This window comes from Nonomuraea sp. NPDC049400 (assembly GCF_044466425.1).
GTDB lineage: Bacteria > Actinomycetota > Actinomycetes > Streptosporangiales > Streptosporangiaceae > Nonomuraea.
Map to the genome: position 1 here is coordinate 1 of NZ_JBITMP010000051.1, position 57,383 is coordinate 57,383.

The 57,383-nt window shown below is 68.8% G+C and carries 49 protein-coding genes and 1 pseudogene (1 of these 50 running past the window's edge); 30 read left to right on the forward strand and 20 right to left on the reverse strand.

The genetic code is table 11. From position 1 onward, the window contains the following. Positions 1-550: 550 nt before the first annotated feature. Both ACIBVN_RS48105 and ACIBVN_RS48110 read left to right on the forward strand, forming a co-directional pair. Complete coding sequence (locus ACIBVN_RS48105; protein WP_397147545.1) at positions 551-958, forward strand: NUDIX domain-containing protein; 408 nt, start codon at positions 551-553, stop codon at positions 956-958. A gap of 151 nt (positions 959-1,109) precedes the next feature. Further along, entirely contained in the window at positions 1,110-2,105 is a 996-nt protein-coding gene (locus tag ACIBVN_RS48110) for a hypothetical protein (RefSeq protein ID WP_397147429.1), read from the forward strand. Between the two features lie 15 nt (positions 2,106-2,120). On the opposite strand, the gene ACIBVN_RS48115 is transcribed toward ACIBVN_RS48110, so the two are convergent. From ACIBVN_RS48115 to ACIBVN_RS48130, 4 genes are all read right to left on the reverse strand, one after another. Further along, positions 2,121-2,480, reverse strand: coding sequence for a hypothetical protein (locus tag ACIBVN_RS48115; RefSeq protein ID WP_397147431.1), 360 nt, complete (start codon positions 2,478-2,480; stop codon positions 2,121-2,123). A gap of 477 nt (positions 2,481-2,957) precedes the next feature. After that, a complete protein-coding gene (locus ACIBVN_RS48120; RefSeq protein WP_397147433.1) occupies positions 2,958-4,121 on the reverse strand; it encodes a trypsin-like serine peptidase in 1,164 nt (387 codons plus the stop codon). A gap of 197 nt (positions 4,122-4,318) precedes the next feature. Continuing rightward, entirely contained in the window at positions 4,319-5,410 is a 1,092-nt protein-coding gene (locus ACIBVN_RS48125) for a trypsin-like serine peptidase (RefSeq protein ID WP_397147435.1), read from the reverse strand. Positions 5,411-5,698: 288 nt separating this feature from the next. Continuing rightward, positions 5,699-6,823, reverse strand: coding sequence for a trypsin-like serine peptidase (locus ACIBVN_RS48130; RefSeq protein ID WP_397147437.1), 1,125 nt, complete (start codon positions 6,821-6,823; stop codon positions 5,699-5,701). Between the two features lie 284 nt (positions 6,824-7,107). Between ACIBVN_RS48130 and ACIBVN_RS48135 the strand changes: the two genes are divergently transcribed. From ACIBVN_RS48135 to ACIBVN_RS48160, 6 genes are all read left to right on the forward strand, one after another. After that, positions 7,108-8,544 (forward strand): acetyl-CoA synthetase, encoded by a 1,437-nt coding sequence (locus tag ACIBVN_RS48135; RefSeq protein WP_397147439.1) that lies wholly within the window; start codon positions 7,108-7,110, stop codon positions 8,542-8,544. Between the two features lie 95 nt (positions 8,545-8,639). Next, entirely contained in the window at positions 8,640-8,894 is a 255-nt protein-coding gene (locus ACIBVN_RS48140) for a hypothetical protein (protein WP_397147441.1), read from the forward strand. Next, complete coding sequence (locus tag ACIBVN_RS48145) at positions 8,881-9,300, forward strand: type II toxin-antitoxin system VapC family toxin (protein ID WP_397147443.1); 420 nt, start codon at positions 8,881-8,883, stop codon at positions 9,298-9,300. Before ACIBVN_RS48140 ends, ACIBVN_RS48145 begins: the two co-directional genes overlap by 14 nt. Positions 9,301-9,346: 46 nt before the next feature. Continuing rightward, positions 9,347-10,222 carry a hypothetical protein gene (locus ACIBVN_RS48150; RefSeq protein WP_397147445.1) on the forward strand — a complete coding sequence of 292 codons (876 nt, stop codon included), beginning with the start codon at positions 9,347-9,349 and terminating at the stop codon, positions 10,220-10,222. Positions 10,223-10,265: 43 nt separating this feature from the next. Beyond that, the gene (locus ACIBVN_RS48155) at positions 10,266-11,222 is read left to right on the forward strand and encodes a zinc-binding dehydrogenase (RefSeq protein ID WP_397147447.1); all 957 of its coding nucleotides are present in this window, start codon (positions 10,266-10,268) and stop codon (positions 11,220-11,222) included. 76 nt (positions 11,223-11,298) lie between these two features. Continuing rightward, entirely contained in the window at positions 11,299-12,156 is an 858-nt protein-coding gene (locus tag ACIBVN_RS48160) for an oxygenase MpaB family protein (RefSeq protein ID WP_397147449.1), read from the forward strand. A gap of 39 nt (positions 12,157-12,195) precedes the next feature. Here ACIBVN_RS48160 and ACIBVN_RS48165 read toward each other — a convergent pair whose 3' ends face one another. The 5 genes from ACIBVN_RS48165 to ACIBVN_RS48185 all read right to left on the reverse strand — a co-directional run bounded on the left by ACIBVN_RS48165 (position 12,196) and on the right by ACIBVN_RS48185 (position 18,570). Beyond that, positions 12,196-12,936 carry a helix-turn-helix transcriptional regulator gene (locus tag ACIBVN_RS48165; RefSeq protein WP_397147451.1) on the reverse strand — a complete coding sequence of 247 codons (741 nt, stop codon included), beginning with the start codon at positions 12,934-12,936 and terminating at the stop codon, positions 12,196-12,198. After that, the gene (locus ACIBVN_RS48170) at positions 12,933-13,688 is read right to left on the reverse strand and encodes a DUF4097 family beta strand repeat-containing protein (RefSeq protein WP_397147453.1); all 756 of its coding nucleotides are present in this window, start codon (positions 13,686-13,688) and stop codon (positions 12,933-12,935) included. The genes ACIBVN_RS48165 and ACIBVN_RS48170 overlap by 4 nt, the downstream gene beginning before the upstream one ends. 138 nt (positions 13,689-13,826) lie before the next feature. Next, positions 13,827-14,009, reverse strand: coding sequence for a DUF6104 family protein (locus ACIBVN_RS48175; protein WP_349450685.1), 183 nt, complete (start codon positions 14,007-14,009; stop codon positions 13,827-13,829). 70 nt (positions 14,010-14,079) lie between these two features. Further along, positions 14,080-17,721 (reverse strand): multifunctional oxoglutarate decarboxylase/oxoglutarate dehydrogenase thiamine pyrophosphate-binding subunit/dihydrolipoyllysine-residue succinyltransferase subunit, encoded by a 3,642-nt coding sequence (locus ACIBVN_RS48180; RefSeq protein WP_397147455.1) that lies wholly within the window; start codon positions 17,719-17,721, stop codon positions 14,080-14,082. 204 nt (positions 17,722-17,925) lie between these two features. Then, positions 17,926-18,570, reverse strand: coding sequence for a B3/4 domain-containing protein (locus ACIBVN_RS48185; protein WP_397147457.1), 645 nt, complete (start codon positions 18,568-18,570; stop codon positions 17,926-17,928). A 73-nt stretch (positions 18,571-18,643) separates the two neighbouring features. Between ACIBVN_RS48185 and ACIBVN_RS48190 the strand changes: the two genes are divergently transcribed. Beyond that, the gene (locus ACIBVN_RS48190; RefSeq protein WP_397147459.1) at positions 18,644-19,210 is read left to right on the forward strand and encodes a helix-turn-helix domain-containing protein; all 567 of its coding nucleotides are present in this window, start codon (positions 18,644-18,646) and stop codon (positions 19,208-19,210) included. Next, a complete protein-coding gene (locus tag ACIBVN_RS48195) occupies positions 19,207-20,490 on the forward strand; it encodes an MFS transporter (protein WP_397147461.1) in 1,284 nt (427 codons plus the stop codon). The genes ACIBVN_RS48190 and ACIBVN_RS48195 overlap by 4 nt, the downstream gene beginning before the upstream one ends. Here the strand turns inward: ACIBVN_RS48195 and ACIBVN_RS48200 are convergent. Beyond that, on the reverse strand, positions 20,438-21,283 hold the full coding sequence (locus ACIBVN_RS48200) for a glutathione S-transferase family protein (protein WP_397147463.1): 846 nt from the start codon (positions 21,281-21,283) through the stop codon (positions 20,438-20,440). The genes ACIBVN_RS48195 and ACIBVN_RS48200 overlap by 53 nt on opposite strands. 45 nt (positions 21,284-21,328) lie before the next feature. On the opposite strand from ACIBVN_RS48200, the gene ACIBVN_RS48205 reads away from it, so the two are divergent. The 8 genes from ACIBVN_RS48205 to ACIBVN_RS48240 all read left to right on the forward strand — a co-directional run bounded on the left by ACIBVN_RS48205 (position 21,329) and on the right by ACIBVN_RS48240 (position 30,354). Then, positions 21,329-22,387 (forward strand): MBL fold metallo-hydrolase, encoded by a 1,059-nt coding sequence (locus ACIBVN_RS48205; RefSeq protein ID WP_397147465.1) that lies wholly within the window; start codon positions 21,329-21,331, stop codon positions 22,385-22,387. A 51-nt stretch (positions 22,388-22,438) separates the two neighbouring features. Beyond that, positions 22,439-23,311 carry an SDR family oxidoreductase gene (locus tag ACIBVN_RS48210; RefSeq protein WP_397147467.1) on the forward strand — a complete coding sequence of 291 codons (873 nt, stop codon included), beginning with the start codon at positions 22,439-22,441 and terminating at the stop codon, positions 23,309-23,311. Between the two features lie 167 nt (positions 23,312-23,478). Beyond that, a complete protein-coding gene (locus tag ACIBVN_RS48215; protein WP_397147469.1) occupies positions 23,479-24,636 on the forward strand; it encodes an ROK family transcriptional regulator in 1,158 nt (385 codons plus the stop codon). Positions 24,637-24,648: 12 nt separating this feature from the next. Further along, positions 24,649-26,133 carry a sugar ABC transporter ATP-binding protein gene (locus ACIBVN_RS48220; protein ID WP_397147471.1) on the forward strand — a complete coding sequence of 495 codons (1,485 nt, stop codon included), beginning with the start codon at positions 24,649-24,651 and terminating at the stop codon, positions 26,131-26,133. Next, the gene (locus tag ACIBVN_RS48225) at positions 26,133-27,143 is read left to right on the forward strand and encodes an ABC transporter permease (RefSeq protein WP_397147473.1); all 1,011 of its coding nucleotides are present in this window, start codon (positions 26,133-26,135) and stop codon (positions 27,141-27,143) included. Before ACIBVN_RS48220 ends, ACIBVN_RS48225 begins: the two co-directional genes overlap by 1 nt. Continuing rightward, positions 27,140-28,186 carry an ABC transporter substrate-binding protein gene (locus ACIBVN_RS48230; protein WP_397147475.1) on the forward strand — a complete coding sequence of 349 codons (1,047 nt, stop codon included), beginning with the start codon at positions 27,140-27,142 and terminating at the stop codon, positions 28,184-28,186. Before ACIBVN_RS48225 ends, ACIBVN_RS48230 begins: the two co-directional genes overlap by 4 nt. An 11-nt stretch (positions 28,187-28,197) precedes the next feature. Then, entirely contained in the window at positions 28,198-29,349 is a 1,152-nt protein-coding gene (locus tag ACIBVN_RS48235; RefSeq protein ID WP_397147477.1) for a Gfo/Idh/MocA family protein, read from the forward strand. Positions 29,350-29,352: 3 nt separating this feature from the next. Then, a complete protein-coding gene (locus ACIBVN_RS48240) occupies positions 29,353-30,354 on the forward strand; it encodes a sugar phosphate isomerase/epimerase family protein (protein ID WP_397147479.1) in 1,002 nt (333 codons plus the stop codon). A 466-nt stretch (positions 30,355-30,820) separates the two neighbouring features. Here the strand turns inward: ACIBVN_RS48240 and ACIBVN_RS48245 are convergent, their stop codons facing one another. The 4 genes from ACIBVN_RS48245 to ACIBVN_RS48260 all read right to left on the reverse strand — a co-directional run bounded on the left by ACIBVN_RS48245 (position 30,821) and on the right by ACIBVN_RS48260 (position 34,446). Next, positions 30,821-32,188 carry a serine/threonine-protein kinase gene (locus tag ACIBVN_RS48245; RefSeq protein WP_397147481.1) on the reverse strand — a complete coding sequence of 456 codons (1,368 nt, stop codon included), beginning with the start codon at positions 32,186-32,188 and terminating at the stop codon, positions 30,821-30,823. Positions 32,189-32,687: 499 nt separating this feature from the next. Then, positions 32,688-33,776, reverse strand: a complete 1,089-nt coding sequence (locus ACIBVN_RS48250; protein ID WP_397147483.1) for a Zn-dependent alcohol dehydrogenase — start codon at positions 33,774-33,776, stop codon at positions 32,688-32,690. A 29-nt stretch (positions 33,777-33,805) separates the two neighbouring features. Next, on the reverse strand, positions 33,806-33,997 hold the full coding sequence (locus tag ACIBVN_RS48255; protein WP_349450702.1) for a ferredoxin: 192 nt from the start codon (positions 33,995-33,997) through the stop codon (positions 33,806-33,808). Further along, positions 33,994-34,446 (reverse strand): pyridoxamine 5'-phosphate oxidase family protein, encoded by a 453-nt coding sequence (locus ACIBVN_RS48260; RefSeq protein WP_397147485.1) that lies wholly within the window; start codon positions 34,444-34,446, stop codon positions 33,994-33,996. The genes ACIBVN_RS48255 and ACIBVN_RS48260 overlap by 4 nt, the downstream gene beginning before the upstream one ends. A gap of 85 nt (positions 34,447-34,531) precedes the next feature. Here ACIBVN_RS48260 and ACIBVN_RS48265 point away from each other — a divergent pair, with 85 nt between their 5' ends. Next, positions 34,532-35,161 carry a class I SAM-dependent methyltransferase gene (locus ACIBVN_RS48265; protein WP_397147547.1) on the forward strand — a complete coding sequence of 210 codons (630 nt, stop codon included), beginning with the start codon at positions 34,532-34,534 and terminating at the stop codon, positions 35,159-35,161. Between the two features lie 6 nt (positions 35,162-35,167). Here the strand turns inward: ACIBVN_RS48265 and ACIBVN_RS48270 are convergent, their stop codons facing one another. From ACIBVN_RS48270 to ACIBVN_RS48285, 4 genes are all read right to left on the reverse strand, one after another. After that, the gene (locus ACIBVN_RS48270) at positions 35,168-36,142 is read right to left on the reverse strand and encodes a DUF1702 family protein (RefSeq protein WP_397147487.1); all 975 of its coding nucleotides are present in this window, start codon (positions 36,140-36,142) and stop codon (positions 35,168-35,170) included. A 152-nt stretch (positions 36,143-36,294) separates the two neighbouring features. Then, a complete protein-coding gene (locus tag ACIBVN_RS48275; protein WP_397147489.1) occupies positions 36,295-37,347 on the reverse strand; it encodes a prenyltransferase in 1,053 nt (350 codons plus the stop codon). Further along, complete coding sequence (locus ACIBVN_RS48280; protein WP_397147491.1) at positions 37,344-38,054, reverse strand: class I SAM-dependent methyltransferase; 711 nt, start codon at positions 38,052-38,054, stop codon at positions 37,344-37,346. The genes ACIBVN_RS48275 and ACIBVN_RS48280 overlap by 4 nt, the downstream gene beginning before the upstream one ends. 3 nt (positions 38,055-38,057) lie before the next feature. Beyond that, positions 38,058-39,287, reverse strand: coding sequence for a glycosyltransferase family 4 protein (locus ACIBVN_RS48285; RefSeq protein ID WP_397147549.1), 1,230 nt, complete (start codon positions 39,285-39,287; stop codon positions 38,058-38,060). 321 nt (positions 39,288-39,608) lie between these two features. Here ACIBVN_RS48285 and ACIBVN_RS48290 point away from each other — a divergent pair, with 321 nt between their 5' ends. From ACIBVN_RS48290 to ACIBVN_RS48300, 3 genes are all read left to right on the forward strand, one after another. Beyond that, on the forward strand, positions 39,609-40,631 hold the full coding sequence (locus tag ACIBVN_RS48290; RefSeq protein ID WP_397147493.1) for a GDP-mannose 4,6-dehydratase: 1,023 nt from the start codon (positions 39,609-39,611) through the stop codon (positions 40,629-40,631). Positions 40,632-40,736: 105 nt separating this feature from the next. Then, entirely contained in the window at positions 40,737-41,309 is a 573-nt protein-coding gene (locus ACIBVN_RS48295) for a helix-turn-helix domain-containing protein (RefSeq protein ID WP_397147495.1), read from the forward strand. Positions 41,310-41,336: 27 nt separating this feature from the next. After that, entirely contained in the window at positions 41,337-42,170 is an 834-nt protein-coding gene (locus ACIBVN_RS48300; protein ID WP_397147497.1) for an SRPBCC domain-containing protein, read from the forward strand. 75 nt (positions 42,171-42,245) lie between these two features. Here the strand turns inward: ACIBVN_RS48300 and ACIBVN_RS48305 are convergent, their stop codons facing one another. Continuing rightward, positions 42,246-47,729, reverse strand: a complete 5,484-nt coding sequence (locus ACIBVN_RS48305) for a biotin carboxylase N-terminal domain-containing protein (protein WP_397147499.1) — start codon at positions 47,727-47,729, stop codon at positions 42,246-42,248. 850 nt (positions 47,730-48,579) lie between these two features. Between ACIBVN_RS48305 and ACIBVN_RS48310 the strand changes: the two are divergent. Continuing rightward, a pseudogene (locus tag ACIBVN_RS48310) lies at positions 48,580-48,942 on the forward strand (hypothetical protein); the annotation flags it as partial. 150 nt (positions 48,943-49,092) lie between these two features. Here the strand turns inward: ACIBVN_RS48310 and ACIBVN_RS48315 are convergent. Beyond that, complete coding sequence (locus ACIBVN_RS48315) at positions 49,093-50,277, reverse strand: cytochrome P450 (protein ID WP_397147501.1); 1,185 nt, start codon at positions 50,275-50,277, stop codon at positions 49,093-49,095. Between the two features lie 553 nt (positions 50,278-50,830). Between ACIBVN_RS48315 and ACIBVN_RS48320 the strand changes: the two genes are divergently transcribed. The 7 genes in view from ACIBVN_RS48320 to ACIBVN_RS48350 are tightly spaced (at most 15 nt apart) and all read left to right on the forward strand, a layout consistent with a single transcriptional unit that may run on beyond the window. Next, the gene (locus ACIBVN_RS48320) at positions 50,831-51,676 is read left to right on the forward strand and encodes a fumarylacetoacetate hydrolase family protein (RefSeq protein WP_397147503.1); all 846 of its coding nucleotides are present in this window, start codon (positions 50,831-50,833) and stop codon (positions 51,674-51,676) included. Continuing rightward, complete coding sequence (locus ACIBVN_RS48325; RefSeq protein WP_397147505.1) at positions 51,673-52,971, forward strand: L-fuconate dehydratase; 1,299 nt, start codon at positions 51,673-51,675, stop codon at positions 52,969-52,971. Before ACIBVN_RS48320 ends, ACIBVN_RS48325 begins: the two co-directional genes overlap by 4 nt. Beyond that, complete coding sequence (locus ACIBVN_RS48330) at positions 52,968-53,702, forward strand: SDR family NAD(P)-dependent oxidoreductase (RefSeq protein WP_397147507.1); 735 nt, start codon at positions 52,968-52,970, stop codon at positions 53,700-53,702. Before ACIBVN_RS48325 ends, ACIBVN_RS48330 begins: the two co-directional genes overlap by 4 nt. Before the next feature lie 15 nt (positions 53,703-53,717). Beyond that, entirely contained in the window at positions 53,718-54,740 is a 1,023-nt protein-coding gene (locus ACIBVN_RS48335) for a sugar ABC transporter substrate-binding protein (protein ID WP_397147509.1), read from the forward strand. Then, positions 54,740-56,221 (forward strand): sugar ABC transporter ATP-binding protein, encoded by a 1,482-nt coding sequence (locus ACIBVN_RS48340; RefSeq protein WP_397147511.1) that lies wholly within the window; start codon positions 54,740-54,742, stop codon positions 56,219-56,221. Before ACIBVN_RS48335 ends, ACIBVN_RS48340 begins: the two co-directional genes overlap by 1 nt. Before the next feature lie 5 nt (positions 56,222-56,226). Further along, entirely contained in the window at positions 56,227-57,207 is a 981-nt protein-coding gene (locus ACIBVN_RS48345; protein WP_397147513.1) for an ABC transporter permease, read from the forward strand. Continuing rightward, positions 57,204-57,383, forward strand: partial view of an aldo/keto reductase gene (locus ACIBVN_RS48350; RefSeq protein ID WP_397147515.1) — the 5' portion only. Its footprint extends 1,005 nt past the window's final position; the window shows 180 of its 1,185 coding nt (coding positions 1-180); the start codon lies at positions 57,204-57,206; its stop codon lies beyond the right edge, outside the window. The genes ACIBVN_RS48345 and ACIBVN_RS48350 overlap by 4 nt, the downstream gene beginning before the upstream one ends.

Here is a 57,383-nt window from a genome sequence, read left to right on the forward strand (position 1 = left end):
TGCTGGAAGCGTAGAGAACTCCCATCATCCCAGGTCAAAGGGCACCTCGCCCTATTTCACGATTCTTTTGTCAGATCCTCAGCGGTGAATCCAGGTTCAGGTACGCTCGCAAGTCATCATGGTTGGTGAATTCGCGGATCCGGTACAGAATGCGATGTACCGGATGGACGGGTGTGGACTGCCCGATGGCTGTTGATCACCTGCATGCCGGCCGTCGAAGACGTCCCCTGGTCGTGGGGTCAGGAATGCTCGCTCGGTGTCACGCTCGGAGCTGGAAGGTGTGGTGTGCTGGCTGGCCAGTTCTTGGTCGGTGCTCGTTGCCGGGGACGGCGGTGAGGTTCATATGGGCGTATTTGCTGGTTGACCTCACGTTCTTGACAAGCGGAAGAATCCGTTCAATGTCGGGCAGTCGATTGCGGAGGGTCGGCTGAGGCACTTCCATGTGATCGTGACTGTTTCCCGTGAGGAGATCGGCACTGTGCTGGCGCGGTATCTCGCTGCCGCTCCCCATCGTGGGCTCGACACGGCTCTTCTGGTCTCGGCCCTTGGGATGAATGGCGATGTGGTATCGCGGAGGACCTTTCCGCTGCACGTCACCTGTAGTGCGGTTGCCGTGGATGCCGTCGGCGATGTCTTGATGATGTGGCATCGGGGGCACGGGCGGTGGCGATTGCCTGGTGGGCATATCGAGCCGGGAGACCCGAGCATGTACGGTGCCGCGTTGCGTGGGCTTGAGGCGGTGACCGGCGTCGCCTGGTGTGACACGATTCCCGCGGTGCCGGAGGACGACATTCCGGTGGACATCAAGGTCCACGCGGTCCCCCCGATCCGGCCGAAGGGGAGCCGCCACATGTGCATGCCGACTTCCGGTACGTCTTCATGGCCAATGACGGCGGCGTGCCCATGGCGGGCAAGGCGGGTACCGCGTTCGCCTGGCGGCCGCCGTATGACCTGCTGAGTCCTCGTTTCGCGTCTTCTGTCTCCCGTGGAGGGCGCTTTTCCTGTCGCGGTCGTGGGGCGCGGGCGTAGCTTGGTGTGCTCGCTGTGGGCGGGCGTCGCTGCTCTCGTCAAGGGCAGGGGAAGTACGTCTGTCTCCCAATGGTGAAGGGTTGCTGTTTGGTCGAGTCGTGCCAATCCCGGCGATCCGCGTTCCCGTACGGCAAGCCTTGCGAGTAATCATCGACACTATCCGTGCTTGTCATGTGACAATCAGTGTCATGCCGTCCCCCCGACATGACGCCCTCATCAATCTGTTCGCCGACCGCCCTCAACTGGCGGTGGAGATCCTGCGTGACTTCATGGGGGTGGACCTGCCCGACACTTTGCTGCGGGTGGAGAAGACCAGTTTCAATACTCGTCCCTCCGACGACATCGAGCCCGATCTCGTCATCGCCCTGGGACCCCCGCAAAGTCCTCCCGTCCATGCCATCATCGTGGAGATCCAACAGGACAAGACCAAGGATCCCCGGCAGTTCGCCCGCTACGCCGCCGCCCTGTGGCTGATGCTGGGCTGCGACGTCTCGGTCCTGGTCATCTGCCCCGACCGCAAGGTCGCCGCCCACTACGCACAGCCGATCGAGTCCGGGCTGACCGGCTACCGCCTGCGACCCTGGGTGCTGGGGCCGGATGAGATCCCGGCCATCGTCGACCCCCAAGAGGCCGCCGCCCACATAGATCTCGCGGCCATGTCGGTCATGGTCCACGGCCGCGAACGCAAGGTCGTCGAGGCGTTCACCGCTGCCCTGGCCGACGTGACCGATGAACACTCTCCGGATTACTATGAATACGCATACAGCATGTCCGTGCCCGAGATCCGCCGCCTCATGGAGGAGATCATGAAGTCCGCGTCCACCCGCTGGCCGGTCTACAGTCCCTTCGCCCGAGAACACTTCGGCCGCGGCAAGGTGGAAGGCATGGTGGAAGGCAAGGCGGAAGAGGCTGCCAGGTCGGTGCTGCTAGTGCTGGCTGCTCGCGGCCTTGAGGTTCCGGACGACGCACGTGCCCGGATCAACGCCTGCGCCGACCTTGCCCAACTCGAAACCTGGGTCACGCGCGCGGCCACCGCTCAGACCATCCAGGACCTGTTCAACGAAGCTGGCGGATAGCGCAGTTAGTGCCGGCTACGTCAGCATGTGTGAGCGGCAGTGGTGGACGTGGCGGAACGCGGCTCGCCGTAGCTCCGAAAACGGTGTTTCCCACGTGTGTCTGGCTTCGGCTGGCAAGAAGAGGTATGGCCAGACCCGAATCAGCGTTTCGCGGTTTAGGTAGGTTCGCAAGTCATCAAATTGGGTGGCTTCGCGGATCACGCGTTCGTACATCAGGCCCACGTGACTGTTGTCTGACAGGTCGTAAATCCGCTGTTCTGACCAGTCCAACCGGGTCGGCAGCTCCACGACGCCCGTGGCCGGACCTCTCAGCTCACTTAGATCGGCGGGCACGAGGTACGCGCGATGGCCGGCGTAGCAGGCGCTGGAGTTCATGCCTCCAATGTGCCCGTTCGCGACGAAGCCTGCATCGCGACCCGGCAATGGCCCTGTGCGAGCGTCGGGAGTTCAAGACCTTTCTCACCGTCGTGCTGGGCCGAGTTCGTCGGGGCCTATTCGATGGTCGAAGGCAATGACCGGGCGCTTCACAGGCTCACGTCGGGGTGCGCGAGGGGCGGGAGCCCCTCGCTTTGGGCGGAGCCCTGATGAGAACAGCCCTCGTGATAGCGAGGACCGCTCGGGGCGGGCTCCAGCAGGCCAAGCCGGTAACCGGGCAACGGGTGGGTGACTGGCGAGCGGAGCGAGCGGGGGTTTCCGGGGGATCGAAAGGGGGGCTTGCCCCCCTTGGGAGGCGCTGTCTGGAACTCCATAGCGCCAAGCGCCTCAAGTGGAAGGCCGTGCTTTCCGGCTCCGGAAAAGGCTACGGCGAGGGCCTCGTTGGTGTTGAGGCCCTCGCCGTTCCCGTGGAAGGGCTTACTTGTACAGCTCGCCGTTCGGGCCGACGATCTTGCCGGACCACACGTTCTTGGCCGAGTTGTACACCGCGGCCGTCTCACCGTCGAAGTAAGGCGACGTGATGTAGTCGATGCGGTCGTTGCCGTCCTGGTCCGCGAAGGTGCTGGTCACGCCGTTCACGTAGCCCAAGCGCTTCGCGTTGCTGTAGTTCGAGAGCCAGGGGCCGCCGTCGTAGCCGGGGGTCACGGCGCACTTGAGGCCGATGTGCTCCTCGATCTTCAGCCAGGGGGCGCCGACCGCCTTGGCGGAGGTCTTGCCGTAGCAGTGCTTCGGCGTGACGCCGCTGTAGACCTTGTTGCCGTCCGGATGCGGGGCCGACGGGTAGCCGAAGGTGCGGACGGCCTTGCCGGTGGGCTGGTTCCAGGCGACGCCCTGGCCGCCGACGACGTCGCCGAGGCGGCCGACGTCCTTCGAGACCAGGATGTAGTAGCGGCCGCCCCACGCGCGCTTCGGGCCGGTCCAGCTCTGGAAGGCCTTGCGGTCCACGGCCTTGATGCCCTCGAGCTGGACGCCGTTGTAGACGGTCACGAACGCGTAGTCGCGGTCGTAGTCCTCGTACGTGTCGAAGTCGTAGTGGGTGAAGGCCTGCTTGCCCACGTAGATGCCGAAGGGGGTCTTGCCCTCGTAGAAGCCGGGGACGAAGACCCAGTTGTCCAGCAGCGCGCTGTTGCTGTCCGTGTCGTACACGCAGTGGGCGGCCGTGGCGACCAGGTTGCGGTAGTTCGACTGGATCGAGGTGGCCGAGCACCAGCGGTACTTGCCCGAGCCGTCGACGAAGAAGACCTTGCCGATGGTCTTGGGGAGGTTCACGTTCTGGGCCGAGCCGGTCGGCTTCGTCGCGCCCGTCGGCGCCGTGGTGCCGGGGCGGCCGTCGGGGCTGTAGCCGCCCTTGGAGACGACCTTGCGGACCTCTTTCGCGTCCCAGGTGTACTGGGTCGCCTGGCGGAGCGCGGCCCTGTTCGCGCCGAACCAGAAGGAGGCGACGGAGACCGCCTCGGACGTGTTGTTGGCCATGGGGTCGTGCGAGACGTCCCCGTCAGCCTGCGCAGTACCGGTCAGACCCACGGCGAGCAGGCCGGTAGCCAGAACGGCCCCACCGGCGGGAAGAAGGATTCGCTTCAAGGTAACTCCAGGTTGCGCTGACCGGAGGCGCCTCGTGCACCCCCATAACTCAGCAAACGGACGACCCGGAATTTACAGGTTTGACTATGCGTGTGGGAATTTCGGGTAGATCATTGCAACGCTCCCAAGGGGCGTCGTGACCTTGCTGAGACAAAGGATTGGCTGATCACGAGCTGTGACTGATCGGTTGCTGTGATTTAGGTCACTTTTCCGGGCGTGGTCTGCGCGGCGGCGCGTCGGTAGATCTCTCCGGTGGTGGTGTCGAAGTACGGGGACGACACCGCGTCGTACCAGTCCTTGGCGTCCCTGTTCCAGGTCAGGCTGTTGACGCCGTTCAGGCTGCCGAGCCCGCGGTCCGGGTTGTAGCCGATCAGCCAGGGGCCGCCGCTCGCGCCGGGGCTGAAGTCGCACGACAGCAGCTGTACGCCCTTCTGCAGGTCGAGGCTGACGGCCGAGGTCCAGCGGGTGGGGCCCTGCTTGCACGTCTTCAGGCGCTTGCCGTCGAACGGGTGGCTGCCGTCGGGCTGCGCGCCGGCGGGGTAGCCCCACGCGGCCACCGAGTACGTGCCCGGCTTCTTGTTGAGCTCGATGCCCTGGCCGCCCACGTTGTCCTGGAGCCGGCCCACGTCCTGCATGACGTAGCCGCCGTTCTTGGGCACCCACTTGAAGCCGCGGTGCACGGTCACGAACGCGTAGTCGAAGTCGTAGTCGCCCTTGCCGGACCAGTCCTCGTGCATGCTGACCGAGGCGCCCACGTAGATGCCGTCGGGTGTCTCGCCGTTCTCGCCGGGATTGGGGACGAAGACCCAGTAGTCGGCCGCCTTGGCCTGGCGCGGGTCGTACGCGCAGTGCGCGGCCGTCGCGACGACGCTGCGGTTCTTGGCCGCGATGGCGCTGGCCGAGCACCAGTACTCCTTGTCCCCGAACCGGAAGAAGACCTTGCCCATGGTCGTCGCGGCTGTGCGCTTGCGCGGCAACACCGGCGCCACCGGCTGCGCGGCGGTCGCCCGCGTGACCGGGGACGGGACCTCCACGGCGGGGGAGGAGGGGGCGGGGGACGATGACGGCGCGGGCGTGGCCGCGGTGCTCGGCGTGGCCGGGTCGGCGTTCTTGAGCCGGGCGGGCTGCCAGTAGTCGGCGACCCGCTTCACGTCCACCGCGGTCTTGGCCAGCGTGACGGCGAACACCCTGCTGTCGGGCGCGGCGTTCGCTACCCCCGTGAAGGCGGGCAGCATCAGCAGCGCGCTGCTGAGTGCAGCCGCCACCAAGTGCCTGGCCCGGGGGATCATGAATATGCCTTTCTTGGGGTTGTAAGGGTGGATTTTTCCAGATGTATAGGTGGTATTGCAGCCAGGATAGAGATTCGTTACCTGATCAAGGGTGCATGGTGCGCTATAAGAGCACCGTCAGACAAGCGCTAAATGATCATGGGATTCGGCGTTTTCGCAGGTCAGAGCGGGTGCGGGTATGCGTTGAATTGCAGTGATTCCGCGCCGCTCCAGTGGCGAACGCCTCATTGGCGCGTTAGGGGGAAGGCCCCGGTTCCCAGGGAACCGGGGCTCAGGGTGCCGAGCTGATCAGCGGAAGTTGCCGGTCCAGCGGTTGGCGGCTGCCTTGTAGACCTTGTAGGTGTCGGTGTTGAAGTACGGCGAGGAGATGTAGTCGTAGCGGTCGTTGCCGTCGGTGTCCCACGCGACGCTGTTGACGCCGACCAGGTAGCCGGTGCGCGACGCGCTCTTGTAGTTGTAGAGGAACGGCCCGCCGCTCGCGCCGGCGGTGAAGGAGCACTTGAAGCCGGTGTGCTCCTGCAGGTTGTACTTGCGGGCCTCGGGCATGGGCTTGGTCTTGCCATAGCAGAACTTCATGGTGCGGCCGGTGTACGGCTTGTCGCCGTCGGGGTGCTCGCCCGCCGGGTACCCGAACGAGAACACGTTCAGCTTCGTGCTCCTGTTCCAGGTGAAGCCCTGTCCGCCGACGTTGTCGCCGAGCCGGCCGACGTTCTTGACGGTCCACTGCCAGCGGCCGTTGACCTTCTCCCAGTTGACCTTGATGCCGTTGTAGACGTTGACGAACGCGTAGTCGAAGTCGTAGTCCTCCTTCACCACGAAGTCGTCGTGCGCGTTGAACGTCTTGGCGGCGTAAATGCCGTAGGGCGCCTTGCCCTCCCAGACATTGTTGCCGTCCCAGTACGACGGAATGAAGATCCAGTTGTCGTAGAAGGTGTTCTTGCTGGTGTCGTAGACGCAGTGGGCGGAGGTCGCCACGAGGTTGCGGTACTTGCCCTGTACCGAACTGGCGGAGCAGTAACGCCAGTTCTTCGGGTTGCGCGGGTCGGCCTTGGGCAGCGTGAAGAACACACGGCCGACCGTGTTCGGCAGGTTGACGTGCTTGCTCTTCTTGGCCTTCGTCTTCTCCTCGCCGATCGGCGGGACCGATCCGGCGGGTCCGTCGGGGGCGTCGTTGGTGCCCTTGACGCCCTTGGAGGTCAGGTCGAGGCCGTCGTCGTGGTCGGTGGCCAGCTTGACGCGGTCGGGCGTCCAGAACTGGACCGCCTGCTCGGCGGGGGTGGTGGCGTTCTGGGAGACGACCTCGGAGGGAGATGCGGCCGCGCTCGCCGCGGTGCCGCCGACCATGCCGGCGGCCAGCCCGACGGCCAGCAGGCCGGCGAGCGGGATCGCGATGCGCCTTGCTCGGGAAAACATGGGGCTCCTCTCAGCTTTCGGCGGCCCAGAGCGGGGTACTGCGCCCCGGTGGGCCAGGAAAACGATCGGAACGTTAATGAATGGCGCAGGCGGGTGGCCATGAAACGACGTGAAAAAGCATGGCCCGGTTCCATTCCGTTATAGAGATAGCGAAATCGCATGTATTACTGATTGGCATCTCCGCAGGTGGCGGCGACGGTTATTTGTCTGTGGTAACAGCGGTAACTCGCATTATCAAATGCCACTCCACGGCGACCCGAATCTTGTTCTGGTTAGATGGCTTCATGGATCCTCGCACGCCCTGTCTCATCGGCATCGCGCAACTCACTATTCGCGAGCAGCCTGGCCCCGAACCGCTCGATCTGTGGGAGGAGACGGCCCGCGCGGCCGCCGGCGACGCCCGGCTCCCCGTCGAGCGGCTCGACTCGGTCCAGATCGTCTACACCGATTCCTGGCAGTACGACTCCCCGGTCGGCCGCCTCGCGGAGCGCCTCGGCGCCACGCCGCGCCACCGCGCGTACTCCAAGGTCGGCGGTACGGCTCCGCAGTCGCTCATCGGCGAGGCCGCGGCCAGGATCGCGGCGGGCGACATCGACTCCGCGCTGGTCACGGGGGCCGAGGCGCTCGCGACGCGCAGGGCGTACCGGAACGCGGGCGAGCACGTGCCGTGGAGCCATCCCGCCGTGCCCAAACCCCCATATGGGTGGGAACGCCCGCCGCACCCATCCGCGCTGGCCCATGGGCTGTTCCTGCCGGTGCACACCTACGCGATCATGGAGACGGCCCGGCGGGCGGCGTTCGGTCTCACGGTCGAGGAGGAGATGCGCGACAGGGGCCGGATGATGGCGCCGATGACCGAGGTGGCCGCCGCGAACCCGTACGCCTGGCGCAGGACCGTCCGCACTGCCGACGAGCTCGCGCACGGCGACCGGTTCGTCGGCTGGCCCTACACCAGGAACACGGTGGCGGTGCTGGAGGTGGACCAGGCGGCGGCCGTCGTCCTGGCCAGCACCCGGCTGGCCGACCGGCTCGACGTGCCCGAGGAGCGGCGCGTGTACCTGCGCGGATGGGCGTACGGGGAGGACACCTGGGAGGTGGGCGCGCGGCCCGCGCTCGGCGCCTCGGAGGCGATCGGCAAGGTCGCCGAGGCCGCCTTCCTGCGGGCCGGGCTCGGACTGGGCGACATGGACGCGTTGGACGTCTACAGCTGCTTCGCGATCGCGCTGCGGCAGGCGTGCGACGCGATCGGGCTCGACCCGCTGGACCCGCGCGGCCTCACGGTCACCGGCGGGCTGCCGTACGCGGGCGGGCCGGCCAGCGACTACGTGCTGCACTCGACGGCGACCATGGCGGGGCTGCTGCGGGCGCGGCCCGGGCACGGGCTGGTGAGCGGGGTCGGGATGCATCTGACGAAGCACACGTACGCGGTGTGGTCCAGCGAGCCGGGTGGGCGGCTGGGGAGCGCGTCTCCGGTGTTCGTGGCCGAGGAGGTGCCTGTCGTGGACTCCTTTGACGGGGACGGGGTGGTGGCCGGGTACACGGTCGCGCACGGGCGGGACGGGGCCGCCGAGCGGGGTGTTCTCGTGGTCGATGTGCCTGGTGGGCGGGCTTATGCCGTGGTGGAGGCGGCCGGGCTGCTGGCGGATGCCGAGTCGCGGGAGCTGGTGGGGCAGCGGGTGCGGCTTGTGAGCGACGGGGAGGTCAATGTGGCTGCTTGGTGACCTGTAGTGGATGTCAAATCTGTGACCGCGTGACTACTATCCGGGTTGACATTTTTATGTCACGGGCGGACGCTGGAGTCATGCGGAGGACAACTGTGCGCATCGACGAGACGCTCCTCAACGAGGCGAAGGCGTACGCGGCACGTAACGGACGCAGTCTCAACTCGGTGATGGAGGATGCCTTGAGGCAACTGCTCAACCGGTCCACGGAGGTCGCTGAGCGGCCCCACATCAATCTGCCGGTCTCCGGATCCGCGTCTGGTCCCAAGCTGACCTGGGCCGAGATCAAGGAGCTTCTCGAGCAGGACGACATCGAGCGTGCTGTGAGGAGCTGTCATGCGGATGCTTGACACCAACATCCTCGTCAACGCGCAGCGGCGTGACATGGAGCATCACGAGCAGTGTCATGCCGTGCTCACCGAGCTCCTGAGCGGCGACGAGGCATATGCCGTGAGCGACTTCGCGCTCAACGGCTTCATCCGCGTGGTGACGCGTATCCCCGGCCCCACCTCATTCGAAGTCGCGCGAGAGTTCGCCGAAAGCGTCCGCCACCAGCCGCATGCGGTCGTGGTGAACGCCGGCTCGCGGCACTGGGAGATCTTCGTCAAGCTGTGCCGGCAGGCCGGTGCGGTAGGCAACCTCATTCCCGACGCCTACCTCGCCGCACTCGCCATCGAGCACGGTTGCGAATTCGTGTCCTGCGACAAGGACTTCGCGAGGTTCCAGGGCTTGCGCTGGAGGTCGCCGCTCAACTGAACTGAGGTGAAAGGGCGCGAGCCCTCACTACTCGGCGAGGAACGTCGTGGCTGACCGGTTCGACGTCATCGAGCAAGGCGAGCGAGGTCGCCGCCGGTGGATCGGGCTGGTCGCGTTGCTCGCGCTCCTGCTGATCCCCATTGTCAGCCTGCTCAGCAGCAGGGATCCCGAGCCGCAGCCGCCGGCGACGCCCACCCCCGAGCCCAGCAGATCGCTCACCGGGATCGGCGGTGCCCCCAACATCCTCAACGCCCCGGCCAGGGCCAAGGGCGGTGACGAGGTCATCGACGTGGTGTTCCCGCACGGGGTGCGGGCCGAGGTGCGTTATCCGGCCGAGCTGGGCCTCGACGAGATGGGGTCGCGGCCGTCCCAGGGCGCCTGGATCGACGGGCAGCACCGGCAGTTCACCGCCCCGTACAGCGGAGAGTCCGAGGTGACCAGGGGCGGCGAGCCGATCAGGAACTACACGCCCAACGTCACCCTCTGGCCCCGTCGGGGCAACGGATACTACGGGCAGGTGCTGCTGTTCTCGTTCGGGCGGTGGTGGCTGGTGATGAACGACCACGGGCGGGGGCTGACGTTCGACCAGCGGATGGCGCTCGCGAAAGGGTTGAAGGGGAAGGTGACGAAGGACGGCTACCTCGTGCTGTCGGCCAAGGAGCCCGTGCGACTCGCCAAGCCGGGGGAGAGCGTGCAGGGGGAGCCGGTGGGGCCGCAGCTCTGGTTCGGCGATGGCATGGGGGACATGGTCGCGCTCGTGCCCACCCCGGAGTGCAAGAAGCGGGCACTGGTGCCGGCGGTGATCAGAGGGCGAGGGCGGGCCGCCGACCGGGTGTGCCGGGGGGACGTGCTGGTCGCCGTCACGGGGTCACAGCCGTTCAGGACGAAGGCGATCGAGGGAATCCGCGTCACTCTCAAGTAAGGCGGTCCGAGGCAGGGCGGGCGCGCTGAAGTAAGGTGCGGCCATGTTCGCCGTAACCGCCACACAGACCGATCCCGACAACCCACTCGCCGGGCTGACGCTCGGCGAGCATCCGGAGCCGAAGGTCCCGGACGGATGGACGACCGTCTCCGTGCGGGCGGCCGCGCTCAACCACCACGACCTCTGGACGCTCAAAGGCGTCGGCATCAAGCAGGACCGGCTGCCGATCGTGCTCGGCTGTGACGCGGCGGGAGTGGACGAGGACGGCAACGAGGTCATCGTGCACTCCGTGATCGGCACCGGCGCGGACGAGACGCTCGATCCCAGGCGCACGCTGCTGTCCGAGCTGCACGACGGCACGTTCGCCGAGCGCGTGGCCGTGCCGCGCCGAAACCTCGTGCCGAAGCCGGCCGCGCTCAGCTTCGAGCACGCCGCCTGCCTGCCCACGGCCTGGCTGACCGCGTACCGGATGCTGTTCGACAAGGCCGGGCTGGAGCCCGGCTCCACCGTGCTGGTGCAGGGAGCGGGCGGTGGCGTCGCCACCGCGCTGATCGCGCTCGGCCGGGCCGGCGGCTACCGGGTCTGGGCGACCAGCCGTTCCGAGGAGAAGCGCGAACGTGCCCGGGAGCTCGGCGCGGACCAGGTGTTCGAGTCGGGCGCGCGGCTGCCGGAACGGGTCGACGCGGTCATGGAGACCGTCGGGCAGGCCACCTGGGACCACTCGCTCAAGTCGCTCAAACCCGGCGGGCGCATCGTCGTCTCCGGCGCCACCAGCGGCGCGGTTCCGCCCGCCGACCTGAACCGGGTCTTCTTCCTGCAGCTGTCCGTCATCGGCTCCACGATGGGCACGCGGGACCAGCTGCAGCGGCTGGCGGTCTTCCTGGAGCAGACCGGCGTGCGGCCTGCCGTCGATCGGGTGCTGTCGCTGGTGGACGCACGTGACGGCTTCGCAGCCATGGCAGCAGGGGAGATCTTCGGAAAAGTCGTTTTTGCCGTATGAATAAGTAATGGGTTACTTCGGCGGCTCCTGGGTGATACAAGCATGAGGGAGTTGTCTCACCCGGGAGGCCGTCACCATGGAGGTCGAGCCCTTCGGCCCAGGTTCGATGCACTGGGACACCGCCGGCGAATACCGCAATCTGCTGGTCGCCGGCAGCGCGCTGGTCATCCAGACGATGCACCCGGCCGTCGGCGCGGCAGTCGCCGAGCACTCCACGTACAAGGACGACCCGTGGGGGCGGCTCACCCGCACGCTCGTCTCCATCCAGAAATGGGTGTACGGCGGGGCGGACGGCCCGGCCGAGGGCCGGCGGCTCAGGGAGCTGCACAAGCCGATCAGCGGGGTGGACGAGCGCGGCAGGCCGTATCACGCGCTGAACGGCGAGGCGTGGGCGTGGGTGCACCTGTCGCTGTTCGAGCGGTTCATCACGCTCCGGCGCTATTTCGGCACCCCGTTCACCGTCGAGCAGCAGCGGCGCTTCTATGCCGAGTCGCGGCAGCTCGGCGCGATCCTGCAGGTGCCGGAGCGCGAGATGCCCGGCGACCTGGAGGGGTTCTGGCGGTACTTCGACGAGATGGTGGCCGACCGGCTTGAGGCCCATCCGACCGCGCTCGACGTGCTGTCCGTCCTGCGCGGCACGCCGGCGCCGCCCGGGCTGCCGAGGCCGCTGCGCCGCTTGTGGACGCCGGTCGGGGCCGGATCGGGGGAGTTCAACCACTTCGTGACGGTGGGCACCCTGCCGCCCGCCGTGCGGCGGAAGCTGGGGCTGCGCTGGACGGCACGGGAGGAGCGGCGGCTACGGCATCTCGGGCACGCCGTGGCCGTGCTGACGCCGCGCCTGCCCGAACGCCTGCGGTACATGCCCATCGCCTACCATGCCCGCAAGGCCGAACGGAGCTCGCGCCGCCTGGAGCGGCAGCTCCGCTCGGCATGAGGCCGAGTGATGGTCGGCGTTCGAGGATCCGGGTGAGGGTCAGCGTTCGAGGATGTCGCGGACGCGGCGGCTCGCGTCGTCGAGCGTCGTACGCAGCTCCGCCAGCTTCTCCGGCGTCAGGCGGGCCTCAGAGGCCTCCTGACGGGCCTCGGCGATGAAGTCGGCCAAGAGCTCGCCGAGCTCCGCGTCGAGGTCGGCACGGCTCTTGGGGGCGCCCCCGAGCGTGGACCAGACCTCGGTCCAGATCCTGCGCCACTCGCTGGTGAGCCGCTCTCCCTCGTCCTGCCAGTGGTTGGCGTGCTCCATCCACTGCCGCTTCTGCTGCTCCCTGAGCCGCTTGAAGTCCGCCTTCTGCTGCTCCTTGAGGCGCCTGGTGTCCTCCTTGGTCCCCGTGCGAACGTCCTTGGCCATCCGGGTCAGCTCGTCGCGCAACGACCTGACCGTGTCGCGGACGTCCTCCTTGACCTCGCGGGCGATGTCGCGTACCGAGGCGGAGATCTCCTGCTCGAGGTCGTCGAGCTCGTCGAGCCGGGCGTTCAGCTCCTCGCGGCCCTTGTCGGTGATCGAGAACACCTTCTTGCCCTCGACCACCTCGTGCGTCACCAGGCCCTCCTCCTCCAGGCGGGCCAGGCGCGGGTAGATCGTGCCGGGAGAGGGCGAGTAGACGCCGAGGAAGCGGTCCTGGAGCAGCCTGATGACCTCGTAGCCGTGACGGGGGCTCTCCTCCAGCAACTTGAGCAGGTACAGCCGGAGCCGGCCGTGACCGAAGACAGGGCTCATTCCTTCTCCCCCTTGAGCAGCGCGACCTCGCCGGAGATCGTGGTCGCCGACAGCGACGCCATGCCGCCGCCCAGCCGGCCCGACATCGACTTGGCGCCGGGGCCGTTCGTGTTGGACAGTTCGCCGAACGTGCTGACCAGCCGGCCCGAGGTGGACCGCACGCTCACGTCCGCCTCCACGTTCTCCGGCAGCCTGACCAGGATGTCACCGGAGACGCTGTTGAGCGTCACGTAGCCGGTCGGCCGTAGGGCCAGGTCGGCCGTGATCCGGCCGGACACGGTGTTGGCCCGCAGCCTGCGCGGGGTGCCGTCGGCCACGGTCAGGTCGCCCGAGACGCTCTTGAACTTCAGGTCGCCGTCCATGGCCCGGCTCTCCACGGGGCCCGAGACGGTCGTGGCGTGCACGTCGCCGCTGACGCCGTCGAGCACGATCTCCCCGGACACGCCCCTGACCTGCGTCATGTTCTCGAACCCGGCCACCACGGCAGGAGCGGAGACCACCCCGGCGTTGACCGTGCAGTCCTTGGGCACGGCGATCGTCAGGACCGTCCGGCGCCGGTCGCGCCGCAGCCAGCCGAGCAGGCCGTCCCAGGTGAGGTCCTTGTAGGCGACCGAGAGCTCCCCGGTGTCCTCGTCGTACGTCACCAGCAGCGGGGAGGCCGACTCGATCTCGGCCACCTCCACGGTGGGCGGGCCGTCGCTGGCGAGCACGTCCAGCCGACCGGCGACGATGCGGACGTCGAGCGACTTCACTGAGCCGAACGTCAGCTGTTCCGGTGCATCGATCGTCCACTGTTGCATTGATCCCCCGCCCTTCTGGCGACCGTGTCTACACCTGACACGATATGTCGCGTTCGGCGGAATCTCAAGATGTATCGCGTTTAGTCGAGGTCAGTCGTCGTCCTCGTCGTCGTCCAGCCGTGCGAGCCACGTGGCCAGCCGCTCGATCGGGGTCTCGAACTCGGGGTTGAGGTCGACGAACTCGCGCAACCGCTCACCGAGCCACAGCAGGCTGACCTCCTCCTCGCCCCGCCGCTCGACGAGCTCCTCGATCCCCCGATCCGTGAAGTACATCTCTCTCCATTCCTCCTGAAACGGCAGCGAGCCCCCAGCCGGGGCTGGGGGCTCACTTGTTTGCGTCGGCTCAGCCGAAGACCTCGTGCAGGATGTCCTCGAGCTCGGTGTCGTGCGTGTTGTGCGACCCCGTCGCCGGCGAGCTGTTGTGCCGGCGCGAGACGCGGCGCACCGGGCGACCGCCCAGTGCCTGCTGGTCCTCCGCGAGCTTCAGCGTGAGGTACGGCCACGGCCCCATGTTGGCCGGCTCGTCCTGCGCCCAGAGCAGCTCCGCCTGCGCCCCGTAACGCGCCAGCTCGGCGGCCAGCTCCTCACCCGGGAACGGGTAGAGGCGCTCGAGCCGGACGATCGCGACGTCGTCGCGGCCCGTCTTCTCCCGCTCCGCGGCCAGGTCGTAGTAGAGCTTGCCGGAGGTCAGCACGATCCGGGTGACCTTGGCCGGGTCGGCGGACGTGTCGCCGAGCACCGGCTGGAAGGTGCCGGAGGTGAAGTCGGACGCCTTGGACGTGGCCGCCTTGTGGCGCAGCAGCGACTTGGGCGTGAAGACCACCAGCGGCTTGTGCCGCTGCGACTCCACCTGCCAGCGCAGCAGGTGGAAGTAGTTGGCCGGGCTGGAGGGCTGCGCGACCGTCATGTTGTCGAGCGCGCAGACCTGCAGGAACCGCTCGATGCGGGCCGAGGAGTGGTCGGGACCCTGGCCCTCGTAGCCGTGCGGCAGCAGCAGCACGACCGAGGACTTCTGGCCCCACTTCTGCTCGCCCGACGAGATGAACTCGTCGATGATCGTCTGGGCACCGTTGACGAAGTCGCCGAACTGCGCCTCCCAGGCGACCAGGGCGTCCGGGCGGACGACGCTGTAGCCGTACTCGAAGCCGAGCGCCGCGAACTCGCTGAGCAGCGAGTCGTAGACGTAGAACTTCGTGGTGCCCTGGTTGAAGGTCTTGAGCGGCGTGTGGTCGGCGCCGGTCATCCGGTCGACCAGGACCGCGTGGCGCTGCGTGAACGTGCCGCGGCGCGAGTCCTGGCCCACCAGGCGCACCGGGTGGCCGTCGATGAGCAGCGAGCCGAAGGCCAGCGTCTCGCCCATCGACCAGTCGATCGCGTCGTGCTCGACCATCTGGCCGCGGCGCTGCAGCACCGGCGCCAGGCGCGGGTGCGGCGTGAAGCCGTCGGGCAGGTTGAGCTGGGTGTCGACGATGCGCTTGAGCGTCTCGTCGCTGATCGCGGTCGGCGTCTCGTCATGCGACCACTTGACGACCTCGGTGGGCGGCACGCGCATCGCGGCCGCCTCGGCGGGCTTCTTCGCCGCCTCGCGGGTCTCCGTGAACGCCTGCTCCAGCTTGGCCTGGTAGTCGCGCAGCGCCTGCTCGGCCTCCTCGACCGTGATGTCGCCCCGGCCGATCAGCGCCTCGGTGTAGAGCTTGCGGGTCGAGCGCTTGGCGTCGATCAGGTCGTACATCAGCGGCTGGGTGAAGGCGGGGTTGTCGCCCTCGTTGTGGCCGCGGCGGCGGTAGCAGATGAGGTCGATCACGACGTCCTTGCGGAACGCCTGGCGGTACTCGTACGCCAGCTGGCCCACGCGCACCACGGCCTCGGGGTCGTCGCCGTTGACGTGGAAGATCGGAGCCTGGATCATCCGGGCCACGTCGGTCGCGTAGACCGACGACCTGGACGAGGCGGGCGAGGTCGTGAAGCCGACCTGGTTGTTGACCACCACGTGCACGGTGCCGCCGGTGCGGTAGCCGCGCAGCTGCGACAGGTTGAGCGTCTCGGCCACGACGCCCTGGCCGGCGAAGGCCGCGTCGCCGTGGATGAGGACGGGCAGGACGGTGAAGCCCTCCTCGCCGCGCTCCAGGAGGTCCTGCTTGGCGCGGACGACGCCCTCGAGGACCGGGTCGACCGCCTCCAGGTGGGAGGGGTTGGCGACCACGGAGGCGGTGATGGTCTTGCCGCTCGGCGCGGTGAACGTGCCCGCCGCGCCGAGGTGGTACTTCACGTCGCCGGAGCCGTGCGCCGTGCGCGGGTCGATGTTGCCCTCGAACTCGCCGAAGATCTGCGCGTACGACTTGCCCACGATGTTGGCCAGCACGTTGAGCCGGCCGCGGTGGGCCATGCCGATGACGACCTCGTCGAGGTCCTCGTCGGCGGCGTCGCTGATCACCGAGTCGAGCAGCGGGATCAGGGACTCGCCGCCCTCCAGGGAGAAGCGCTTCTGGCCGACGAACTTCGTCTGCAGGAACGTCTCGAACGCCTCGGCGGTGTTGAGCCGGGACAGGATGTTGAGCTGCTCGTCGCGCTCGGGCGACTTGTGCGGCTTCTCCACCCGCGCCTGGATCCAGGCCCGCTCCTCGGGGTTCTGGATGTGCATGTACTCGATGCCGACCGTGCGGCAGTAGGAGTCGCGCAGCACGCCGAGGATCTCGCGGAGCTTCATCAGCGGACGGCCGCCGAAACCGCCGGTGGCGAACTCGCGCTCCAGGTCCCACAGCGTCAGCCCGTGCGACTGGATGTCGAGGTCGGGGTGCTTGCGCTGCTTGTACTCCAGCGGGTCGGTCTCGGCCATCAGGTGGCCGCGCACGCGGTAGGCGTGGATCAGCTCGATCACGCGGGCGGACTTCGACACGTCGTCGTCGTGGGAGGCCGAGACGTCCTGCACCCAGCGGACCGGCTCGTACGGGATCCGCAGCGCCTCGAAGACCTCGTCGTAGAAGCCGTCCTCGCCCAGCAGCAGCCGGTGGATCTGACGCAGGAAGTCGCCCGACTGGGCGCCCTGGATGATCCGGTGGTCGTAGGTGCTGGTCAGCGTCATGACCTTGGAGACGGCCAGACGCGAGAGCGTGTCCGGCGAGGCCCCCTGGTATTCGGCCGGGTATTCCATCGCGCCGACGCCGATGATGGTGCCCTGGCCGGGCATCAGGCGCGGCACGGAGTGGACGGTGCCGATCGTGCCGGGGTTGGTCAGCGAGATCGTGGTGCCGGCGAAGTCGTCGACGCCCAGCTTGCCCGCGCGGGCCTTGCGGACGATGTCCTCGTAGGCCATCCAGAACTGCCGGAAGTCCATCTCCTCCGCGCCCTTGATCGAGGGCACGAGGAGCTGGCGCTCGCCGTTGCTCTTCTGCACGTCGATCGCCAGGCCGAACCCGACGTGCTCGGGCTTGATCAGCGTCGGCTTGCCGTCGATCTCCGTGTAGGAGTAGTTCATCTCCGGCATGGCCTTCAGGGCCTTGACGATCGCGTAGCCGATCAGGTGGGTGAAGGACACCTTCCCGCCGCGACCCCGCTTGAGGTGATTGTTGATCACAATGCGGTTGTCGATCAGCAGCTTGGCCGGGATCGCCCGCACACTGGTCGCCGTCGGGACCGCCAGCGACAGGTCCATGTTGGCGGCTGTGCGGGCCGCGGCGCCGCGCAGCTTGACCTCCTCGGCGCCCTTGGGCACCGAGGGGGCGGGCTGCTTCGGCCTCTCGGCCGCCGGCGGGGCCTTGGGCGGTGCCTGCGGGGGAGCGGGAGCGGTCACACTGCCGTTCGCCGCCTCCCTACCCGGTGCCGCCCGGCCCGGTCCGTAATCAGGGTTGTAGTCAGCGAAGAAGTTCCACCAGGCCTTGTCGACAGACTCAGGATCTTGGAGGTACTTCTGGTACAGCTCGTCGACAAGCCACTCGTTCTGACCAAAGCTTGCCAGCGGGTTTGTCCGCGACGACTCAGACGACACGGCGGAAATCGCCCTCTTCCGCAGATCGGCGTTGATGTTAGAGAACCTGTCCAAGGCTACTCGCCCGGACCGGCGGCGTGCGCCGAAGAGGCTGTGACGCCTCGCACGATCCTCTCAGGAGAGAGCAAAGACGTCACGCCCCCCTAGTCAGTCCAGGTGGTGCCGCAATTATTACTCTTTGGTATCAACGCCGCTACACGACGTTTATTTCCCGCTGGATAGCAACCTGCTGGCGATCCGCACCTGAGGGAACAACTCGGACAGCAGGTCGGCCAGCTCCTCGCCCGCCTGCTTGAGCTCCTCCAGAGACATCGGCTCGAGGCGTTCGAGCAGGAAGATCGCGTTCGTCGTCTCCTCGGTGAGCCGGGTGCGCACCACCTGGCGCCAGTTCCACCTGCGGCAGGTGACGCCGACGTCGTCGCGCCAGATCACCTCGCCCGGCTCGGGCGTGCCGAGCGCCTCCTCGGACGCCTCGTCGCCGGTCGCCCTGACCAGCCGGGCAGGACCGACGTAGTGGTCGAGGTCCTCGCCGCCGATCGGCAGCGCGTGCTTCACGCTGATCGAGTTGTACGCGTCCACGACCTGGTTGATCTCCGGCAGCGGCATCCTGCGGGTGAGGGCGTCGACCGAGGGCCGGGTCCGCTGCGGCTTGGCCCCGAACGCCCGGTACGCGTCCTTCCAGGCGTCGATCTTGTCCGGCTGCGCCTCCAGCTCGGAGGCCGCCGCCAGCCACGCCCGGGACCGGTCGTCCGTGGGTCCGTTGTGCAGGCCGTGCGCGGTCACGATCAGCACCGCGAAGTCGGGCCGCAGCGCGAAGACGGAGTCGTCCACCCAGATGTCGTCAAGCATCCCCACAGTCTAGGAGCGGGAAAGCCGCAAAATTCCCTTTGCAAAATTATCTTTGCGGTCTATCGTGAGCCGTATGGAGGAGCAATACAAGATCAGCGATCCGCAGGTGCTCAAAGCGGTCTCCCACCCGCTGCGGGTGCGCCTGCTCGGCCTGCTGCGCACCGACGGCCCCGCGACGGCGAGCGAGCTGGGACGCAAGGTCGGCGAGAGCTCCGGCTCGACCAGCTATCACCTGCGCGAGCTGTTCAAGTACGGCTTCATCGAGGAGGACCCCGAGCGGCGCGACGGGCGCGAGCGCCGCTGGCGGGCCCGCCACAACTACACCTCGTGGGACGCCGTCGAGATGTCCGCCACCGCCGAGGGGCGCGAGGCGGTCAGGATCATGCACCTGCGGCAGGCCGAGATGGTCCGGCGGGTGATGGAGGAGTTCGAGGTCGCCGAGTGGTCCCGCGACTGGGTCGACACGGCGGGGATGAGCGACCACATCGTCTCGCTGCCGCCCGCCGGGCTGCGCGAGTTCAACCGGAAGGCCGAGGAGCTGCTGCACGAGCTCGCCGCCAAGTACGCCGGTGATCCCGAGGCCCGGCAGGTCAGTGCCTGGCACGGCGCCGTACCGCTGTCGAAGCAGGAGGAGCAGTGACCGCCCGCTCGGCATTACGCCGTTACATGCTCGTCAGTTTCCTGACCTGGCTGCCCCTGGGGCTCATGGTGGCCACCATGGTGCTGCTGATGACCGCGCGCGGGCTCAGCCTGGCTGAGGTGGGGCTGTCGATGACGGTGTTCTCGGTCGTCACCGTGAGCCTGGAGCTGCCCACGGGCGGTCTGGCCGACGTCATCGGGCGGCGGATGGTGCTGGCCGCCTCCGCCGCGTGCACCGTGGCGGCGCTCGCGCTGATCAGCGTGTCCACGACCTTCTGGATGTTCCTGGTGAGCGGCGTGATCAAGGGTGTCGCCAGGGCGCTGTCCAGCGGCCCCGCCACCTCCTGGTACGTCGACACGCTCCACGGCATCGAGGGCCGCGACGCCGATCTCAAGCCGGGCCTGGCGAGGGGCGGCGCGATGGAGTCGGTGGCCTTGTGCCTGGGCGTGCTGGCGGGCGGCGCCGTCCCGCTGCTGGTGCCGCCCTCGCTGATGTTCCCGCTGGCCGCGCCGCCCCTGCTGGGCGCGATGGCGGCGGCCGTGCTGCTGGTCGTGGTGGTGTTCGCGATGCCCGAGCCGCCGCATGCGCGCAGGTCGCTGGCGAGCGTGCTGCGCGAGGTGCCCGCCACGGTCATGTCGGGCGTGCGGCTGGCGGCGGGAGGCGCGGTGCTGCGGCGCCTGATGGCGGCGGCGGCGAGCTCGGGCGTGGTGCTGGTCAGCATCGAGCTGCTCACCCCGGGGCGGTTGGCCGAGCTGGCGGGCACGGCCGAGCGCGGCAGCCTGGCCTACGCCGTGGTCGCGGCGCTCGGGTTCGCGAGCAGCGCGGCGGGCAGCGCCCTCGCGCCCCGCGTGGCGCGGCTGGCCGGCGGCTCGGCCAGGGGCGCGATCGCCGGGTCGGTGCCGGCGGCGCTGTCCGTGGGGTCGCTGGCCGCCACGTCGGGGCTGGGCGGCACGGCGGGGCTGGTGAGCGCCGGGGTGGCGTACGTGACGCTGTTCGTGGGGCTCTCCGTGACGAGCCTGCTGTGCCTGGAGATGACCCACAACGCGGTCAGCGCCGCCGAGCGCACCACCGTCACCTCGACCAGCTCGCTGTCGCTGCAGTCCGGCGGGGTCGTGGCCAACCTCACGCTGGGCGCCCTGGCCACCCAGGCGGGCCCGGCCGTCGCCTGGGCGATCGCCGCCCCGGTGATGCTGGCCTCAGCCCTGCTGTTCGTGCGGATGCCCGCCCCTACAGGCTCCAGTCGATCTCCGGGCCCACAGGCACGATCCCTGTCGGGTTGATGTTGGTCTGGGTGATGTAGTAATGACGCTTGATGTGGTCGAAGACGGTGGTTTCCCGGAAGGCCGGGATCGCGTACAGCCTGCGCGCGTACGCCCACAGTGCCGGATAGTCGACCAGCCGCCGGACCGAGCACTTGAAGTGCGCGTAGTAGACCGCGTCGAACCTCGCCAGCGTCGTGTAGAGGCGCACGTCGCTGTCGGTGAGCGTGTCGAAGAGGTACTCCGACTCGGTCAGGCGCACCTCGAGGAAGTCGAGCGTGGTGAAGACCCGCGCCACCGCCTCCTCGTACGCCTGCTGGCCACGGGCGAAGCCCGCCTCGTAGACCGCGTTGTTGAGGCCGTGGTAGAGGCGGTCGTTCATGATGTCGATGTCGGGGCGCAGCCGTTCCGGATAGAGGTTGGGAGAGGTGCCCCATGACATTTCCAGATCGAGCGTGATCTGCGGGAAGTCGTTGGTGACGATCCGCTTGTCCTTGGTGTCCCAGACGCAGGGAACGGTGTAGCGGCCCGTGTAGCCGGGGTCGCTCGCGTGGTAGAGCTCCGACAGGTACTCGGGGTCACCGCCCGGGATCCGCCAGCCCTTCTCGTCGCGGATGGGGTCGACGATCGTGACGTCCAGCAGGTCCTCCAGGCCCAGCAGCTTTCTGACGATCAGCACGCGCTGCGCCCACGGGCAGGCATAGGAGGCGTAGAGGCGGTAGCGGCCCGGCTCGGGGGAGTCGAGGCGTTCGGTGAAACGGTTCGGCTGCCGGTTGAAGCGGCCATTACGGGAGGTCTCGCCGCTCAGCTTCATGCCCCTAGTAGAACATGTTTCTGATACAGAACTATATTCGGGATTGTGGCGAAATTTGTGGTTACTCCCGCTAGCCAGGCGCAGCGGGAGGCGTGGGTGAGCGGGGCGATTCCCCAGGTCGAGCGAGTACGTCCGGGGCTGTGGTCGATCCCGGTCCCGATTCCCGTCAATCCCTTGAGGTACGTGCTCGTCTACGCGCTCGAGCTGCCCGACGGGGTGGCGATCGTCGACGCCGGGTGGAACACGGACGAGGCGTACGACGCGCTCGTCGCCGGCCTCGGCGTGGCCGGATACGCGATCACCGACGTCAAGGGCGTGCTCGTCACCCACATCCACCCCGACCACTACGGCCTGGCCGGGCGCGTCCGCGAGATGTCGGGCGCCTGGATCGCCCTGCACCCGGCCGACGCGCGCCTGATCAGGGAGCGCTACGACGACGAGGTCATCGACTCCCTCGTCGGACGGGAACGCGCGCTGCTGGCCCGCTGCGGCGTGCCGCCGCTGACGCTGGACGAGCTGGCGGGCGCGTCCATGATGATCAGGCACGTGGTCTCGATGGCCAGGCCCGACCGCCTGGTCGAGGACGGCGACGAGCTCGGTCTGCCCGGCTGGGACCTGCGGGCCGTCTGGACCCCCGGCCACTCGCCGGGTCACCTGTGCTTCGTCTCGCCCGCGCGCAGGCTGCTGCTCTCCGGCGACCACGTGCTGGCGAAGATCACGCCCATCGTGTCCGTCCATCCCCAGTCGAGGCCGAACCCGCTGGCCGACTACCTCGACTCGCTGGCCGCCGTGCGCAAGCTCGACGTGGACGAGGTGCTGCCCGCGCACGAGTACCGGTTCCTGGAGCTGGCCGAGCGGGTGGACCACGTGATGGCGCACCACGACGCGCGGCTGGCGGAGATCGAGCAGGTCGTGGGTTCCCTCGACGGCGTCACGTGCTGGGACGCGGCCACCCGCCTGACGTGGTCGCGGCCGTGGGAGACGATCCCGTCGTTCATGCGGCGCTCGGCCAACAACGAGACGCTGGCCCATCTGGTGTGGCTGGAGGCCAAGGGCCGGGTACGCAGAGAGCCTGGCGAGCCGGACCTGTGGCGGTCGCCGTGACGCGGTTATGTTATCCGTAACAGAATGTTGTTCTCCTGTGTGGGAGGTTCGATGCTTCGGTTCGATGACAGGGTCGCGATCATCACGGGGGCCGGGCACGGTCTCGGCAGGTCGCACGCGCTCCTGCTGGCCGAGCGGGGCGCCAAGGTGGTCGTCAACGACCTCGGCGGCGCGCTCGACGGCACTGGCGCCTCCGCCGGGCCCGCCGCCGACGTGGTCGAGCTCATCACCAAGAACGGCGGTCAGGCCGTCGCCAACGCCGACAACGTCGCCACGCCGGAGGGCGCCAGGGCCATCGTGCAGGCCGCCGTCGACGCGTTCGGCAAGGTGGACATCGTCGTCAACAACGCGGGCATCCTGCGGGACAAGTCGTTCGGGAAGATGACGGTCGAGGACTTCGACGGGGTGCTCGCCGTGCACGTACGCGGCTCGTACCTGGTCAGCCAGGCCGCCTACCCGCTGATGAAGGCGGCCGGCTACGGCCGCATCGTCAACACCTCCAGCCCGGCCGGCCTGTTCGGCAACTTCGGCCAGGCCAACTACTCCACCGCCAAGATGGGCCTCGTCGGCCTGACCAAGACGCTCGCCATCGAGGGCGCCCGCAACGGCATCAGGGCCAACGCGATCGCGCCCATCGCCTGGACCCGGATGACGGAGTCGCTGCTGCCGGCCGAGTTCGAGGCCAAGTTCACGCCCGAGCGGGTGAGTGCGCTGGTGGCGTACCTCGTGCACGATACGTGCGAGGCGAGCGGCGAGGTGTTCAGCGTCGGCGGCGGCCGGGTGGCCAGGGTGTTCGTGGCCGAGGGGCCCGGCTGGAAGGCCGACGACCTCACGCCCGAGGCCATCGCGGGCAACTGGGAGGCCGTCATGGCCGAGCAGCCCTACGTCCTCACGGCCGCCGACTCGATGAAGGCGATGCTCTGACTCTCAGTAGTCCCCGACGCCGGCGCGCGGAGGCCCGGCGGCGTCGGGGACTGCTGTTTCCCGAAGAGCCTGACAAATCAGCCTTTGTTCGATCTTCGGCGGAAGTCAGGGGAGTTTGGTCGATCCTCGCTCTTGATTTGCCGCATAGGTGATCTTATTGTCGCCACATGACCCCCCAGCTGGGATCCGCCGGTGATGTGCTGACGCTGATCAGTGCCGGCTCGGCCACGACCCGTTCCGACCTCGCGAGGCTCACCGGCCTGGCCAGGTCCACGATCTCCCAGCGCGTTGACGCGCTGATCGAGCGCGGCCTGGTCGAGGAGACCGAGAGTGGCGAGTCCACCGGCGGGCGGCCGCCGCGCCAGCTGCGCCTGCAGACCGAGGACCACGCCTTCGCGGGCGTCGACCTGGGCGCCACCCACTGCCGGGTCGCGCTGATGGACATCTCGGGCAACGTGCTGGCCGAGTGCGAGGACGCGCTGCTGATCGGCGAAGGGCCGGACAACGTGCTCGCCCACGTGGACCAGCGGGTCGACCGGTTGCTCGGCGAGGTGGGGCGGCCGCGCTCGGCGCTGCGCGCGATGGGGATCGGGGTGCCGGGGCCGGTGGAGTTCGCCACGGGACGGCCGAACAATCCGCCGATCATGCCGGGCTGGAACGACTACCCCGTCCCCGAGTACTTCGGCGGCGTGTCGGTGCTGGTCGACAACGACGTCAACGTGATGGCGCTGGGCGAGCACCGCCACTCGTTCCCGAACACCAACCACCTGCTGTTCGTCAAGGTCGGCACCGGCATCGGCTGCGGCATCGTGGCCGAGGGCAAGCTGCACAGGGGCGCACAGGGCTCGGCCGGCGACATCGGCCACATCCGGGTCAGCGGCCACGAGGACGCGGGCTGCCGGTGCGGCAACAGCGCCTGCCTGGAGGCGGTGGCCGGCGGGGCCGCCATCGCGCGGCGGCTGACCGAGCTGGGCCTGCCGGCCGAGTCGGGAGGCGACGTCGTGGCGCTCGTACAGGCGGGCAACACCCAGGCGCTGCGGCTGGTCAGGGAGGCCGGCCGGCTCATCGGTGAGGTGCTGGCCAGCCTGGTCAACTTCTTCAACCCCGAGGTCATCGTCATCGGCGGCGCGCTGTCGCGGGTGCACGAGCATCTGCTGGCCGGGATCAGGGAGACGGTCTACCGCAGGTCGCTCCCGCTGGCCACGCACCACCTGTCCATCAAACCGAGCCGTACGGGCATCAACGCGGCCGCGCTAGGGGCGGGGATCCTCGCCATCGAGCACTACCTCTCACCGGACAACATCAACCGCATCGTCAACGCCTGAAAGGGACCTCCGATGCTGGTCATGAAGGGCATCGTCAAACAGTTCCCCGGCGTGCGCGCGCTGGACGGGGTCGACCTGGACGTACGGGCGGGCGAGGTGCACTGCCTGCTCGGCCAGAACGGCGCGGGCAAGTCCACGCTGATCAAGGTGCTGGCCGGGGTCCACCAGCCGGACGAGGGCACGATCTCGTTCAACGAGAAGGAAGTGCGCCCGGGCAGCCCCATAGACGCCATCAGGCTCGGCTTCGCCACCATCTACCAGGAGCTCGACCTGGTGGACGGCCTCAGCGTGGCCGAGAACATCTTCCTCGGCCACGAGCACGCCCGCTTCGGCTTCGTGAACAGGCCGGCCGCCAGGCGCGCGGCCCGCGAGGTGCTCGAGCGGCTGGGCCACCCGGAGATCCGCCCGTCGGCCGAGGTCGGGCGGCTGTCGCCGGCGGCCAAGCAGGTCGTGTCCATGGCGCGGGCGCTCTCGCACGACGCCCGCCTGATCATCATGGACGAGCCGTCCGCCGCCCTCGCCCACGACGAGGTCGCGAACCTCTTCCGCATCATCCGCGAGCTCACCGGCGAGGGCGTGGCCGTCGTCTACATCTCCCACCGCCTGGAGGAGATCCGCGAGATCGGCGACCGGGTCACCGTGCTCAAGGACGGCCGCACGGTCGCGGTCGGCCTGTCCGCCCGCGACACCCCTACGGCGGAGATCGTCTCCCTCATGACGGGCAGGAACGTCGAGTACGTCTTCCCGCCCAGGGCCGAGCGCGCGCCGGGGGAGGAGGTGCTCAGGGCCGAGAACCTGTCCTCGCCGGGCGTCTTCTCCGGCGTCTCGTTCTCCGTGCGGGCGGGCGAGATCGTCGGGCTGGCCGGGCTCGTGGGCTCGGGTCGCTCGGAGATCCTCGAGGCCGTGTACGGCGCCCGTCCCTCATCGGGGCGCGTCCTGCTCGACGGGCAGCCCGTACGCCGCAGCGTCGTCGGCACGGTCAAGCGCGGCATGGGCCTGGCCCCGGAGGAGCGCAAGGCCCAGGCCCTGCTCCTCGACCAGAGCGTCACCGCCAACATCACGCTGGGCAGCCTGCCGGGGTTCGCCAGGTTCGGCTGGATCGACCGCAAACGCGAGCGGGACGAGGCCAAGCGCCTGTCCGAAATGCTGGACATCCGGCCACCCGACCCGGAACGCCCGATCAGGACGCTCTCGGGCGGCAACCAGCAGAAGGCCGTTCTCGCCCGCTGGCTGCTCGGCGGTCGCAAGCTGCTCCTGCTCGACGAGCCGACCCGGGGCGTGGACGTGGGCGCCAGGGCCGAGCTGTACGCGGTCATCCGCGACCTCGCCGAGCGGGGCATCGGCGTGCTGCTGGTCTCCAGCGAGGTGCCCGAGGTGCTCGGCCTCGCCGACCGGGTGCTGGTGTTACGCGAGGGCACGGTCATCCACGAGGGCGATGCGGCGGAGCTGGACGAACACCGCGTACTCGACATGATCATGAATGGGAGGGCGGCGTGATGAGCGAGCCCACAACCGAGCGGCCGCTGCCCGGAGTGGCCGCACCCCCGCCGTCGCGCGGCTTCGGCGGCCTCGGGGAGATGCGGCATCTCGGGCTGCTGGCGGCCCTGGCGCTGCTGGTCGTCGTCGGCCTGGTCACCAGGCCCGAGAACTTCGCCACCGCCTCCAACCTGGTCAGCATCCTGTCCCTGGCCGCCACGATCGGCGTGATCACGGTCGGGGCCACGTTCGTGATCATCGGCGGCGGCATCGACCTGTCGGTGGGCGCGGTCATGGCGCTGGCCTCGGTCTGGGCGACGACGCTCGCCACCCAGTCGTACGGGCCGGTGGTGATGGCGATCTGCGCCATCCTGGTCGGCACGGGAGCGGGGCTCGTCAACGGCCTGCTCATCGCCTACGGGCGGCTGGTGCCGTTCATCGCCACGCTGGCCATGCTCGTCGCCGCCCGCGGGCTGGCGCAGCGCATGTCCGACCGCAAGACGCAGCTCATCCAGGCCGACAACGCCGCCGTCGTGGACCTGTCGACCACGCGCCTGCTCGGCATCCCGCTGCTGGTCTACATCTTCGCCCTGGTCGTGGTGCTGGGGTGGATCGTGCTCAACCGCACGACGTTCGGGCGGCGCACGTACGCGGTCGGGGGCAACCCCGAGGCGGCCAGGCTCGCCGGGATCGACGTGCGCAGGCACACGATGCTGCTCTACGCCCTGTCGGGGCTGTGCTGCGGCATCGCCGCCATCCTGATCATGGCGCGCACGACGACGGGCTCGTCCACCCACGGGGACCTGTACGAGCTCGACGCCATCGCCGCCGTGATCATCGGCGGCACGCTGCTCACCGGGGGACGGGGCACGATCGTGGGCTCGATCCTGGGCCTGCTGATCTTCACGCTCATCACGAACCTGTTCATTCTCAACGGGCTCAACACCAGCGACCAGCTCATCGCCAAGGGCCTGATCATCGTCGTCGCCGTCCTTCTCCAGCGGCGGAACCTGAAGGAGAGAGCACCATGAGTGAGAACGTCGCGCGCCGGGGATTCCTCGTCGGCGGAGCCGTACTCTTAGCGGCGGGTTGCACCAGCAACGAGCCCGCGGCGGCGCCCTCCAGCGCGGCCCCCGCTCCCGCCCCCGCCGCGAGCGGCAACGACCAGCCCGGTCAGAAGGTCACGATCGGCTTCTCGGCGCCCGCCGCCGACCACGGCTGGATCGCGGCCATCGCCAAGAACGCCGAGAGCGCCGCGAAGCAGTACTCCGACGTCGACTTCAAGCCCGTCGAACCCACCAACGACATCAACCAGCAGATCTCGGCGGTCGAGTCGCTCATCGCCGCCAAGGTGAACGCGCTGGTCATCCTGCCCAACGACGGCCAGCAGCTGAACCAGGTCGCGTTGCAGGCGACCCAGGCGGGGATCCCGGTCATCAACCTCGACCGCGTCTTCCCCGACAAGCTGGCGTACCGGACCTGGATCGGCGGCGACAACTACGGCATGGGCGTCGCGGCCGGGCACTTCATCGGCAAGCAGCTCAAGGACAAGGGCGTGGCCAACCCGGTCATCGTCGAGATCCAGGGCATCGCCACGCTGCCGTTGACGCAGGACCGCAGCAAGGGGTTCGCCGACGCGCTGAAGACGTACGGGTTCAGCGTGACGGCCAAGCAGGACGCCAAGTTCACGGTCGAGACCGGCAACCAGGTGGCCACGTCGCTGCTCCAGGCGCACAAGAAGATCGACGCCATGTGGAACCACGACGACGACCAGGGCGTCGGCGTGCTCGCCGCCATCAAGGAGGCGAACAGGAACGAGTTCATCATGGTCGGCGGCGCCGGGTCGCTGAACGCGATGAAGGAGATCCAGTCGGGCACCTCCGTGCTCAAAGCGACGGTCACCTACAGCCCCACGATGGCCTCCTCTGCGATCAAGCTCGCGCGTCTGATAGCACAGGGGAAGGGCATGAGTGATCTGCTGGAGAACCAGGTTCCGCAGTCAATCACGCTCGCGTCCGAGACCATCACCAAGGAGAACGTCGAGAAGTACCTGGCGCTCGGCTTCGAATCCTGATCGGGGGTTGCATGTCAGACAAGACCACCATCGGCGTGGGCATGATCGGCTATGCCTTCATGGGCCGCGTTCACTCCCAGGCCTGGCGGAGCGTGGGAGCCTTCTTCGACCTTCCGCTGACGCCGCGCATGGCGGTGATCGCCGGCCGGTCGAAGGAGCGCACCGAGGCCGCCGCGGCGCAGCTCGGCTGGGCCGACGTCGAGACGGACTGGAGAGAGCTGGTCCAGCGTGACGACGTGCAGATCGTCGACATCTGCACGCCCGGCGACTCACACGCCGAGATCGCCATCGCCGCGCTGCAGGCAGGCAAGCACGTGCTCTGTGAGAAGCCGCTGGCCAACACCGTCGAGGAGGCCGAGGCCATGGTCCGGGCGGCGGCCTCCGCGCCGGGCAAGAGCATGGTGGCCTTCAACTACCGGCGGGTGCCCGCGGTCGCGCTCGCCCGCCGGTTCGTCGAAGAGGGCCGGATCGGCGAGATCAGGCACGTGCGGGCCGCGTACCTGCAGGACTGGATCGTCGACCCCGAGTTTCCGCTGGTCTGGCGGCTGCAGAAGGACAAGGCGGGCTCCGGCGCGCTGGGCGACATCGGCGCGCACATCGTGGACGCGGCGCAGTTCATCACCGGGCAGACGCTGGTGGGCGTCTCGGCGCTGACGGAGACGTTCATCAAGGAACGCCCGCTCGCCGCGGAGTCCGCGGGCCTCGGCGCTTCGCGGGCGGACTCGATGGGTCAGGTCACCGTGGACGACGCCGCCCTGTTCATCGGCCGGTTGTCGGGCGGGGGGCTGGCCTCGTTCGAGGCCACCCGCTTCGCCTTCGGACGCAAGAACGCGATGCGCATCGAGATCAACGGCTCGCTCGGCAGCCTGGCGTTCGACTTCGAGGCCATGAACGAGCTCTGGTTCAGCTCCGGAGGCGGCGGTTTCGAGCGGATCCTCGTCACCGAACCCGACCATCCGTACATGGGCGCCTGGTGGCCGCCCGGGCACGGGCTCGGCTACGAGCACACCTTCACCCACGAGATCAAGGACTTCCTGGAGGCGATCGCCACCGGAGCCGACCCGTCGCCGTCGTTCGCGGACGGGCTGCGGGTGCAGCGGGTGCTGGAGGCGGTCGAGCAGAGCGCGGCTGAGGGCAGCCGCTACACGGACGTGGAGGACTGACTCATGCGACCTGTCACCCTGTTCACGGGGCAGTGGGCCGACCTGCCGTTCGAGGAGGTGTGCAGGCTGGCCGCCGAGTGGGGTTACGACGGCCTGGAGATCGCCTGCTCGGGCGACCACTTCGACGTGGCCCAGGCCATGGCGGACCCGTCGTACGTGGAGCAGAAGCGCGCCCAGCTCGACAAGCACGGCCTCAAGGTCTGGACCATCTCCAACCACCTCGTCGGGCAGGCCGTCTGCGACCTCATCGACGAGCGCCACAAGACCATCCTGCCCGCCCGCATCTGGGGCTCCGGCGACCCCGAGTCGGTACGCCAGGCCGCGGCCGAGGACATGAAGAACACCGCCCGTGCCGCCTCGCTGCTGGGCGTGGACACGGTGGTGGGCTTCACCGGGTCGTCGATCTGGCACACGGTGGCCATGTTCCCGCCGGTGCCCGCTTCGATGGTGGAGGCCGGCTACCAGGACTTCGCGGACCGCTGGAACCCCATCCTCGACGTCTTCGACGAGGTCGGGGTGCGCTTCGCCCACGAGGTCCATCCGAGCGAGATCGCGTACGACTACTACACCACCCAGCGGACACTGGAGGCGATCGGCCACCGCCCCGCCTTCGGCCTGAACTGGGACCCGTCGCACATGGTCTGGCAGGACCTGGACCCGGTGGGGTTCATCCTGGACTTCAAGGACCGGATCTACCACGTGGACTGCAAGGACACGCGCATGCGCGTCGGAGACGGCCGCAAGGGCCGCCTGTCCTCGCACCTGCCGTGGGCGGACATGCGGCGCGGCTGGGACTTCGTCTCCACGGGGCGGGGCGACGTGCCGTGGGAGGACTGTTTCCGCGCCCTGAACTCGATCGGGTACGAAGGGCCGATCTCGATCGAGTGGGAGGACGCGGGGATGGACCGGCTCGACGGGGCCAGGGAGGCTCTGGCGTACATCCGCAAGCTCAACTCCATCACCCCGCCGGCGGCGGCCTTCGACGCCGCCTTCTCCACGACGTAGGGGCCGCCGACAGCAAGGCCTTCCACAGAGGGGGGCGCTGCGCGCCTTCAGGGTGTCAGACAGCGCCTCCCAAGGGAGCTCCGCCCCCTTTCGATCCCCCAAAACCCCGCTCGCCATCCCCACCCGTTGGCCGGTTACCAGCTTGGCCTGCTGGAGCCCGCCCCGAGCGGGAAAGCGCACTTCGACCTCCTGGCACGCCGAGGCACGCGGCGGTCAGGGTGGCGATGAGGTCGCCGGGCCCGCCGTTGTCCGCTACGGCACCGTGAAGAACAACCGGGACAACGACGCTCTGCGTGACCATCGTCGCCTCACCCGGCGACTACACGGGTACGCGCGCTGACGGTCCCAAGGGCTACCGGCAACTCGGATACGTGGGCTGCTTCCTGCTGGAGGAGCGAGTACGCCGCCCGCACGAAGCACGCCGACAGCAGCCCCTCGCCGACCGCATGCACGCCGTCTACCGCGTCTATCCAGGCGCCCAGGTGAACTTGTTCGACACGACTCGTTCGCCGTCCGGCCCTTCGGCGACGATCCACACCTTCTGGCCGACCGCGCTGCACGGGAACTGCCCGTCTGAGTGCTGCTCGCCGTTCTCGTCGGTGGTGAAGCTCGCCCCAGGGTTGAACGCCCCCCAATTGCTGGTGTACGGCCTGAAACGATATTTCGTGCCCGGCTTGAGGCCGGTGGCCCGGAACTCGATGAAGGCGCAGTTCTTCCGGCAACTGCCATAGGTCGTCGACGGGCCCTTGGACGCGACGATCCTCGGACCCGTCACCACCTTCTCGCCGGCCGAGCCGGAAGGCGCGTGCGACGGGGCAGGGGCGCGCGAGGAGGCAGTAGAGGGAACGGCGGGCGGATCATCACCGTCGGCGATCCCGACGATCACGGCCGCGCCCAGCGCCAAGGCGGCCGCACCTGAGGCGAGTGCCGGCCATCGGCGCCTGGCGGCGTCGCGGGCCTTACGCCACGGCGAGGGCGGGTCGGCGATGTCGCGCAGCGCGACGCGGGCTTCGGCGGCAGTGGGCCGGTTGTCCGGCTCGGTCTGGAGCATCGCCGTCAGCACCGGGCGCAGCGGCCCGATATCGGCGGCCATCTCGATGAGCCCGTGGTGCGCCCCCCACCCCACGACTTGCCGGTGGTCGTCCGGGTCGCCGTCGTGTGATTCCTCGGTCGGCGCGTCGCCGCGCGCCCAGGGGCGTGGCGGACCTCCGGCGACCAGGGCATAGACGGTGGCGCCAAGGGAGAACACGTCGGAGGCCGTACCCGGGTTGCCGCGGACGATCTCGGCTGCGGCGTAGTCGGGCGTGTAGGAGATCGGGCGGTCGGGAGAGATCGTCTCCGCGCCGCCGAGCCGCCGCGCGGCGTCGAAGTCGGTGAGCTTCGCCGCCCCGTCGGCGTCCATGACGATGTTGGCGGGCTTCACGTCGCAGTGGACCAGCCCTTTGCGGTGCAGTGCGGTCAGTGCGTCGGCGATCTGCGCGCCGATCCTGGCCGCCTCCCGCTGGGAGAATCTCTTGTCCGACAGGCTGCCGTTCGGCACATGCTCCATGACCAGCCACGTGCCTGCCCAGGGACCATAATCAACGGTCAGGACGTCGTAGACGGTGACGATGTGCCGGTGGACCAGCCTGGCTAAAGCCCGGGCCTCGCCTGAATGAGTGCGCTTGAGCACGACGGGGCGGCCCAGCTCCTCGTCGTAGGCGTAGAGCACCTCGCCTCTGCCCTCGGGGATGCTCTCCCCAGGTTCCACCCGGAACCGTCCGCCGAGTATGTGCTCTTTGCTCTCCCGACGGTCCTGGCTGCCCCGGTTGCCCACATCTCCGTCCAGCCCCACTTCGTCCGCCTCCCTAGTGGCTCGTGAGGGGATGTCTCATGCCGGGGCGAAGCATCCCAGATCTTGCACACTATCGGTCACGCGCGGTAGGCCGGATGGCCATGAGAGTAACCGTTGCCAGGAATTGGATCATCTGTCGGCTGCTGGTGTCCAGTAGGGCAGGACTGCCGCCCGCCCGCAGGCGTGAGCGGTCGGGCGCACGGACTCCGTCGGGATTTGCCGCCGTCCTCGCCAAGCGTCCCGGCCTCGCGCGGTACGGCGTGCGCACGCCGATGAGCATCTACATGGAGAACGACCTCATGGCCGACGACTGCGTGGAGAACGTCAAAGGCAAGAGGGACTCTGACAGCGGGAGCTTCAAGTACCACGCGGGTCCGGTGCCTGCTCACCGTCGTGCAACGCAAGGGCGGCCAGGACCTGAAGGCCGTCGCCCGCGCCGGGCTGGGCGGCGAGGCCGCCCGCCGGTGAGCGCGGGCTGCCTCGGCGATCCGCGAAGGGTTCAGTCCATGAGGACGATCTGGCGGAGGACCTCGCCGCCCCGCAACGCCTCCACGGCGTCGTTCAGGTCCGCCAGGCGGATGCGGGAGCTGATCATCGACTCCAGGTCCAGCTTGCCGGCCTTGTGGAGCTTGGCGAAGTAGGGGAAGGCGTGGCGTACGTCTGCCTCCCCGTACAGGCTGGACAGCAGGTTCTTGCCTTCGAACAGCAGGCTGAACGCCGAGATCGACACCATGTCGTCCACGGCGCCCGCCCCGACCACGATGACGTCGCCGCCCTGCCGGGTGATCTGCCAGGCGCTCTGGATCGTGGCCGACTTGCCGACCACCTCGAAGCCGTAGTCGAAGCCCGCGCCGGCGGTGAGCTCGTTGATGGCGTCCGGGACCTGCTCCGGGGTGACCGCGTGTGTCGCGCCCACCTTCTTGGCCAGCTCGTGCTTGGACTCCAGCGGGTCGACCGCGAGGATCGTCCTGGCGCCGGAGACGCGGGCGCCCTGGATGACCGACAGGCCGACGCCGCCGCAGCCGATCACCGCGACAGTCGAGCCCGGGCGGACCTTGGCGGTGTTGATCGCGGCGCCCACGCCGGTCGTGATGCCGCAGCCGATCAGGGCCGCCGCCTCCCAGGACACGTCATCGTCGATCTTGATCGCGCCCTGCCACGGCACGACGATCTCCTCCGCCCAGGTGCCGCACCCGGCCATCCCGAACGCCGTCGCCCCGTCGCCCCCGAACCGGAAGTTGCCCTTGCTGAACGCCTCGACCACGTACTTGATGCACAGGTACGGCTGGCCGCCCAGGCACAGGTCGCACTCCTGGCAGCCGGGCCGCCAGTTGATGACCACGTGGTCGCCCGGCTTGAGCGAGGTGACGTGCTCGCCGACCTCGACCACCTCGCCCGCGCCCTCGTGCCCGAGCACCAGGGGCACGGGCTGCGGCAGGATGCCGGTCATGGCCGACAGGTCCGAGTGGCAGACGCCCGTCGCCTTGATCCGTACGCGTACGTCCGCCGGCCCGACGGGGGCCAGGGTGACGTCGTCGCGGATGTCCAGCTTGTCGTTGCCTACGGCGTGCAGGATCGCGGCGCGCATGGGGTTCCTCCTCGAACTCAGGCGTGGGGCTATTCCTCGAGGGACAGAGCGGCTTTGGGGCAGGACCTGACCGCGTGGCGGACGCGGTCCTGCATCTCGGGGGGTGGTTCCGGCAGCAGGATGTGGAGCTGGTCGTCGTCGTCCACCTCGAACACCTCGGGCGCGAGCCCCATGCAGACGGCGTTGGCCTCGCAGACCAACTCGTCCAACTTGACTTTTATGTGAGCCTCCTGTGATCCCATGAGACCACTTTGGTGTGCTCGACGACGTACGCAACCCGCTTTTGCCCGGTCTTCTCCACATATGGGCGCAACAGTTCGTCCGGGACGCCCGGCGTCATCCGGCGGGCGACCATCATGCCGACGTCCATGACGCGATCGCGGCCGTCCAGCCGCTCGGCCTTCCCGTACACCAGGACGCCGCGCAGCTCGCCATAGTCGTCACCGGTCTCGACCAGGCAGCTCACCCGGGGGTCGCGCGCCAGGTTGCGGGCCTTCTGGGATTTCGCGTAGGTCCAGAAGGTGATGCGTCCCTCGTCGAGCCCGTAGAACATGGTCACCAGATGCGGCATGCCGTCCGGATTGATGGTGGCCAGCTGCAGCTTGCGTGAGCCCTCCAGGAACGCGGTGACGTCGTCGTCCGACATCGCGATGCGAGCGCGCTGATTCACGGTGCAAGTAGAACAGGTTTCAGAAGTGCCCTGCAAGGGCCTCCTGGAATGTTATTCGGTTCGGCTAGGGTGCATCCCTATGTCGATGCCGTCAGAGCTGCTCCACGCAGCCAAGCACGCCAAGGGATTCATGCCGCGCAACGAGGGGCTGGCGCTGTTCGAGGCGGCCCGCCAGTACGGCAAGCTCGGGCCGATCTGCGAGATCGGCACCTACTGCGGCAAGTCGGCCATCTACCTCGGCGCGGCGGCCAGGCAGGTCGGGTCCGTGGTCGTCACCGTGGACCATCACCGGGGCTCGGAGGAGATCCAGCCCGGGTGGGCCCATCACGATCCGACGCTGGTGGATCCCCGGTTCGGGAAGATGGACTCGTTGCCGACGTTCAGGGCGACGATCGCGGCGGCGGGGCTCGAGGACGAGGTGATCGCCGTCGTGGGCCGGTCGGAGCAGGTGGCCGCGCTCTGGAACACGTCCCTGGGCATGCTGTTCATCGACGGTGGGCACTCCGAGGAGCCGGTGACCCGGGACTACGAGGGGTGGGCGCCGCATGTCGTGGAGGGTGGAGCTGTTGTCTTCCACGACATCTATCCCGATCCCGCCGACGGGGGGCAGGCGCCGTACCGGATCTATCAGCGGGCGCTGCGGTCCGGGGCGTTCAGGGAGGTGTCGGCGGAGGGCTCGCTGCGCGTGCTGGAACGCGTCGGCCCGGGCATGTGATCCCGCTCAGTGACGGTGGCGGCGGGTCCAGGAGCGGCGGGTCCTGGACTGCCAGTGCAGGAAGTCCTCGTGGGTGTGCGCCTCGTGCCCGAGGGCGATGAGCGCCTTGTCCGTCCACGAGGCGGCCTCCTCGGGGTCCGCCCCGGCGAGGATCGGCACTGCCTGCGACGTGTGGTCCGGCAGCGTCCCCGACCGCAGCCTGGCGGCCACGGCGAACGCGCACCCCTGCGCCAGATGCGCGCGGAACCCGTCGGCTCCGGCGTGCTCGGCCAGCCACCACAGCTCGTCGGACTCGGCCCCGCCGGTGTACGTGGCCGCGAACCCGACCCCGCTCCACAGGTCGGCCCGCCGTCCCGGCGGGTACCCGCCGACCCTGGCGGCGACGTCGTCGGGCGAGGCGCAGTCGTGGTACCAGAGCAGCCGGCCCAGCCCCTGGTCGAACACCGCGCAGTGCGCCCTGGTGAGCAGGTCGGGCATCGTGCGCTCGCCCACCATGCGATCGGCCCTGGTCATGCTCCACTGGAAGCCGAACCCGTCCACCGCCAGCCACCGCAGCAGCGGATGGGCCCGCCGCGCGCCTCGTACGGGCCGCAGCCACAGCAGGGCGTACGCGCGACCGGCTCCGAGGTAGGCGGCGTGGCGGTGATGCTGGGCGGGCCCGGCGAGCAGCTCGTGAAGGCGCCGGCCCCGTGTCAGCGTGAGCAGGTCGAGCACGGTGCAGGCGGCCGCCGCCCCTTCGTAGCCGAGGGGCCGCTGCTCAGCCGGGATGTCCTCGATCTTGTCAACTTCCCGGGACATCACCGCGTTGAAGCCGAAGACGTACGATCTTTCGGCGTTGGTGAATGCCGTCCGGGAGGATCCCGCTCTCATCCGGAACCGTCGCCGGCTCAGATCAGACTCCAGCGGATCCTTGGCCAGAAACCTCCGCAGCCCCGTCGCGATGGACAATGTCGGCTCGGTCCTGACCTGGTCCAAGAACATTGTTGTGCCCGCGTCGCCCACGCTTCCCCCGAAGACGCCTCGTACGAGTCACTCAGAAGCTAGTAAGCCCATTGCGCCGATCATCGGCGGCGCACCGGATTTCGGGGGCAAAGAACCCGCAAAAGCGCTTGTGCCCGATGGATCAGGCCGGGTCAGAGGTCCTCGAGGCGTACGAGCCCGGTGCCGGCGCACCCGCAGGTCTCCGGGTCGGAGACCGACGTCCCCGCGATGTCCCGGAACAGCCCCGAGCCCGGCGTCAGCCCCAGCAGCGCGTCCGCCGCCAGGACGGCTGCGGCGGCCGTGTACCCGGATCGCTCGTGGGGGAAGTGCTTGCGGTTCGCGAACTGCCACCCCGTCCAGTACGAGCCGTCCTCGTGCCGCAGATGCTGCACGTCACCGAACAACGTGACCGCCCGCTCCCGGTCGCCCAGCGCGTCGAGCGCCAGCACCAGTTCGCACGTCTCCGCCCCCGTCACCCACGGCTGGTCGGAGACGCACCTGATCCCGAGCCCGGGCACCACGAACGTCGCCCACTCCCGGTCCAGCAGCTCGAACGCCTGCTGCCCGCGCACCGCGCCCCCGAGCACCGGGTAGTACCAGTCCATCGAGAAGCGGCTCTTGTCGGTGAACGCCTCGGGATGGGCCGCCAGCACGTGGGTCAGCCGGTCGGCGGCCAGCTCCCAGTGCGGCTGCGGGTCCTGCAGGTGCTCCGCGAGCAGCACGCCGCAGCGCAGCCCCTGATGGATGGACGAGCAGCCGGTGAGCAGCGCGTACGTCGAGGCCCTGCCGCGGGCGTCGCGCTCCCAGACGATCTCGCCCCGCTCGGTCTGCAGCCCCGCCACGTAGTCGAGCGCGGCCTTGACCATGGGCCAGTGCTCCTCGGTGAACGCCTGGTCGCCGGTGACGAGGTGGTGGTGCCAGAGGCCCGCGGCGACGTAGGCGGCGTGGTTGCTCTCGCCGCCCAGCTCCGTGGGCAGGCCGTCGACCAGTTTCATCGGCCAGGAGCCGTCGGGGCGCTGGTGGCGGGCCAGCCACGCGTAGCCGCGCCGTACGGGCTCCTCGAGGCCCGCGACGGACATGGCCATCAGGCACTCGACGTGGTTCCACGCGTCGACGTGCCCCTCCGGCCACGGCACGCCGCCGTCGTCCTGCTGTATCGCCGCGATGCTCTCGGCCGTCCGCACGACCTCCGCGGGGGAGATCATGGCTTCCTGACGTAGAGGACCACGCTCTTGCCGATGATCGGGTTGAGCACGGCCTCGGCGATCCTGGTCGCCGCGGGTCGCTTCATGATGTCCCAGACCAGCAGCTCGTGGTACGCCTTCGCGAGCGGGTGGTCGTCGTTGCCGACGCCGACGGCGCACTTGATCCACCAGTACGGCGCGTGCAGGCCGTGGGCGTGGTGGTGCGGGCCGATCTCGAACCCGGTGGCCTTCAGCTTCGCCGACAGCTCGGCCAGCGTGTAGATCCGGACATGTCCGCCGGGGGCCGTGTGGTAGGCCTCGTCCAGCGCCCAGCAGATGCGCTCGGGCAGGAAGCTCGGCACGGTCACGGCCGCCGTGCCGCCCGGCTTGAGCACCCGGAAGATCTCGCGCATGGCCGTCATGTCGTCAGGGATGTGCTCAAGCACCTCGGCCGCGATGACCCGGTCGAAGCTGCCGTCCTCGAACGGCATGTCCAGCGCCGTGCCCTGGACGATCTGACCGCTCGCGCCCGCGGGCACCTCGCCCTCTTTGTCCATCGCCGCGAACATGGCCGCCACGCCGTCCAGCTCGGACTGGTCCATGTCGAACGCGATCACGTCCGCCCCCCGGCGCAGCACCTCGAAGGCGTGCCTGCCGCCGCCGCAGCCCAGGTCGAGCACGCGCATGCCGGGGCCGACGGGAAGCCGGGCGAAGTCCACGGTCAGCACTGGTCAGCCTCTCCTCTTGTGATTCGCGATGGCCTCGCGGTACGCCTCGACGGTTCTCTTGGCCACGACGTGCCAGGTGTAGCGCTCCATGACGCGGTCGTATCCGGCCTTGCCCACCCGTTCGCGCTCCTCGGGGGAGTCGTGCAGGCGGCGCAGCACCGTGGCCAGCTCCTCGGGGTCGCCCGGGGCCACCTGGATGGCCGCGTCGCCCACGACCTCGGGCAGCGCCCCCGTACGGCTGGCCACCAGGGGCGTGCCGCAGGCCATGTGCTCGACGGCGGGCAGCGAGAAGCCTTCATAGAGCGAGGGGACGACCGAGATCTCCGAGGTGGCGATCAGCTCGCCCAGCTCCTCGTCGGAGATGCCGTGCACGAAACGTACCCGCTCTTCCAGCGACAGCTCCTGGACGAGCTGCTCGGTCGGACCGCCGGGGGTGGGGCGGCTGACGACGGTGAGGTGCACGTCGCGCTCGGTGGCGAGCTTCGCGACCGCCCGCAGCAGCGTCGCGACGCCCTTCATGGGCGAGTCCGCGCTGGCCACCGCCACGATCGAGCCCTTGCGCCTGGGCTTGCCGGGGCGCGGGTGGAAGTAGCGGGTGTCGACGCCGAGGGGGATCAGGCGCATGTTCGCCTGGGGGACGTTGAAGTCGCGGTGGATGTCGGCCAGCGACGACTCGCTGACGGTGAGGATCGGGCTCAGCCGGGGCGCGACGCGAGCCTGCATCTTCACGAACCCGTACCAGCGGCGCAGGCTCAGCCTCTTCCCGCCCGTGGCGGCCTCGAGCTCGATGCGCCGGTCGACGCTGATCGGGTGGTGGATGGTGCCGACCACGGGGAACATCCGCTGGATGCCCAGCAGGCCGTAGCCGAGGGTCTGGTTGTCCTGGACGACGTCGAAGTCGCCGACCCGCTTCTTCAGCTCGCGGTAGGCCCGCAGCGTGAACGTCAGCGGCTCGGGGAACCCGGCCGTCCACATCGTCCCGACTTCTAGCCAGTCGATCCAGTCGCGGTATTCGTGCAGCTTGGGGGTTCTGAACGGGTCCTCGTCGCGGTAGAGGTCGAGGCTGGGCACCTCGCGCAGGATGACGCCCTCGTCCAGCTCGGGATAGGGCTGTCCGGAGAACACCTCGACGTGGTGGCCGAGCGCGACCAGCTCGCGGCTGACGTGGCGGAGATAGACGCCCTGGCCCCCGCAGGTTGGCTTGCTGCGGTACGACAGCAGCGCGATCCGCAGCCTGCCTTCTTCCCCGGAGACTTCCCGCGCCGGCTCCTGCACGGCCCGCAGCGTTGGCTCCTGCACGGACACCCCTTTCTCCGCCGGTCGGGCCCTGAGGCGGGCGTGTACCGTGAAGATGACCTTAGTCCGAGAAGGCTACCATTCGGTAGGTCGCCTGGAATTGTTCACATTAGCCGTCACACGTCGTGCGAACTGCGACGTTACTGTAACCGAGCGTGGTTCGGTGGAACAGGTTCTAGACGCGGTGATGCCCTGTTGGTGCGGCTACCTGTACATTCCCGTCCCAAAAGGATGCGGTTCGTGATAGTTGGAGGACCCTTGGCCAGGCGCGCTCTGATTACCGGCATCACCGGCCAGGACGGTTCCTACTTGGCGGAGCACCTGCTCGAGCAGGGCTATGAGGTATGGGGGCTGGCCCGGGGTCAGGCGAACCCGCGTGTCTCCCGGATGCGCAAGCTGCTGTCCGACGTGCAGGTGGTGCGGGGAGACCTGCTGGACCAGGGGTCCCTGATCTCGGCGGTGGAACGGGTTCAGCCGGACGAGGTGTACAACCTGGGGGCGATCTCGTTCGTGCCTATGTCGTGGGAGCAGGCGGAGCTCACGGCCGAGGTGACCGGGATGGGCGTGTTGCGCATGCTGGAGGCGATCCGGGTGTGCTCGGGGGTGTCGCGGGGCGGCTCTAACGCATCCGGACAGATCCGCTTTTATCAGGCTTCGTCCTCTGAGATGTTCGGCCAGGTCAGCGAGACGCCGCAGACCGAGCGCACCGCCTTCCACCCGCGCTCGCCGTACGGGGTGGCCAAGGCTTACGGACACTTCCTCACGCAGAACTACCGCGAGTCGTACGGGATGTTCGCCGTGTCCGGGATCCTGTTCAACCACGAGTCGCCGCGCCGGGGGGCCGAGTTCGTCACCAGGAAGGTGTCGCTGGGGGTGGCGCGGATCAAGCTGGGTCTGGCCACGGAGCTGCGGCTGGGGAACCTGGAGGCGCGCCGCGACTGGGGGTTCGCCGGCGACTATGTCAAGGCCATGCACCTGATGCTGCAGGCGGCCAATCCCGAGGACTACGTGATCGGGACGGGGCGGATGAAGTCGGTCAGGGAGCTGGTGGAGGCGGCGTTCGCGGCCGCGGGGCTGGACTGGGAGCGGTACGTGGTGACCGACCAGACTCTGCACCGTCCGGCCGAGGTGGACCTGTTGTGCGCGGACCCGAAGAAGGCGCGGGCGCAGCTGGGATGGGAGCCCAGTGTGTCGTTCGACGAGCTGGTCGCGATGATGGTCGAGTCCGATCTGCGGCTGCTGTCCGACGGCGCCGACCCCGACGACGACTCCTGGCCGTGATCTTCACGCGCGCTCCTCTCTGACCGGCACGGCATCATGCGCCATGCCTCCGTTGCCCACGCCTCATTGACAAACTGATTTTTTACGTAAAAGATTGTTTTTGCGATGAGAGAAGTCCTGTACCTGGAAGAGATCGAGCAGGCCGAGGCACTGCTCAAGCCGCAGCGCGTGGAGGTGCTGCGGCAGCTGGCCGAGCCGCGCACCTGCTCAGAGGTCGCCGAACGGCTCGGGCAGACGCCGCAGCGGGTCTACTACCACGTCAAGCGGCTGGTCGAGGCGGGCCTCGTCGACCTGGTGTCGGAGCGCAAGGTGCGCGGGGTCCACGAGGGCACCTACCAGGCCAGCGCGCGCTCGTACTGGCTCTCGCCCCGGCTGGTGGGCCGGATCGGGCTGCGCAAGGCACGCGACGAGCTGAGCCTCGGCTATCTGCTTGACCTCATGGAGGAGGTGCAGGCGGACGTCGCGGCACTCGACAGGAACGCGCCCGAGCTGCCGTCGGTCGGGCTGTCCGGGGAGATCCACGTGCGGCCCGAGAAACGCCATGAGTTCCTGAACGATCTGCAGACGATGCTGCAGGACCTGTTCACGCGGTATGGCGGGGCGGAAGGGGACGCGTTCAAGCTCGCCGTCGCCTGCTATCCCAAAGCGTCACCGAAGTCACCGAAGTCGTCAGAGTAGTCAGAGTCGTCAGAGGAGCAAGTGACCATGACCGAGCCCATGATCATCCGTGCCCGCGTTCAGGCGCCTCTCAAGGAGGTGCGCCACGCGCTCACCGACCCGGCCACGCTGCGGATCTGGCTCGCCGAGCACGCCGAGGTGGAGCTGCCCGACCGGTTCGGGTTCTGGGGGCGTACCACGCCTGAGGGGGACGCGCCGCACCAGCGGTTGCTGCACGCCGACGAGCGTACGGTGCGGTTCGCGTGGCTGCTGGACGGCGAGGAGACCACCACCGAGTTCCGGCTGGAGGAGGACGGCGACACGACCGTCGTGTCGCTGTCGCAGACCCACTTCGACTTCCAGGACGTCATCACCGGCAAGAGCATCCGCGGAGTGCTGCAGACGTACTGGTACCAGGCCCTCTCCAACCTGGCCGAGCATTTCGAGGGACGTGAGCTCACGCCCAAGCCCGACTTCACCTCCGTCGACCTGCGTGCCGAGATCACGATCGACGCCTCGCCGTCGCAGGTGTTCGACTCCCTGATCGACTCGGAGGTGGTGACGCGGTGGTTCGGATACCCCATCGAGATCGAGCCGTACGTGGGCGGCCGCTTCGCGATGGGCGGCCTGGCCAACGACCCGAGCCCGGCCAAGGTGCTCGAGCTGGAGCCCGGTCGCAAGTTCTCCGTGGACTGGGGCGGCGCCGGGGTCGGGACGTGGGAGCTGGAGGGGTCCGAGGGGAAGACCCGGCTCACGCTGGTGCAGAGCGGGTTCGACGCGGAGCGGCCTCCGTACGCTGCGTGGGGCGGGTTCCTGTCGGGCGTCGCGGAGCTGCGGCGCTACCACGAGGTCCCCGACTGGCAGCCGATCTTCATGGACTGAGCGCCGTTCCAGAAGTCCGGCCCGTGACGCGGCGTGAGGCCGCGCCGGCGGGCCGGATCATGAGCGAGCAGACATTTATCGCGTCAGTCCGCGCTCGATGGCCTCGATGATCCGCGGCCGCAGCTCGGCGGCGCTGATGATCGCGTCCACCGAGCCGACCTCGACCGCGCGCTGGATGCTGTGCACCCGGTCGAACTCGGCGGCCACCTCGGCGAGCTTCTCCGCCCGGACGGCCGACTGCACCTCGGCGAGCTGGGCGTGCAGCGCCGCCCGCTCGGCGCCGCTGGCTGCAGAGACCTGTGCCTGCAGTCCGGTCACCCGCGGATCGGTCGCGGTGCGCTTGTTCACCTCGCCGGAGAACACCACGGCAGCCGCCGGGGCGCCGCCGAGCACCGAGGCGAACGAGCCCTCCAGCGCCAGCACGGTCATGTTCGGGTTGAGCGCCTTGGAGAACACCACAAAAGCGCCGCCGTGGTAGCGGGAGATCACGCAGAACACGATCGGCCCGTCGAAGTTGACGATCGCCCGGCCGATCTCCGCGCCGTACTCCAGCTGGAGCTTGCGCATCGACTCCGGCGAGCCGTCGAACCCGGACAGATTCGCCAGCACCACCAGCGGCCGGTTGCCGGACGCCGCGTTGATCGCCCGTGCGGTCTTCTTCGACGACCGCGGGAACAGCGTGCCCGCGGTGTAGGTGTCCGGCCCGTCAGTGGGCGGGAAGCCGCGCCGCGGCACCGACCGCGACTCGATGCCGATCAGGCAGACCGGCCAACCGCCGATGCGCACGTCCTGCACCGCGGACGTCTCCGCGTCGGCCATGCCTGCCCAGCGCTCCAGCACCGGGTGGTCCTGGTCGGACAGGGCGCGCATCACCGTGCGGATGTCGAACGGCTTCTTGCGGTCGGGGTTGTGCTGGGCCGAGAAGATCTGGCCGACAGTGGTGAAGTCGCTGCCGGCGATCGCGTGCGGGAACTCGGAGACGTCGCGGTCGGCCGGGTCGGTGGTGCGGGCCCGCCGCGGCGCTGTCTCACCGGGCATGACGTAGGTGTGGTCATAGTGCGCCATCAGCACGTCGCGGGCGGCCGGCAGGTTGGGCGCCCAGTATTGCGCCTGGCCATTGGGCCCCATGACGCGGTCATAGCCGCCGATGCCGAAGTTGTCCTCGGCCGACACGCCGCCGGAGAAGTCCAGTGACTGCTTTCCGGTGAGCACCATCGCCGAATCCGGCGTCATCACCAGGATGCCCTTGGTGTGCATGAGCATCGTCGCCTCGGCGTTCCAGTACGGCTGGGCGCCCACGGTGATCCCGGCGACCACGATGTTGATCTCGCCACCGGCCTGGGTGAAGGTGACGATCCGCTTGAGCGCGGCCGCGACCCAGTCCATGTTCTCGGTGCCCGAGGTCATCGAGATCCGCGCGCCCGCCGACAGCGCGAACCACTCCAAGGGGACCCGCATCCGCTCGGCGAGGTCGAGCGCGGCGATCACGCGCGCGCACTCCGGTTCCGACAGCGCGCCCAGCGCCTTCGTCGGATCGCCGAGCAGGAGCACGCGGGTGACCCCTTCGGGGTGCCGCTCGGTCGGCGTCGTGACGACGCCTGCCACGATCGCCGCGGAGTTCTTCCCCTTCGGCCGGTCCACCGGCACGAGCGCGCCGTGGTCGTCGAGGTCGTGCTCGACGAAGCTGCCCTCCGGCCCGGCGAGCAGGCCGGTCAGCTCGTACGGGTAGACGTTCCCGCGCCGGGCCGCGCGCAGCACCTTCTGGCGGTAGTCGTCCAGCGGCTGCACCGGCTCCGTCGACGGCTTGCCGACCTCCAGGCTCGCGCCGTTGCCCGGGTCGAGGGTGATCCGTACGGCGACCTCGCTCAGCTCGCCGGCGGCGTTGCGCTGGCGGGCCACGAACTGGACCTCCTCCAGCCCCGCGCCCGCCGTGGTCGGCAGGATGCGATGGACCAGCGCGTTCAGCTCGTCGGTGGACAGCTCGGTCGACGGCCAGACGTACATCATGATCCGGTTGGTGTGGAACCGCTTGTCCTGGGGGCGCTGCGCCTGGATGTTGCGGATCGCGTCCAGGCCCGCGGCGAGCGCGTCCTCCACCGCGGGCAGTGCGACGAGCCTTCCGTCGGCCTCACGCAGCGGTGTCAGGTCGCGGACCTGGCCCATCGCGATGAGCCGCTCGTCGGCCGGGTTGCTCTTCGCGACGGCCTTGAACAGATAGATCTCCTCGTCCGCGGACGGCAGCCGAGTGAGGTCGAACTCGCGCAGCCGCTGCAACTGCAGGCGCTGTGCGATCTGCGGGTGCAGGCCGCGGATCAGCCGGTCCTCCGCCAGGCCCAGGCCGTCGGGCCGGAAGGTGAAGTGGTGGTGCATCACGGCGCCGCTGGTGCCGGCGACGATGACGGTGATCCGGCGGACACCCTCAGGCTGCGCGTGCTCGGCGAGGAGCTGTCCGAGCCGCACCGCCATCGTGTCGGCGTCCGGCTGGCCCTCCCACGTGACGTAGAGGTCGGCGACCAGCTCTTGCCCGGCGACGTCGGCGGCCAACGTGGCGACGGCACCGATGGCGTCGGGTAGGGCGGCGATGTCGACGGCGGTGGTGACCACGCGGGTCGCCCCGCCCTGGCCGGTGTGCTCGGCGGTGACGAGCCGGCAACCGGCGGCGTCGACCGCGGTGACGTCGGCGAGCCCGCGGTTGCCGTAGTAGCGGCGGGTCAGCACCTCCAGCAGCGGCGCGTGGTCGCGGCCTGGCCGGCCGATCTGCTGACCGATCAGCCGGACCAGCGGCTCGGCGCTGGCCACCATGACCTGGATCCGCTCGGCGCGGTCCGGCGCGTCCGGGTTGCGGTCCAGGTAACGCAGCTCTTTGCGTACCGTGGCGTAGACCTTGGCGCGGTTGCGGCGCAGCAGCGGCTGGGCGAACCAGCGGAACACCACGCCGCGGGCCAGGTCGGACACCGTGGGGAAGCGCACCTGTGTGGCCTCGACCAGGTGCTCGAGGGCGAGCCCCGCGCGCTGCGCCAGTGGCTCGAACGGCGGCGCGTCGGCCAGCCACTGGCGCAGCAGTTGCGACACGATCGCGACGCCGGTGCTCATCCGCTGCTGGGCCAGGAAGATCCGGAAAACCGCGGCCTCCAGCTCCGGCGTGCGCTCGAGGCTGGCGATGCCGTAGTGGGCCAGGACCTTGGTGAGCTTGGCCTGGAAGCTTTCCGTGACTCCGGCGCGCTCGACATCGAGGCTCTGCAGGAAGCTGTGGAAGAACTCGCGCGGGCTGTGCACCTGGCTGTCAGGCTCCGCGTTGAGCTCGCCGCCCGGCTTGTTGCGGCTCAGCTCGGACAGGTCGGCGAACACGGTGAGCAGGTCCAGCTCGCCCTTGATCGGCCGCTCGCTCAGCTCCGCGCGTGCGGCCAGGTAGGCCGGCAGCATCTGCTCGCGGTCGTGCGGGTCGGCGTCGAAGCCGAGCAGCAGGCTGCGCAGGTCCTGCAGGCCGCGTTCGACCTGCTCGGCCGCGGTTGCCCCGGCGGGGTCCGCGGGCAGTTCGATCTCGACGGTTCCGGTGGGCGACTCCGCCTCCTTGGCGCCCCCGTCGGGCAGCGGCTCCAGCCGCATCAGCGGCGCGCCGGTCTCGACCTGGCTGCCCACCGACACCGAGCACTCACGGACGCGGGCGCGGAACGGAGCACGCAGCACCGTCTCCATCTTCATGCTCTCCAGCACCAGGATCGGCGCGCCCGACTCGACCTCGTCGCCGGCCGACAGCGGTGTCGCGACCACCAGCGCGGGCGCGGGAGAGCGGACGACACCGCCCTCGTCGCGGCTGATCCGGTGTGTCACGCCGTCAACCTCGACCAGGTGGATCGGCCCGTGCGTGGCCGACACCAGCCGGAACCGGCGGCCGTTGACCACGATCTGGCCGCTGTGCGCGTCGAACCGCTCGACCGAGACGTCCGCCGGGTGTACGTCACCGCCTGCGGAGATGCCGACGCGGAACCGCCTGTCTCCGACCCGGGCCACGCTCACCCGATAGCCGACGCCGCGGAGCTTGAGCTCCAGCGGGCGGCCCGAGTCGTGCTGCACCTGCGGGCGCCCGCCGTGCGCGGTGGACAGCAGCCGCTGGATGCTGACCTCCTCCTCGTCCTGGTAGGCCTCGATCGCGGCGGCGGCCAGGGCGATGGCGGAGTGCCGGTGGCTGACCAGGCGGCCCGCGGCGCGGACCCGGTCGATCCAGCCGGTGTCGGCGCTCGCGTCGATCACCTCCGGCTGGTCGAGCAGATCGAGCACGAAGCTCTTGTTGGTGGCGCCGCCCTCGATGATCACCGTGGTCTCGGCCATCGCGCGGCGCAGCCGGCCCAGTGCCTGCTCGCGGTCGCGACCGTAGGCGATGATCTTCGCGATCATCGAGTCGAAGTCGGCCGGGATGGTGTCGCCCTCGCTGACGCCGGTGTCCACGCGGATGCCGGGTCCGGCGGGCAGCACCAGGCGCGCGATACGGCCGGGGGCGGGCGCGAAGTCACGGTCGGGGTCCTCGGCGTTGAGCCGGGCCTCGACGGCGTGGCCGGCCTCGACCGGCTGGGGGCCTTCCAGGCTCCCGCCGCTCGCCACGTGCAACTGCAGCCGGACCAGGTCGGTGCCGGTGGTGATCTCGGTGATCGGGTGCTCGACCTGCAGCCGGGTGTTGACCTCGAGGAAGGCGAACAGCTTCTCGCCGGGGTGGTAGAGGAACTCGACGGTGCAGGCGCCGCAGTAGCCGACGGCCACGGCGAGCCGCTCGGCCGACTCCTTCAGCTCGGCGGTCTGCTCGATCGACAGGACCGGCGAGGCGGACTCCTCGATGATCTTCTGGTTACGCCGTTGCACCGAGCAGTCACGCACGCCCAGCGCCCACGCGGTGCCCTGCCCGTCGGCGATGACCTGGACCTCGACATGCCTGGCACCGGTGACCAGGCGTTCCAGGAAGACCACGCCGGAGCCGAATGCGCGAAGCGCCTCCAGGCTGGTGCGCTCGTAGGCGTCGGCCAGCTCCTCCTTCGAGGCGACCATGCGGATGCCGCGCCCGCCGCCGCCCGCGGTCGCCTTGAGCATCAGCGGATAGCCGATCTCGTCGCCGGCGCGCAGCGCCTCCTCAAGTGTGGCGACCTCGCCGCGGCTCCACGGCGCGACCGGGACGCCGACCTCCTCGGCGATGAGCTTGGCGCCGATCTTGTCACCGAGCTTGCGCATCGCCTCCGCGCTCGGCCCGACGAAGGTGACGCCGATCTTCTCGCACAGCTCGGCGAACGCCGGATCCTCGGCGACGAACCCCCAGCCGACCCACGCGGCGTCGGCCCCGGTCTCCATCAGCGCCTGCTCCAGGACGGCGTGGTCGAGGTACGGGCGGGCCGAGGCGGGGCCGAGCGAGTAGGAGATGTCCGCTTCCCGGACGAAGGTCGCGTTGCGGTCGGCGTCAGTGTAGAGGGCGACCGTCTCGATCCGCGCCCCGGTCTCCGCCGAAAGATCACGGACGGCGTGGATGAGCCGCATGGCGGCCTCTCCACGATTGACGATGGCGACACGACTGAACACCGGCTGAGCCTCCCAATACCTTCTACGCGCATGAGGCGACGTCCGGGTTCCGGAGCGTCGCCTGCACCTGTTTCAACCCTGCTCGATTGCCGCCAGATATACCAATGTCCCGCATCGCGCATGGCTGGGCTGCTGTGTTGTGGGGTCCCCACAAAAGAGCGGGCCCGCTATCCCTTCCAGTCGCGGTTCAACGCAAGCTCTGCCACAAACATGAGGCGATCGTCGGCGAGGGGGGCGGTGCCAGGCGGCGACCACATCTGACGTCGGCGAACTGTGGAAAACTCAATGTCATCCACAGAACCCCATTCGGTCGCCCAGCGGGACAGCCCGCCGTAGCACCCTAGGCGCCATGCCTCGGCCCCACCTCGCGCCCTCGGCACTCACCTTCAGCGCAGCCGCGCACATCGCCCTCCCGAGCGATCCGACCATCGACCCCGACACCTCTGGAGGAGAGCCGGTCGGTGCCCGCCCCGAAGGAGCGCTCCCTCCCGAGGCGCTCCATCCCGGGGCGGCGCCTCCCAATTACACGCCGCCCATCCGAGAGGAGGATGGCCACCCGCTTCCGGCCCTTCGCCCCTCCTTGGTCGAGCGCGCCGGTCGAGTCACCCGAGCGGTCCCGCAGACCGTCGCCTGCCGCCAGACAGCCGCGCACATCTGGGGCCTGAACGTCCTCCTGGCAGCCTCGGAAGCTGACTGGCCCATTGAGCTGACCGCCCCCAGCCATCTGGCGCTCCCCGGCTGCGTCACCTACATGGCACCCCTTCCGCCCGAGGACATCACCACGCACAAAGGCGTCCGCCTCACCACCATGGAGCGCACAGCCCTCGACTGCGCCCGCTGGCTGCCGCGCATGGAGGCGGTGGCGATCCTCGACCAGTTCGCCCGCAGAGGCGTCGATCTCGAAGCCCTGTGGCACCGCCCGTTCAACTCCTGGCGTCTGCGTGACACGCTCGCACTGGCCGACCGGGGCGCCGCATCTCCCAGAGAGAGCTGGCTCAGGGTCATCCTCGTCGAGGGCGGCCTTCCCCGGCCCACCACCCAGATCAGGGTCGCGTTGGACGGAGACCGGTTCGCGTACCTCGATCTGGGCTGGGAGGAGTTCAAGATCGCAGTCGAGTACGACGGCCAGGAGCACCACACCGCGGCTGACGACCAGCAACACGACGTCGATCGCCGTGAGGAGCTCCGGCGACGGGGCTGGCGCGTGATCGCCGTTCGGCGGGACGTCGTCCCCGGCCAGATCGCCGACCTCCTCCAACACGTGGCCAACGCCCTGATCGAGTCCGGCTGGCAGCCCGGACCTGAACGCAGCAAGCGCATCCTCCGCCGTATCCGCGCCGCCCGCCGCCGCTCCCGCTTCCGATTACCCGACCGCGACGGGGAGTTCCTTGATGCCGTTGATGAAGTTCGAGCGCAACCGGCGGGCCGGGCCCGTTTGGCGGAGTTTGGGGCGGCGGCGGGCCAGTTGTTCGAAGAGGACGCGGAGTTCGAGTTTGGCCAGGTGGTTGCCGAGGCAGAAGTGGGCGCCGCCGCCGCCGAAGCCGATGTGCGGGTTCGGGTCGCGGGTGATGTCGAAGACCTCGGGGTCGGGGAAGACCGCGGCGTCGCGGTTGGCGGAGGAGTAGAAGACGACGACCTTGTCGTTGGCCTTGATCTCCTGCCCGCCCAGGACCTGGTCGGTGGTGGAGGTGCGGCGGAAGAGATTGACCGGGGAGATCCAGCGGACGATCTCGTCGGAGGCGGTCTTGGCGAGGGTGGGGTCGGCGACCAGGCGGTCCCACTGGTCCGGGTGCTCGAAGAGGGCGAGCATGCCGCCGGAGGCCGCGTTGCGGGTGGTCTCGTTGCCGGCCACCGCCAGCAGGAGGATGAAGAGGTTGAAGTCGTTCTGGTCGAGCGTCTCGCCATGCTCGTCGGGCTGGAGGAGCTTGGTGACGATGTCGTTCTTCGGGGTGTCCCTGCGCCGCGTCGCGAGCTCGTTGGCGTAGGCGTAGACCTCCATGGCGGCGGCCGACCCCTCCTCGGGGCTCTCCGAGTAGTCGGGGTCCTGGCTGCCGATCATGCGGTTGGACCAGGTGAAGAGCTTGTCGCGGTCGGCCACGGGCGCGCCGAGCAGCTCGCAGATCACATACAGAGGCAGCGGCGCGGCGACTTCGGTGACGAAGTCGATCTCGCCGGTGCACTTGTCGAGGAGGTCGTCGCAGATGTCACGGATGTGCTCTTCGAGAGCTCCGATCGTGCGCGGGGTGAAGCCCCGGTTGACCAGGGAACGCCGTTTCGTGTGCTCGGGCGGGTCCTGGTTGAGCATCATGTGACGCTGAAGATCGATCTGCTCCTGGGTCAGCTCTTCGAACAGGGCGAGCTTCCTGTGCGAGGAGAACCGGTCCGAGTGCCGCGATACGTGGACCACGTCCTCGTATCGGGTGACGGCCCAGAAGCCGGGCGCGCCCTCGTGCCAGTGAACGGGGGAGTTCGCGCGGAGCCAGGCTAGCTGTTCGAGTGGTGGTCCGGTTGTCGCGTAAATGTCCCTGTCGACGAGGTCGATGTGCACCCGATTCACCCTCTTGATCAAGCGCTTGGTTAAATGCCTATTGAAACGTGTTCTATTACGTCCCTGTACGGTCGTCAAGGAGGAATGTAGTTGCGTGATGGCTGCATGTGGCGGCGGTAATGGGGTGCGGGCGTCGACAGGGCTTTGTGGGTCTCTGGTGACGTGACGTTGTCCGGAGAGCGGGTGCGGCGTGGTGCCTGTTCGTGTCGATCGGTGGCTTGGCGATCTTCGAAACCCCGATCGCGGGGTAGGGGCGTGGGTGTGTCGTTTTGATGCGGGTAGGTGTACTGGTCGCAACCATGACCTGCGCGCAACCGCCCTGGCGGCGGACCTTGGGGTGGGTTTTACCTCCGATGTTTTTGGGGGCGTACATTCGTGTATGTGAACGCAGCCATCGGAGCGGTTAAGTCGGTTCACAGGCGATTACCGTCTCTTGGGGGTGTCTTCCGAGGTCACGGATCGGATGTATCCCACTCGGCACCCTTGACATGCTCCGGCTGGTCGCACGAGCATCATGAAACGAGACATCCGATGTATATGTGAAGGATGCGGTGTGAAGCTGCTGCGAGTAGGACCTGTCGGTCAGGAACGTCCGGTGGTCATGGACGATGCCGGTAACCTGCGCGACATCGGAGAGCCCGAGATCGATGGGGCTTTCCTCGCTTCCGGGGGAGTGGCGCGCGTCCGGGACGCGCTCGAGCGCGGTGCCCTGCCTGTCGTAGACGCCGAGGGGCTGCGCATCGGCGCCCCGATCGCGCGTCCAGGCAAGGTCGTCTGCATCGGCCTCAACTACAGCGACCACGCCGCCGAGTCCGGGCTCGATGTGCCTGCCGAGCCGGTCGTGTTCATGAAGGCTCCCAACACCGTCATCGGTCCGTACGACGAGGTGCTCGTCCCGCGGGGCAGCGTGAAGACCGACTGGGAGGTGGAGCTGGCGATCGTCATCGGTCAGGAGGCCCGCTACCTGGGCAGCCGGGAGGAGGCGCTCGGTGTGATCGCCGGGTACGCGATCTCCAACGACGTCTCCGAGCGCGAGTTCCAGCTCGAACGCGGCGGCCAGTGGGACAAGGGCAAGTCGTGCGAGACGTTCAACCCGCTCGGCCCCTGGCTGGTGACGGCGGACGAGGTGGCCGACCCGCAGAGCCTGGCCCTGCGGCTCTGGGTGAACGGCGAGACGCGCCAGGACGGCGACACGAAGAACATGATCTTCGATGTGGCCGAGATCGTGCGCTACCTGAGCCAGTTCATGGTCCTGGAGCCGGGCGACGTGATCAACACGGGCACGCCCGCCGGCGTGGCGATGGGCATGCCGGGGCAGCCGTACCTGCGTGCGGGTGACGTGATGGAGCTGGAGATCGAAGGGCTCGGGCGGCAGCGCCAGACGGTGGGGCAGGCATGACGACTCCAGGCTCGTACCGGATCATCGGGATGGACACGCACGACGTGCGCTTCCCGACCTCGCGCGAGCTCGATGGTTCGGATGCGATGAATCCCGATCCCGACTACTCCGCGGCCTATGTCGTGCTCAAGACCGACGACGGGTTCGAGGGGCACGGGTTCGCGTTCACGATCGGGCGCGGCAACGACATCCAGACCGCGGCCATCAGCGCGCTCCGCCCGTACGTGATCGGCAGGGACGTCGAAGACCTCGGCGCCCTCTACAAGGACATGGTCAACGACTCGCAGCTGCGCTGGCTGGGACCGGAGAAGGGCGTCATGCACATGGCGATCTCCGCCGTGGTCAACGCCCTGTGGGATCTCAAGGCCAAGCGGGCGGGCAAGCCGTTGTGGCGGCTGCTGTCCGAGATGTCCCCCGAGGAGATCGTCGATCTCGTCGACTTCCGCTACCTGAGCGACGCCCTGACGCGCGACGAAGCCCTTCAGATTCTGAGAGACGCGGAGGAGGGGAAGCAAGAGCGGATAAGCCGGCTCATCGAGGACGGCTACCCCGCCTACGCGACGTCCCCCGGGTGGCTGGGCTACGGCGACGAGAAGCTGCGCAGGCTGTGCAAGGAGGCGCTCGGCCAGGGCTTCAAGCAGATCAAGCTCAAGGTCGGCGCCGATCTCGACGACGACCGGCGCCGCTTCAGGGTGGCCCGCGAGGTCTGCGGTCCCGACTTCCCGATCGCGATCGACGCCAACCAGCGCTGGGACGTCGGCTCCGGCATCGAGTGGATCAACGCGCTGCGCGAGTTCAACCCCCACTGGGTCGAGGAGCCGACCAGCCCCGACGACGTGCTCGGCCACGCCGCCATCGCCAGGGGCATCGAGCCCATCCCGGTGGCCACCGGCGAGCACGTCCAGAACCGCATCGTGTTCAAGCAGCTCCTGCAGGCCAACGCCATCTCCTACCTGCAGATCGACTCGGCCAGGGTCGGCGGCGTCAACGAGAACCTCGCGATCCTGCTGCTCGCGGCCAAGTTCGGCGTGCCGGTGTGCCCGCATGCGGGCGGTGTCGGGCTGTGCGAGCTGGTGCAGCACCTGTCGATGTTCGACTACGTGGCCGTCACCGGCTCCATGGACAACCGCGTGATCGAGTACGTCGACCACCTCCACGAGCACTTCGTGGACCCGGTCGTCATCCGCAACGGCAGGTACGTGGCACCGTCCAAGCCCGGCTTCAGCGCGGAGATGCACGCAGAGTCGATTGCCGCCCACACGTTCCCCGGCGGCGAGGTCTGGAGGGGCGCGTGAGCCTGAAAGCGATCGTGACCGGCGGCGGTTCGGGCATCGGCCTGGCCGCGGCCACCCTGCTCGCCGAGCGCGGCATGAAGGTCGCCTGCCTCGACGTCCACCCGCCCGGCGAGCCGTTCATCGGGATCAAGGTCGACGTGACGGATGACGCGGGGGTGCGCGCCGCGGTGGCGGAGGCCGCCGACCGCCTGGGCGGCATCGATGTGCTGGTCAACAACGCGGGCATCGGCGCGCAGGGCACCATCGAGGACAACCCGGACAGCGAGTGGCAGAGGGTGTTCGACGTCAACGTGCTCGGCATGGTCCGGGTCGCGCGGGCGGCGCTGCCGTACCTCAGGAGGTCCGAGCACGCCTCGATCGTCAACACCTGCTCGGTCGCGGCCACCGCCGGGCTGCCGCAACGGGCGCTCTACAGCGCGACCAAGGGCGCGGTGCTGTCGCTGACGCTCGCGATGGCCGCGGACCACATCCGTGAGGGCATTCGGGTCAACTGCGTCAACCCGGGCACCGCGGACACCCCGTGGGTCGGCAGGCTGCTCGACACGGCCGACGACCCGGAGGCGGAGCGGGCCGCACTCAACGCCAGGCAGCCAATGGGCCGCCTGGTCAGGGCGGAGGAAGTCGCCGCGGCGATCGCCTACCTCGCCAGCCCAGAAGCCGGCGCGACCACCGGGACCGCGCTCGCGGTCGACGGCGGAATGCAGGGGCTCCGGCTCAGGGCAACCAACTAAGGAAGGTACCCCCCAATGAAGTTCGGATCGGCGGTCGCGGCAGCGGCCCTCTTGGCGGTCGTCACCGCGTGTGGCTCCGGCGCAACGACGGGAGGAGGTGGCGGCGGCGGGAAGATCGGCATCGACCACCCGCGGGCCGACACCGACTTCTGGAACTCCTACATCAAGTACGTCCCTCAGATGGCCGGCGAGCTCAAGGCGGACCTCATGCCCGCCACGAACTCGCAGAACGACGTGGCCAAGCTGGTCAACAACGTGCAGGCGCTGGTCGGCCAGGGCGCCAAGGCGATCGTCATGGCCCCGCAGGACACCGGCGCCATCGCCAACCTCCTGCAGCAGCTGGAGAACAAGAAGATCCCCGTCGTGACCGTCGACACCCGTCCGGACAAGGGCAAGGTCTACATGGTCGTACGCGCCGACAACCGCGCGTACGGGACGAAGGCCTGCGAGTTCCTCGGCGAGAAGCTGGGCGGCAAGGGCAAGGTCGTGCAGCTCCAGGGCGCGCTCAGCTCGATCAACGGCCGTGACAGGTCGGAGGCGTTCCTCGAGTGCATGAAGACCAAGTTCCCCGGCATCACGGTGTTCAGCGAGCCCACCGAGTGGGAGGGCAGCAAGGCCGCATCAATGTTGCAGACCCGCCTCGAGCAGAACCCTGACATCAAGGGCATCTATATGCACGCCGGCGGCGCCCACCTGGCCCCGACCCTGCAGACGCTGAAGCAGAAGGGTCGGCTCTTCCCGCCGAGCGACCCCAAGCACATCGTCGTGGTGTCGAACGACGGCATCCCCCAGGAGTACGAGGCGATCCGCAGGGGCGACATCGACGCCACGGTGTCGCAGCCGGCCGACCTGTATGCCAAGTACGCGCTGTTCTACGCCAAGGCCGCGTTGGAGGGCAAGACGTTCAAGCCCGGCCCGACCGACCACGACAGCACGATCATCCAGCTCCCGAACGGCCTGGAGGACCAGCTCGCCGCGCCGCTCGTGACAAAGGACAACGTGGACGACAAGAGCCTTTGGGGTAATCAGGTCAAGTGATGAAAAATCACGTTGAAGCTCGAAATGTCGTCAAGCGCTTCGGCCCGACCGTCGCGCTCAACGGCGCGGGGATCGCGATCGCCGAGGGTGAGACCCATGCGCTCGTCGGCAGGAACGGCGCGGGGAAGTCCACCCTGGTGTCGATCCTCACCGGGCTCCAGCCGGCCGATGAGGGCGAGGTGCTGTTCTCGGGAGAGCCGGCGCCCGCCCTCGCCGACCGTGACGCCTGGCGGCAGCGCGTTGCCTGCGTCTACCAGACGTCCACGATCATCCCTGCGCTCACGGTCGCCGAGAACCTCTTCCTCAACCGCCAGGCGGCCAAGGGCGCCAAGATCAACTGGCGGGCGCTGCGGACCAGGGCTCGCGAGCTGCTGGAGACGTACGAGGTGGACGTCGACGCGCAGGCGCTGGCCGGCGACCTGACCGTCGAGCAGCGCCAGCTCGTGGAGATCGCCCGCGCGCTGTCGTTCGGCGCCAGGTTCATCATCCTCGACGAGCCGACCGCCAGGCTCGACGGGCCGGCCATCGAGCGGCTGTTCGCCCGCATGCGCTCGCTGCGCGAGCAGGGCGTCACGATGATGTACATCTCCCACCACCTCGACGAGGTCTACGAGATCTGCCAGAGCGTCACGGTCTTCCGCGACGCGCGGCACATCGTGACCAGGCCGGTGGCCGGCTTCCCGCACGACGAGCTGGTCGCCGCGATGACGGGCGAGGCCACGGCGGCGTACGAGTCGCGCGCCCGCACGCCCGGCGCCACGGTGGTGCTGTCGGGCGAGGGCCTCTCGCTCGGCGGCCGCTACGCAGATGTTGATATTTCCGTTAAATCGGGTGAGGTCGTCGGCCTGGCCGGATCCGCGAGCAGCGGCAAGGTCGGCCTGGCCGAGACCCTGGTCGGGCTGCGCAAGGCCGACTCCGGCACGGTCACCGTCAACGGCACCCAGGTCAAGCCGGGTGACGTGCCCGCCGCCATGCGGGCCGGCCTCGGGTTCGTGCCGGAGGACCGCCACCACGAGGGCTTCGTCCCGCTGCTCTCGGTGGGGGAGAACGCCACGTTCCCGATCGCCCGCAAGCTGGGCCGGTACGGGATCGTGTCGCCGGCACGCCGCCGGGCCAGGGCCGACGAGCTGATCAAGAACCTCGACATCAAGACGGAAGGGCCCGACCAGCCGGTCGGCGATCTGTCCGGAGGCAACGCGCAGAAAGTGGTGTTCGCGCGGGCGCTCGTGGACGATCCGACCGTGCTGGTCGTGATCAACCCGACCGCCGGCGTCGACGTCAAGGCCAAACAGGCCCTGCTCGGCGCCGTCGAGGACGCGGTCGAGCGCGGAGCCGGGGCCGTGGTGGTCTCCGATGAGCTCGACGACCTGCGCATTTGCGACAGGGTGCTGGTGATGTTCCACGGCAGGGTCGTGAAGGACGTGCCGCGTGGCTGGACGGACCACGAGCTCGTGGCCGTGATGGAAGGCATAGAAGATTGACCACTTTGACTGCGCCGGCCCCTCGGGTACGCCTGGCCAGGTTCCGTGACCTGACGCTGGTGCCGGTGATCGTGATCCTGCTCGTCGTGGGCGCGTTCCTCGACCCGACCTTCCTGACGGCGGGCAACCTCACGAACGTGCTCCAGCAGCAGGCGGCGATCTCGCTCCTCGTGCTGGCGGAGGCGATGATCCTCATCGCCGGCAAGTTCGACCTCTCGCTGGAGTCGACGGTCGGCACCGCGCCGGCCATCGCGGTGATGCTGGTGATCCCGGCGGCGGCGGGCGGCTTCGGCATCGGGCTGCCGGGCGCGCTGGTGATCCCGCTGGCCCTGCTGATCGGCGCGGCCATCGGGGCGTTCAACGGCTTCCTGATCATCAGGTTCCAGCTGTCGGCGTTCATCGTCACGCTGGCGATGCTGATCATCCTGCACGGCTTCCTGCAGGGGCCGACGGAGGGGAAGACGCTCTTCCAGCTCCCCGACTCGATCCTCTACCTGGGCAGCGCCGTGTGGTTCGGCCTGCCCGCCGCCATCTGGATCGCCGGGGCGCTGTTCGCGGCGGGCATCTTCGGCCTGGGCTACCTGAGGCTCGGCCGCGCGCTCTACGCGATCGGCGGCAACGCCGACGCTGCCCGCGCCGCCGGCATCCGGGTGGATCGGGTGCTGTACGGGGTGTTCATCCTGGGCGGCACGCTGGCGGCGCTGGCCGGGATCCTGGAGACCGGCCGTCTCGGGGCGATCGGCAACAACCAGGGTGTCGGATGGATCTTCATGGTGTTCGCGGCGGCGGTCATCGGCGGCGTGAGCATGGACGGCGGCAAGGGCACGATCCTGGGGGCGCTCACCGGTGTGCTGGTGATCGGTCTTGTCCAGAACATCCTGACCCTCATCGGCGTCTCGGGCTTCTGGCAGCCGGTGATCTACGGCGGGATCATCCTCGTCGCACTGATGATCAGTCGGATCGCGGGCGGAAAGGCACAGGATTGAGCGGGATCAATGAGCCTCAGACCGGCGCGCCCGGTGAGGACCGGGCCGGTTCGGAAGGCGACGCGGTCGGCGGTGCGCGGGCTGGGCGTGACGGTGGCGCGGTCGGCGGTGCGCGGGCTGGGCGTGACGGTGGCGCGGTCGGCGGTGCGCGGGCTGGGCGTGACGGTGGCGCGGTC

Bases quoted from the DNA above. Each gene is read 5' to 3' on its own strand.
- ACIBVN_RS48105 (WP_397147545.1), top strand. From the start codon at position 551: ATGAATGGCGATGTGGTATCGCGGAGGACCTTTCCGCTGCACGTCACC.
- ACIBVN_RS48115 (WP_397147431.1), bottom strand. From the start codon at position 2,480: ATGAACTCCAGCGCCTGCTACGCCGGCCATCGCGCGTACCTCGTGCCC.
- ACIBVN_RS48125 (WP_397147435.1), bottom strand. From the start codon at position 5,410: ATGATCCCCCGGGCCAGGCACTTGGTGGCGGCTGCACTCAGCAGCGCG.
- ACIBVN_RS48130 (WP_397147437.1), bottom strand. From the start codon at position 6,823: ATGTTTTCCCGAGCAAGGCGCATCGCGATCCCGCTCGCCGGCCTGCTG.
- ACIBVN_RS48135 (WP_397147439.1), top strand. From the start codon at position 7,108: ATGGATCCTCGCACGCCCTGTCTCATCGGCATCGCGCAACTCACTATT.
- ACIBVN_RS48145 (WP_397147443.1), top strand. From the start codon at position 8,881: ATGCGGATGCTTGACACCAACATCCTCGTCAACGCGCAGCGGCGTGAC.
- ACIBVN_RS48155 (WP_397147447.1), top strand. From the start codon at position 10,266: ATGTTCGCCGTAACCGCCACACAGACCGATCCCGACAACCCACTCGCC.
- ACIBVN_RS48160 (WP_397147449.1), top strand. From the start codon at position 11,299: ATGGAGGTCGAGCCCTTCGGCCCAGGTTCGATGCACTGGGACACCGCC.
- ACIBVN_RS48165 (WP_397147451.1), bottom strand. From the start codon at position 12,936: ATGAGCCCTGTCTTCGGTCACGGCCGGCTCCGGCTGTACCTGCTCAAG.
- ACIBVN_RS48175 (WP_349450685.1), bottom strand. From the start codon at position 14,009: ATGTACTTCACGGATCGGGGGATCGAGGAGCTCGTCGAGCGGCGGGGC.
- ACIBVN_RS48185 (WP_397147457.1), bottom strand. From the start codon at position 18,570: ATGCTTGACGACATCTGGGTGGACGACTCCGTCTTCGCGCTGCGGCCC.
- ACIBVN_RS48190 (WP_397147459.1), top strand. From the start codon at position 18,644: ATGGAGGAGCAATACAAGATCAGCGATCCGCAGGTGCTCAAAGCGGTC.
- ACIBVN_RS48200 (WP_397147463.1), bottom strand. From the start codon at position 21,283: ATGAAGCTGAGCGGCGAGACCTCCCGTAATGGCCGCTTCAACCGGCAG.
- ACIBVN_RS48210 (WP_397147467.1), top strand. From the start codon at position 22,439: ATGCTTCGGTTCGATGACAGGGTCGCGATCATCACGGGGGCCGGGCAC.
- ACIBVN_RS48215 (WP_397147469.1), top strand. From the start codon at position 23,479: ATGACCCCCCAGCTGGGATCCGCCGGTGATGTGCTGACGCTGATCAGT.
- ACIBVN_RS48220 (WP_397147471.1), top strand. From the start codon at position 24,649: ATGCTGGTCATGAAGGGCATCGTCAAACAGTTCCCCGGCGTGCGCGCG.
- ACIBVN_RS48225 (WP_397147473.1), top strand. From the start codon at position 26,133: ATGAGCGAGCCCACAACCGAGCGGCCGCTGCCCGGAGTGGCCGCACCC.
- ACIBVN_RS48230 (WP_397147475.1), top strand. From the start codon at position 27,140: ATGAGTGAGAACGTCGCGCGCCGGGGATTCCTCGTCGGCGGAGCCGTA.
- ACIBVN_RS48235 (WP_397147477.1), top strand. From the start codon at position 28,198: ATGTCAGACAAGACCACCATCGGCGTGGGCATGATCGGCTATGCCTTC.
- ACIBVN_RS48240 (WP_397147479.1), top strand. From the start codon at position 29,353: ATGCGACCTGTCACCCTGTTCACGGGGCAGTGGGCCGACCTGCCGTTC.
- ACIBVN_RS48250 (WP_397147483.1), bottom strand. From the start codon at position 33,776: ATGCGCGCCGCGATCCTGCACGCCGTAGGCAACGACAAGCTGGACATC.
- ACIBVN_RS48265 (WP_397147547.1), top strand. From the start codon at position 34,532: ATGCCGTCAGAGCTGCTCCACGCAGCCAAGCACGCCAAGGGATTCATG.
- ACIBVN_RS48270 (WP_397147487.1), bottom strand. From the start codon at position 36,142: ATGTTCTTGGACCAGGTCAGGACCGAGCCGACATTGTCCATCGCGACG.
- ACIBVN_RS48275 (WP_397147489.1), bottom strand. From the start codon at position 37,347: ATGATCTCCCCCGCGGAGGTCGTGCGGACGGCCGAGAGCATCGCGGCG.
- ACIBVN_RS48295 (WP_397147495.1), top strand. From the start codon at position 40,737: ATGAGAGAAGTCCTGTACCTGGAAGAGATCGAGCAGGCCGAGGCACTG.
- ACIBVN_RS48300 (WP_397147497.1), top strand. From the start codon at position 41,337: ATGACCGAGCCCATGATCATCCGTGCCCGCGTTCAGGCGCCTCTCAAG.
- ACIBVN_RS48325 (WP_397147505.1), top strand. From the start codon at position 51,673: ATGACGACTCCAGGCTCGTACCGGATCATCGGGATGGACACGCACGAC.
- ACIBVN_RS48335 (WP_397147509.1), top strand. From the start codon at position 53,718: ATGAAGTTCGGATCGGCGGTCGCGGCAGCGGCCCTCTTGGCGGTCGTC.
- ACIBVN_RS48340 (WP_397147511.1), top strand. From the start codon at position 54,740: ATGAAAAATCACGTTGAAGCTCGAAATGTCGTCAAGCGCTTCGGCCCG.